This is a genomic window from Aquitalea aquatica, assembly GCF_013911085.1.
Classification (GTDB): domain Bacteria; phylum Pseudomonadota; class Gammaproteobacteria; order Burkholderiales; family Chromobacteriaceae; genus Aquitalea; species Aquitalea aquatica.
Genome location: NZ_JACERN010000014.1, coordinates 1 through 53060, shown reverse-complemented (window position 1 = coordinate 53060; position 53060 = coordinate 1). Strand labels below are relative to the sequence as shown.

The 53060-nt window shown below is 58.1% G+C and carries 70 protein-coding genes and 1 pseudogene (1 of these 71 running past the window's edge); 40 read left to right on the top strand and 31 right to left on the bottom strand.

Annotated elements, in window-relative coordinates:
* The 3 genes from adh to nosP form a co-directional block, all read right to left on the bottom strand.
* On the bottom strand, positions 1 to 1071 hold the 5' portion of the coding sequence (adh, locus tag H2Z84_RS04035) for an aldehyde dehydrogenase (RefSeq protein WP_181834839.1). Its footprint begins 450 nt before the window's first position; 1071 of the gene's 1521 nt are visible here — the first part of the coding sequence; it begins with the start codon at positions 1069 to 1071; its stop codon lies beyond the left edge, outside the window.
* 164 nt (positions 1072 to 1235) lie between these two features.
* Positions 1236 to 3842 (bottom strand): hybrid sensor histidine kinase/response regulator, encoded by a 2607-nt coding sequence (locus H2Z84_RS04030; RefSeq protein WP_258869282.1) that lies wholly within the window; start codon positions 3840 to 3842, stop codon positions 1236 to 1238.
* Complete coding sequence (gene nosP, locus H2Z84_RS04025; protein ID WP_181834838.1) at positions 3839 to 5005, bottom strand: nitric oxide-sensing protein NosP; 1167 nt, start codon at positions 5003 to 5005, stop codon at positions 3839 to 3841. Before nosP ends, H2Z84_RS04030 begins: the two co-directional genes overlap by 4 nt.
* A gap of 328 nt (positions 5006 to 5333) precedes the next feature.
* Here nosP and H2Z84_RS04020 point away from each other — a divergent pair, with 328 nt between their 5' ends.
* Positions 5334 to 5984 carry a response regulator gene (locus H2Z84_RS04020; RefSeq protein ID WP_258869281.1) on the top strand — a complete coding sequence of 217 codons (651 nt, stop codon included), beginning with the start codon at positions 5334 to 5336 and terminating at the stop codon, positions 5982 to 5984.
* Between the two features lie 88 nt (positions 5985 to 6072).
* On the opposite strand, the gene H2Z84_RS04015 is transcribed toward H2Z84_RS04020, so the two are convergent.
* The 24 genes and pseudogenes from H2Z84_RS04015 to H2Z84_RS03895 all read right to left on the bottom strand — a co-directional run bounded on the left by H2Z84_RS04015 (position 6073) and on the right by H2Z84_RS03895 (position 22899).
* Entirely contained in the window at positions 6073 to 7701 is a 1629-nt protein-coding gene (locus H2Z84_RS04015) for a methyl-accepting chemotaxis protein (RefSeq protein WP_181834836.1), read from the bottom strand.
* A gap of 627 nt (positions 7702 to 8328) precedes the next feature.
* On the bottom strand, positions 8329 to 9507 hold the full coding sequence (locus H2Z84_RS04010; RefSeq protein WP_181834835.1) for a tyrosine-type recombinase/integrase: 1179 nt from the start codon (positions 9505 to 9507) through the stop codon (positions 8329 to 8331).
* Entirely contained in the window at positions 9504 to 9725 is a 222-nt protein-coding gene (locus tag H2Z84_RS04005; RefSeq protein ID WP_181834834.1) for a DUF4224 domain-containing protein, read from the bottom strand. The genes H2Z84_RS04010 and H2Z84_RS04005 overlap by 4 nt, the downstream gene beginning before the upstream one ends.
* Positions 9726 to 9751: 26 nt before the next feature.
* A complete protein-coding gene (locus H2Z84_RS04000) occupies positions 9752 to 10120 on the bottom strand; it encodes a hypothetical protein (protein ID WP_181834833.1) in 369 nt (122 codons plus the stop codon).
* A gap of 3 nt (positions 10121 to 10123) precedes the next feature.
* A complete protein-coding gene (locus H2Z84_RS03995) occupies positions 10124 to 10348 on the bottom strand; it encodes a hypothetical protein (RefSeq protein ID WP_181834832.1) in 225 nt (74 codons plus the stop codon).
* Positions 10349 to 10351: 3 nt separating this feature from the next.
* Entirely contained in the window at positions 10352 to 10579 is a 228-nt protein-coding gene (locus tag H2Z84_RS03990) for a hypothetical protein (protein WP_181834831.1), read from the bottom strand.
* Positions 10576 to 11214 (bottom strand): hypothetical protein, encoded by a 639-nt coding sequence (locus tag H2Z84_RS03985; RefSeq protein ID WP_181834830.1) that lies wholly within the window; start codon positions 11212 to 11214, stop codon positions 10576 to 10578. The genes H2Z84_RS03990 and H2Z84_RS03985 overlap by 4 nt, the downstream gene beginning before the upstream one ends.
* Positions 11211 to 11762 carry a phiTE_015 family protein gene (locus H2Z84_RS03980; RefSeq protein ID WP_181834829.1) on the bottom strand — a complete coding sequence of 184 codons (552 nt, stop codon included), beginning with the start codon at positions 11760 to 11762 and terminating at the stop codon, positions 11211 to 11213. Before H2Z84_RS03980 ends, H2Z84_RS03985 begins: the two co-directional genes overlap by 4 nt.
* Before the next feature lie 41 nt (positions 11763 to 11803).
* A complete protein-coding gene (locus tag H2Z84_RS03975) occupies positions 11804 to 12931 on the bottom strand; it encodes a phosphoadenosine phosphosulfate reductase domain-containing protein (RefSeq protein ID WP_220272688.1) in 1128 nt (375 codons plus the stop codon).
* Positions 12932 to 13036: 105 nt separating this feature from the next.
* A complete protein-coding gene (locus H2Z84_RS03970) occupies positions 13037 to 13408 on the bottom strand; it encodes a hypothetical protein (protein WP_181834828.1) in 372 nt (123 codons plus the stop codon).
* Positions 13405 to 15225 carry an AAA family ATPase gene (locus tag H2Z84_RS03965; RefSeq protein ID WP_181834827.1) on the bottom strand — a complete coding sequence of 607 codons (1821 nt, stop codon included), beginning with the start codon at positions 15223 to 15225 and terminating at the stop codon, positions 13405 to 13407. Before H2Z84_RS03965 ends, H2Z84_RS03970 begins: the two co-directional genes overlap by 4 nt.
* Complete coding sequence (locus tag H2Z84_RS03960; RefSeq protein ID WP_181834826.1) at positions 15222 to 15728, bottom strand: hypothetical protein; 507 nt, start codon at positions 15726 to 15728, stop codon at positions 15222 to 15224. Before H2Z84_RS03960 ends, H2Z84_RS03965 begins: the two co-directional genes overlap by 4 nt.
* An 11-nt stretch (positions 15729 to 15739) precedes the next feature.
* Positions 15740 to 15991: pseudogene (locus H2Z84_RS21625) on the bottom strand (DNA translocase FtsK); the annotation flags it as partial.
* Between the two features lie 435 nt (positions 15992 to 16426).
* The gene (locus H2Z84_RS03950; protein WP_181834824.1) at positions 16427 to 16630 is read right to left on the bottom strand and encodes a hypothetical protein; all 204 of its coding nucleotides are present in this window, start codon (positions 16628 to 16630) and stop codon (positions 16427 to 16429) included.
* A 6-nt stretch (positions 16631 to 16636) separates the two neighbouring features.
* The gene (locus tag H2Z84_RS21085) at positions 16637 to 17647 is read right to left on the bottom strand and encodes a hypothetical protein (RefSeq protein ID WP_220272687.1); all 1011 of its coding nucleotides are present in this window, start codon (positions 17645 to 17647) and stop codon (positions 16637 to 16639) included.
* Between the two features lie 5 nt (positions 17648 to 17652).
* On the bottom strand, positions 17653 to 18468 hold the full coding sequence (locus H2Z84_RS03940) for a RecB family exonuclease (protein ID WP_181834823.1): 816 nt from the start codon (positions 18466 to 18468) through the stop codon (positions 17653 to 17655).
* Positions 18461 to 18925, bottom strand: coding sequence for an HNH endonuclease signature motif containing protein (locus tag H2Z84_RS03935; RefSeq protein ID WP_181834822.1), 465 nt, complete (start codon positions 18923 to 18925; stop codon positions 18461 to 18463). Before H2Z84_RS03935 ends, H2Z84_RS03940 begins: the two co-directional genes overlap by 8 nt.
* The gene (locus H2Z84_RS03930; protein ID WP_181834821.1) at positions 18922 to 19224 is read right to left on the bottom strand and encodes a hypothetical protein; all 303 of its coding nucleotides are present in this window, start codon (positions 19222 to 19224) and stop codon (positions 18922 to 18924) included. The genes H2Z84_RS03935 and H2Z84_RS03930 overlap by 4 nt, the downstream gene beginning before the upstream one ends.
* A gap of 88 nt (positions 19225 to 19312) precedes the next feature.
* Entirely contained in the window at positions 19313 to 19456 is a 144-nt protein-coding gene (locus tag H2Z84_RS03925; protein WP_181834820.1) for a hypothetical protein, read from the bottom strand.
* Positions 19457 to 19544: 88 nt separating this feature from the next.
* Positions 19545 to 20705 (bottom strand): FapA family protein, encoded by a 1161-nt coding sequence (locus H2Z84_RS21080; RefSeq protein WP_220272686.1) that lies wholly within the window; start codon positions 20703 to 20705, stop codon positions 19545 to 19547.
* Between the two features lie 515 nt (positions 20706 to 21220).
* Positions 21221 to 21448, bottom strand: coding sequence for a hypothetical protein (locus tag H2Z84_RS03910; protein WP_181834819.1), 228 nt, complete (start codon positions 21446 to 21448; stop codon positions 21221 to 21223).
* A 36-nt stretch (positions 21449 to 21484) separates the two neighbouring features.
* On the bottom strand, positions 21485 to 21859 hold the full coding sequence (locus H2Z84_RS03905; protein WP_181834818.1) for a hypothetical protein: 375 nt from the start codon (positions 21857 to 21859) through the stop codon (positions 21485 to 21487).
* A complete protein-coding gene (locus tag H2Z84_RS03900; protein ID WP_181834817.1) occupies positions 21846 to 22088 on the bottom strand; it encodes a hypothetical protein in 243 nt (80 codons plus the stop codon). Before H2Z84_RS03900 ends, H2Z84_RS03905 begins: the two co-directional genes overlap by 14 nt.
* A 58-nt stretch (positions 22089 to 22146) precedes the next feature.
* Positions 22147 to 22899 carry a helix-turn-helix domain-containing protein gene (locus H2Z84_RS03895; protein WP_220272685.1) on the bottom strand — a complete coding sequence of 251 codons (753 nt, stop codon included), beginning with the start codon at positions 22897 to 22899 and terminating at the stop codon, positions 22147 to 22149.
* Positions 22900 to 22921: 22 nt separating this feature from the next.
* On the opposite strand from H2Z84_RS03895, the gene H2Z84_RS03890 reads away from it, so the two are divergent.
* The 28 genes from H2Z84_RS03890 to H2Z84_RS03755 all read left to right on the top strand — a co-directional run bounded on the left by H2Z84_RS03890 (position 22922) and on the right by H2Z84_RS03755 (position 42092).
* Positions 22922 to 23077, top strand: a complete 156-nt coding sequence (locus H2Z84_RS03890) for a hypothetical protein (RefSeq protein ID WP_220272684.1) — start codon at positions 22922 to 22924, stop codon at positions 23075 to 23077.
* Between the two features lie 40 nt (positions 23078 to 23117).
* Positions 23118 to 23321 (top strand): hypothetical protein, encoded by a 204-nt coding sequence (locus H2Z84_RS03885; RefSeq protein WP_181834814.1) that lies wholly within the window; start codon positions 23118 to 23120, stop codon positions 23319 to 23321.
* Positions 23322 to 23346: 25 nt separating this feature from the next.
* The gene (locus tag H2Z84_RS03880; protein ID WP_181834813.1) at positions 23347 to 23526 is read left to right on the top strand and encodes a hypothetical protein; all 180 of its coding nucleotides are present in this window, start codon (positions 23347 to 23349) and stop codon (positions 23524 to 23526) included.
* A 157-nt stretch (positions 23527 to 23683) separates the two neighbouring features.
* Entirely contained in the window at positions 23684 to 24526 is an 843-nt protein-coding gene (locus H2Z84_RS03875) for a DNA adenine methylase (protein ID WP_181834812.1), read from the top strand.
* Positions 24523 to 25335 (top strand): YdaU family protein, encoded by an 813-nt coding sequence (locus tag H2Z84_RS03870; RefSeq protein WP_181834811.1) that lies wholly within the window; start codon positions 24523 to 24525, stop codon positions 25333 to 25335. Before H2Z84_RS03875 ends, H2Z84_RS03870 begins: the two co-directional genes overlap by 4 nt.
* A complete protein-coding gene (locus H2Z84_RS03865) occupies positions 25332 to 26009 on the top strand; it encodes a DUF6475 domain-containing protein (protein WP_181834810.1) in 678 nt (225 codons plus the stop codon). The genes H2Z84_RS03870 and H2Z84_RS03865 overlap by 4 nt, the downstream gene beginning before the upstream one ends.
* Complete coding sequence (locus H2Z84_RS03860) at positions 26006 to 26215, top strand: hypothetical protein (RefSeq protein ID WP_181834809.1); 210 nt, start codon at positions 26006 to 26008, stop codon at positions 26213 to 26215. Before H2Z84_RS03865 ends, H2Z84_RS03860 begins: the two co-directional genes overlap by 4 nt.
* Positions 26212 to 26658 carry a RusA family crossover junction endodeoxyribonuclease gene (locus H2Z84_RS03855; protein WP_181834808.1) on the top strand — a complete coding sequence of 149 codons (447 nt, stop codon included), beginning with the start codon at positions 26212 to 26214 and terminating at the stop codon, positions 26656 to 26658. Before H2Z84_RS03860 ends, H2Z84_RS03855 begins: the two co-directional genes overlap by 4 nt.
* Before the next feature lie 31 nt (positions 26659 to 26689).
* Positions 26690 to 27271 carry a hypothetical protein gene (locus H2Z84_RS03850; RefSeq protein WP_181834807.1) on the top strand — a complete coding sequence of 194 codons (582 nt, stop codon included), beginning with the start codon at positions 26690 to 26692 and terminating at the stop codon, positions 27269 to 27271.
* A 10-nt stretch (positions 27272 to 27281) separates the two neighbouring features.
* Positions 27282 to 27797: a hypothetical protein gene (locus H2Z84_RS03845; RefSeq protein WP_181834806.1), complete on the top strand. Its 516-nt coding sequence runs from the start codon at positions 27282 to 27284 to the stop codon at positions 27795 to 27797.
* Between the two features lie 348 nt (positions 27798 to 28145).
* Complete coding sequence (locus tag H2Z84_RS03840; protein ID WP_181834805.1) at positions 28146 to 28997, top strand: BRO-N domain-containing protein; 852 nt, start codon at positions 28146 to 28148, stop codon at positions 28995 to 28997.
* 132 nt (positions 28998 to 29129) lie between these two features.
* Positions 29130 to 29330: a hypothetical protein gene (locus H2Z84_RS03835; RefSeq protein ID WP_181834804.1), complete on the top strand. Its 201-nt coding sequence runs from the start codon at positions 29130 to 29132 to the stop codon at positions 29328 to 29330.
* A 105-nt stretch (positions 29331 to 29435) separates the two neighbouring features.
* A complete protein-coding gene (locus H2Z84_RS03830; protein WP_309545431.1) occupies positions 29436 to 30098 on the top strand; it encodes an HGGxSTG domain-containing protein in 663 nt (220 codons plus the stop codon).
* A complete protein-coding gene (locus H2Z84_RS03825; protein ID WP_181834802.1) occupies positions 30095 to 31645 on the top strand; it encodes a phage terminase large subunit in 1551 nt (516 codons plus the stop codon). Before H2Z84_RS03830 ends, H2Z84_RS03825 begins: the two co-directional genes overlap by 4 nt.
* Positions 31646 to 31679: 34 nt before the next feature.
* Entirely contained in the window at positions 31680 to 33065 is a 1386-nt protein-coding gene (locus H2Z84_RS03820) for a DUF4055 domain-containing protein (RefSeq protein WP_181834801.1), read from the top strand.
* Positions 33066 to 33155: 90 nt separating this feature from the next.
* Positions 33156 to 33923 carry a DUF6651 domain-containing protein gene (locus H2Z84_RS03815; protein WP_181834800.1) on the top strand — a complete coding sequence of 256 codons (768 nt, stop codon included), beginning with the start codon at positions 33156 to 33158 and terminating at the stop codon, positions 33921 to 33923.
* A gap of 156 nt (positions 33924 to 34079) precedes the next feature.
* Entirely contained in the window at positions 34080 to 35246 is a 1167-nt protein-coding gene (locus H2Z84_RS03810; RefSeq protein ID WP_181834799.1) for a major capsid protein, read from the top strand.
* Between the two features lie 42 nt (positions 35247 to 35288).
* The gene (locus H2Z84_RS03805; RefSeq protein WP_181834879.1) at positions 35289 to 35507 is read left to right on the top strand and encodes a hypothetical protein; all 219 of its coding nucleotides are present in this window, start codon (positions 35289 to 35291) and stop codon (positions 35505 to 35507) included.
* A 2-nt stretch (positions 35508 to 35509) separates the two neighbouring features.
* The gene (locus H2Z84_RS03800; protein ID WP_181834798.1) at positions 35510 to 35911 is read left to right on the top strand and encodes a hypothetical protein; all 402 of its coding nucleotides are present in this window, start codon (positions 35510 to 35512) and stop codon (positions 35909 to 35911) included.
* Between the two features lie 3 nt (positions 35912 to 35914).
* Positions 35915 to 36553, top strand: a complete 639-nt coding sequence (locus H2Z84_RS03795; RefSeq protein WP_181834797.1) for a hypothetical protein — start codon at positions 35915 to 35917, stop codon at positions 36551 to 36553.
* A gap of 1 nt (position 36554) precedes the next feature.
* Complete coding sequence (locus H2Z84_RS03790) at positions 36555 to 37391, top strand: hypothetical protein (protein ID WP_181834796.1); 837 nt, start codon at positions 36555 to 36557, stop codon at positions 37389 to 37391.
* 3 nt (positions 37392 to 37394) lie between these two features.
* A complete protein-coding gene (locus tag H2Z84_RS03785) occupies positions 37395 to 37562 on the top strand; it encodes a hypothetical protein (RefSeq protein ID WP_181834795.1) in 168 nt (55 codons plus the stop codon).
* Positions 37563 to 37625: 63 nt separating this feature from the next.
* A complete protein-coding gene (locus H2Z84_RS03780) occupies positions 37626 to 39176 on the top strand; it encodes a phage tail protein (RefSeq protein WP_181834794.1) in 1551 nt (516 codons plus the stop codon).
* Positions 39177 to 39227: 51 nt separating this feature from the next.
* Complete coding sequence (locus H2Z84_RS03775) at positions 39228 to 39659, top strand: hypothetical protein (protein WP_181834793.1); 432 nt, start codon at positions 39228 to 39230, stop codon at positions 39657 to 39659.
* 89 nt (positions 39660 to 39748) lie between these two features.
* Positions 39749 to 40141 (top strand): hypothetical protein, encoded by a 393-nt coding sequence (locus H2Z84_RS03770; RefSeq protein WP_181834792.1) that lies wholly within the window; start codon positions 39749 to 39751, stop codon positions 40139 to 40141.
* Between the two features lie 177 nt (positions 40142 to 40318).
* On the top strand, positions 40319 to 40801 hold the full coding sequence (locus tag H2Z84_RS03765) for an HK97-gp10 family putative phage morphogenesis protein (RefSeq protein WP_181834791.1): 483 nt from the start codon (positions 40319 to 40321) through the stop codon (positions 40799 to 40801).
* A 9-nt stretch (positions 40802 to 40810) separates the two neighbouring features.
* Positions 40811 to 41200 (top strand): hypothetical protein, encoded by a 390-nt coding sequence (locus H2Z84_RS03760; protein WP_181834790.1) that lies wholly within the window; start codon positions 40811 to 40813, stop codon positions 41198 to 41200.
* Between the two features lie 253 nt (positions 41201 to 41453).
* Positions 41454 to 42092, top strand: coding sequence for a KilA-N domain-containing protein (locus H2Z84_RS03755; protein WP_181834789.1), 639 nt, complete (start codon positions 41454 to 41456; stop codon positions 42090 to 42092).
* Positions 42093 to 42306: 214 nt separating this feature from the next.
* On the opposite strand, the gene H2Z84_RS03750 is transcribed toward H2Z84_RS03755, so the two are convergent.
* Positions 42307 to 42591: a DUF3761 domain-containing protein gene (locus tag H2Z84_RS03750; RefSeq protein WP_181834788.1), complete on the bottom strand. Its 285-nt coding sequence runs from the start codon at positions 42589 to 42591 to the stop codon at positions 42307 to 42309.
* 295 nt (positions 42592 to 42886) lie between these two features.
* Between H2Z84_RS03750 and H2Z84_RS03745 the strand changes: the two genes are divergently transcribed.
* A complete protein-coding gene (locus tag H2Z84_RS03745) occupies positions 42887 to 43747 on the top strand; it encodes a Rha family transcriptional regulator (RefSeq protein ID WP_258869280.1) in 861 nt (286 codons plus the stop codon).
* 30 nt (positions 43748 to 43777) lie between these two features.
* Here the strand turns inward: H2Z84_RS03745 and H2Z84_RS03740 are convergent, their stop codons facing one another.
* The 3 genes from H2Z84_RS03740 to H2Z84_RS03730 all read right to left on the bottom strand — a co-directional run bounded on the left by H2Z84_RS03740 (position 43778) and on the right by H2Z84_RS03730 (position 44978).
* Entirely contained in the window at positions 43778 to 44002 is a 225-nt protein-coding gene (locus H2Z84_RS03740) for an Rcat domain-containing protein (RefSeq protein ID WP_181834787.1), read from the bottom strand.
* 206 nt (positions 44003 to 44208) lie between these two features.
* Positions 44209 to 44730 (bottom strand): OB-fold protein, encoded by a 522-nt coding sequence (locus H2Z84_RS03735; protein WP_181834786.1) that lies wholly within the window; start codon positions 44728 to 44730, stop codon positions 44209 to 44211.
* An 8-nt stretch (positions 44731 to 44738) separates the two neighbouring features.
* Entirely contained in the window at positions 44739 to 44978 is a 240-nt protein-coding gene (locus H2Z84_RS03730) for a hypothetical protein (RefSeq protein WP_181834785.1), read from the bottom strand.
* On the opposite strand from H2Z84_RS03730, the gene H2Z84_RS03725 reads away from it, so the two are divergent.
* The 10 genes from H2Z84_RS03725 to H2Z84_RS03680 form a co-directional block, all read left to right on the top strand.
* Complete coding sequence (locus H2Z84_RS03725; RefSeq protein WP_181834784.1) at positions 44977 to 46914, top strand: phage tail tape measure protein; 1938 nt, start codon at positions 44977 to 44979, stop codon at positions 46912 to 46914. The two genes, H2Z84_RS03730 and H2Z84_RS03725, sit on opposite strands and share 2 nt — an antisense overlap.
* Before the next feature lie 54 nt (positions 46915 to 46968).
* On the top strand, positions 46969 to 47283 hold the full coding sequence (locus H2Z84_RS03720) for a hypothetical protein (protein ID WP_181834783.1): 315 nt from the start codon (positions 46969 to 46971) through the stop codon (positions 47281 to 47283).
* Positions 47280 to 47633: a DUF2513 domain-containing protein gene (locus tag H2Z84_RS03715; RefSeq protein ID WP_181834782.1), complete on the top strand. Its 354-nt coding sequence runs from the start codon at positions 47280 to 47282 to the stop codon at positions 47631 to 47633. The genes H2Z84_RS03720 and H2Z84_RS03715 overlap by 4 nt, the downstream gene beginning before the upstream one ends.
* A gap of 10 nt (positions 47634 to 47643) precedes the next feature.
* A complete protein-coding gene (locus H2Z84_RS03710; protein ID WP_181834781.1) occupies positions 47644 to 48630 on the top strand; it encodes a hypothetical protein in 987 nt (328 codons plus the stop codon).
* Between the two features lie 84 nt (positions 48631 to 48714).
* Positions 48715 to 49749, top strand: a complete 1035-nt coding sequence (locus H2Z84_RS03705; RefSeq protein WP_220272682.1) for a hypothetical protein — start codon at positions 48715 to 48717, stop codon at positions 49747 to 49749.
* On the top strand, positions 49746 to 50399 hold the full coding sequence (locus tag H2Z84_RS03700) for a phage baseplate assembly protein V (protein ID WP_181834779.1): 654 nt from the start codon (positions 49746 to 49748) through the stop codon (positions 50397 to 50399). Before H2Z84_RS03705 ends, H2Z84_RS03700 begins: the two co-directional genes overlap by 4 nt.
* 8 nt (positions 50400 to 50407) lie before the next feature.
* Entirely contained in the window at positions 50408 to 50773 is a 366-nt protein-coding gene (locus H2Z84_RS03695) for a phage tail protein (RefSeq protein ID WP_181834778.1), read from the top strand.
* Between the two features lie 3 nt (positions 50774 to 50776).
* Positions 50777 to 51901 carry a baseplate J/gp47 family protein gene (locus tag H2Z84_RS03690; RefSeq protein WP_181834777.1) on the top strand — a complete coding sequence of 375 codons (1125 nt, stop codon included), beginning with the start codon at positions 50777 to 50779 and terminating at the stop codon, positions 51899 to 51901.
* Positions 51902 to 52555 carry a UCP028438 family phage-derived protein gene (locus H2Z84_RS03685; protein WP_181834776.1) on the top strand — a complete coding sequence of 218 codons (654 nt, stop codon included), beginning with the start codon at positions 51902 to 51904 and terminating at the stop codon, positions 52553 to 52555.
* Between the two features lie 54 nt (positions 52556 to 52609).
* On the top strand, positions 52610 to 53060 hold a 451-nt coding region (locus H2Z84_RS03680; protein WP_220272681.1), incomplete at its 3' end, for a hypothetical protein.

Below are 53060 nucleotides of genomic sequence, written 5' to 3'. Positions count from 1 at the left end.
GTCGATGTAAGACAGGATCTTGTCCAGCTGCTCACGCGAGGCCTGGGCGCCGATCATGGTGGCCATGTCCAGCGGATTGCCCTGCTTGATGGCTTTGACACGGGCGACTGCGCGCTCCATGAAGGCATCGTAGATCGACTCCTGCACCAGCACTCGCGACGGGCAGGTACATACTTCGCCTTGGTTCAGGGCAAACATGGCGAAGCCTTCCAGTGCCTTGTCGAAGTAGTCGTCATCTTCGCGCATTACATCTTCAAAGAAGATATTGGGCGACTTGCCGCCCAGCTCCAGTGTCACCGGAATGATGTTTTCGGCAGCATATTGCATGATCAGGCGGCCGGTGCCGGTTTCTCCAGTGAAGGCCACCTTGGCAATGCGCGGGTTGGTGGCCAGCGGCTTGCCGGCTTCCACACCAAAGCCGTTCACCACATTGAGCACACCATCGGGCAATAGGTCGGCAATGACTTCCATCAGCACCAGAATGGCCATCGGGGTTTGCTCGGCCGGCTTGAGCACCACGCAGTTGCCGGCGGCCAGCGCCGGGGCCAGCTTCCAGGCGGCCATCAGCAGCGGGAAATTCCAGGGAATGATCTGGCCCACCACGCCCAGCGGCTCGTGGTAGTGATAAGCCACGGTGTCTTCGTCCAGCTCGGACAGCGAGCCTTCCTGGGCACGCAGACAAGCGGCAAAGTAGCGGAAGTGATCCACCGCCAGTGGCAGGTCGGCAGCATTGGTTTCGCGGATAGGCTTGCCGTTGTCCAGTGTTTCCACCAGCGCCAGGAAGGGCAGGTACTCTTCCATGCGGTCGGCAACCTTCAGCAGTACATTGGCGCGCACTGCCGGTGCGATACGGCCCCAGCGATCGGCGGCAGCATGCGCGGCATCCAGAGCCAGTTCGATATCGGCAGCCGTGGAGCGGGCAATGTCACATAGCGGCTTGCCATCAATCGGGCTGATATTGGTGAAATACTGCCCTTGTACCGGTGCCACCCAGCGGCCACCAATGAAGTTGTCGTAACGGGATTTCAGCGGGACTTTCTTGCTGAGTGCTGCGAGCGCTTGCTGATACATGACGTTGCCTCCTGGCTATTAGAATCGGAGCGCCGGCTGTGACAACCGGCTGCCAGGTCATTGTGCGAAATTACCTCGCCCCCCTCTATTCGACTTTGGTCTTAGAACCGTCCGGCATCACTGCAGTGCGCAGCCCGCATCTGCAGTGCCAATGCACAGCCTGCTCATTGGCTCCCGCGCTGCAGTAAAGCCAGCTTGCCCAGATGGCCAATCAGCGCCCGCAGCTTGGCCGGCCGCACCGGCTTGCTAAGCAAGGACCAGCCTTCAGCAGCGATTTCGGCAGCCACTTCCGGGCTGCGATCGGCCGTGATGATGGCAGCAGGGATCTGCAACTGCAGCTGCTGGCACAAAGCCAGGATGACTTGCGGCCCACTGACGCCATGGTCCAAATGATAGTCAGCCAGAATCACGTCCGGCGGGCTGCTCAGTTGTGCCAGCAAGGCCTGGGCCTCAGCCAGTCCGGCCGCCGCCAGCGGCAGACAGCCCCAGCCGGAGAGCAAGGTGGTCATGCCAGCCAGAATCGCCGGCTCGTTGTCGATCAGCAAAATCGTCAGTCCCTGCAATTCTGATGGCAGTACCGTGCTGATCCCCTCCTGCTGCCGTGGCATGGCACTGGCGGCAGCCTGCTCGCCATAGGGCAGCACGATGCCGAAAAACGAGCCGCGCCCATGCTGTGAGCGTACTTCCAGCCGGTGTTGCAAGCGCGTGGCCAGCCGCTTGACGATGGCCAGTCCCAGCCCCAGCCCCTTGCTGCACATGGCACGGTGCTCGGGCAGGCGCTGGAACTCTTCAAAAACCTGCGCCAGCTTGTCGGCCGGAATGCCCTGCCCCTGATCCCACACACCAACCAGCACGCCTTCAGTGGTACGCCGCGCCGCCAGCAATAGCCGGCCATGCTCGCTGTAACGCAAGGCATTGCTGAGGAAATTGCGCAGGATACGGCTGAGCAAAACCCAGTCGCTGTACACCACGGCACCGCACAGATGGCTGCGCAGGCTCAGCCCCCGCTCGGCCACCAGCGGGCTGAATTCGATACTGAGCTGGCGCAGCAGCTGGTCGATATGAAAATGACTGCGCTCCACCTCGATGGCACCGGCATCGATGCGCGACAGCTCCAGCAGAGTGTTGATCAGATCATCCACCGCCTCCAGCGAAGTGGCCGCATGCTGCACCAACCGCATGTTTTCGCCGCTGGCTTCGCGTTCGGCCAGGCTGGCCACAAACAGCCGTGCAGCATTCAGCGGTTGCAGCAGATCGTGGCTGGCGGCAGCAAAAAAGCGTGTCTTGCTGCGATTGGCTTCTTCGGCGGCCACAATCGCCTCGCGTAACTGGGTATTGGCCTGACGCAACTCGACAGTACGCTCGGTGACGCTCTGTTCCAGCTCTTCCTTGGCCTGCTGCAGCACCTGCTCGGCTCGTCGGGTTTGGGTAATGTCCTGGATCAGCGCGTAGAAGCCATGCACTACGCCATCCTCGCCGATATGCGGGATAAAGGCAGCTTGGGCATACTCCACCGAGCGCTTGGGTGCAGGCATTTTCAGCTCAAATACCGACGACACCCCGGCCAGCGCGCGTTCGACAAAATGCCGGCGCGGGTCGTACAAAGCCGGCCCCAGCACCTCGCGCAGGGTCCGGCCATTGATTTCCTGCACCGGCAGGCCAAACCAGTCTTCGTAGCCTTTGTTGGTAAAGCGGTAAACCTGGTCTTTGTCGACATAGGAAATCAGTGCCGGCAGCGCATCGGTAATCAGCCGCAGCTTGGACTCACTCTCGCGCAAGGCCAGTTCATCGCGCTTGCGGGCGGTAACATCGCTGCAGGTAATCACAAAGCCGGCATTGGGCATGGGACAGGATTCGATTTCCAGCACCAGGCCGCTAACCGTTTCCACTTCGTAACTACCATTGACCGGGCAGAGCAGCGGTATTTCCGCACTGGCCGGCAAGGCCTGCCCCACGCGCAAAATCGCCGGCGACAGCCCGGCCAGCTCGCAGAAACGGTGATTCCAGGCCAGCAGCAGTGAATGATGATCAAACACCGCAATACCCTGGCGCAGGCTGTTGACGGTAGCCTCCAGCAACTGGCGGTGTGCCGCCTGATCCTGCTGTCGCAGCCGCTGCTCCTGCCGCTTGATTTCGCTGATATCGGTATAAATGGCCACGCGGCCGCCATCGGCAGTCTGGCGTTCGCTGATACGCAAATAGCGGCCATCGCTGAGCGCTTCCAGATAGCTGCCACTACTGTCACGGTGCAGCTGGATGCGTTGCTGGCGCCAGTGCTCGACCTGACCCAAGGCCTCGAGCGCACTGCCGGAGTCGGCCAGATGATCGAGGTATTCGGCAAACTGCATGCCGCTGCGCACATGCCGCCGCAATGCCGGCTGCAGCTCGACAAAGCGCTGATTGAAACGCACCAGCCTGTCGTGCTGGTCCCACTGGGCAAAGCCGTCGGCGATGGTATCCACCGCCACCCCCAGCCGGTTATTGGCTTGCTCGGCAGCAAGGCGGGCTTCTTCCAGTGCGATATTGCTGGTTTTCAGCTCATTCATCGTGCGTTCCAGCGCGTGGGTACGCTCCTGGATACGTTTTTCCAGCTCGGCCGACACCTGGAAGATAGTAAAGGAATTGCCATTGTCGGCCATGCCGCTCTCCACGCGGTAGATCAGCGCCTTGTTGATCTTGCGTAGTTTGGCATTGTCCTTTTCCAGCCGGGCAATGTGCTGCAGCAGCTGTGATGGATCAGCTACCGATAAATCCAGCTCCTGCTCCATCATTCTGCTCCGTGTATTGTGGCCGTCCCTGTGGCATAGCCAATGGCAATGCCGGTGAAGGTCTGATTGACATGCATGGCATTGAACTGCTCGCCGTAGGTGTTAAAGCCCACCACCCGGTTTTGCACCAGCAAAGCGGACAGGCGGCTTTGCGCGGCGGTATTGCTGATCATGATGCGCCGCAGGATGCAGTCACAGCCCAGCACCACCTGTAGGCCACCCAGCTTGCCACGGACCTGGGCAAACGTGTGGGCCAGGCTACCCACCAGATCTTGCTGTTCGGTACCGGACAGCACCACGCCCTCGTCCACGCTGCAGAAAAAGGACAGCGACAAGTCATCGTTAACGCGCTGGATGGAACGCGCATACGGCACGCCCCCCACTTGCAAGACCAGCGGGTGAGCGGCAAAGGTGTGCGGGTCCAACCGCTCGGGGTCCAGCCCCAGCAGCCGGCAGTATTCCGCCGCCGCCGGTTCGGCATTGATTTCGGTAACCAGACGGCTGTCGGCATCGGCCTCGGTAATCACCATGCGCTCGCCACTGCGGGCGGCATGCTCGGACTTGAACATTTCGAAAGGATGACGGCTGGACACCATCACAAAAGCTGCGCTATTGCTGTGAAAACGGCCGTCCAGCAGGATGGCGGTGTTTTCGAAGCGCATATTGTCGCCGGCAGACCCGCCCAGCAAGGGAATATGTCCCAGCGCTGACGACAAGCGACTGGCCACCCGCTCCTCGCAGGCCGCCAGCCCGTCGATCAGCATCAGGGCAAAGCTGTTGCGGTCGATGGCCTGGCCGCTCTTGCGCGCCAGCTCATGCCGCGAAGTCATCACGGCTTCGAAGGCATCGGCCAGTTCGAAGGCATGCAGATTATCCAGCCGGGTTGCCACGGCAAAGAAGTCGGGTTCGGCAAAACTCACCCCGCTGATACTGCCCTGCTGATAGCCATGGCAGCCAATCTCACCGGCCGTGGTGCACCCCACCACCAGTGCATTACCAAAATAGCGGTGCAAGCTGGGGCCGAGGCTGGCCAGATCATAGGCCGGGGAAATAAACAGCAATACCAGTGCCAGATCCGGCTGATGCAGCTGCTGAAACAGCTCGGCAGCGGCCAGTGCGGGGTCCTGCTGCTGGGTACTGCCCAGCAACACCAGGCTATTCTCCATCTTGTCTCCACCTTGCCGCCGCGCCACAGCGGGCGACGGCCTTGTCATTCTATTGACCGGTCTTTGCCAGTTTAACCATGCCATGCCCACAGCACGGCCTTGCCCCAGAAGGGATTGAGGCAGAGCGGTGGCTAACACGAACAGACAGCTTCATTCTAGCGTGATCAGCAAGCCAGATCGGCTAAGGCTGCACGCAAGCAGCTGTGCAACATACGATGTGCGCCAGTCATGCAGCGGACATGCTGCCAGCATTGGCCGATTCAGGCTATAGTCTTGGACGCCGCCGCTGCCGGGCGCGCTATTTTTGCGAGACTGAATCGATATGGAAATGAGTGTACTGATTGCCGACGACCACCCGCTGTTTCGCGAAGCCTTGAAGGACGTGGTGCGGGAAGTATTTGGCGCGGACATCCGCCTGATCGAATGTACCTCGCTGGCGGAAGCCAGCGCTGCCATCCACGACGATAGCCTGGAGCTGGCACTACTCGACCTCAACATGCCGGGCATGCAGGGGCTGAACGGCGTCGCCTGCCTGCGCCGCGCCGCGCCGATTGTGCCGCTGGTGGTGGTGTCGGCCGACGAGCGCAGCGAAGTGGTACAAGCCGCACTGGCGCTGGGCGTTTGCGGTTTCATTCCCAAATCCACCCCGCGCCAGCAAATGGCCGAGGCGGTACGCCGCATCAGTGCCGATGGTGAAATCTATCAGCCCCCCTCCCTCGCCGGCCACGACACCAACAGCCCCACCGCCATCCCTCTCACGGCCGAACAGCAAGCTATGCAAACCCGGCTAGCCAGCCTGACCCGCCAGGAGCGCTGCGTGCTGGAGGGCATTGTCGCCGGCAAGCCCAACAAGATCGTGGCGCACGAACTGAATATCGCCGAGAGCACGGTCAAGGCACATGTTTCCGCCATCCTGCGTAAGCTGGAAGTCAGTAGCCGCACTCAGGCGGTGATCAAGGCCGGGCCGCTACTGGAATAAGGCTGGACAGCGCTGGCCAAGGCCTGCCCGCAAAGACAAGGCCCCGCGGCAAACCAATGCGCGGGGCCTTGTTCATCAGCAGAGTCAATCAGACCTGATACTGCGCCACCGCCTTGCTCATACGCTCCACATTCAGCTGCAAGCGGCTCGATGCGGCTTCGGTGGCATGTGCCACCTCCAGGTTTTTACCCGTCAAGGCCGCCATAGACTCCAGCCCCTTGCCCATCAGATCCATCCCTATTTTCTGTTCATCCGCAGAATGGCTGATTTCCGCCACCATACTGACGGCTCTTGCCATTTGCACACTGATTTCATCCAGCACCGTATGCGCCTGATGCACCAGCTCGACACTGGTGCCCACCTGCGCCGCGCTCTGGCGCATGCCGGTCACCGAACCCACGGTATCCGCCTGGATCCGTGAAATCATCTTGTCGATTTCCTGGGTGGCATTGGCAGTACGCTCTGCCAGCTTGCGCACTTCGTCGGCTACCACGGCAAAGCCACGTCCGGTTTCACCAGCACGGGCAGCCTCGATGGCGGCATTTAGCGCCAGCAGATTGGTCTGGTCGGCAATATCCTTGATGACACTGGCTACCTTGCCGATATCTTCAGTACGTTGCCCCAGTTTTTCCACGGTCTCGGCCGAGCTGGCAACAGTAGCCGCCAGTTCGTGAATGGTTTCACTGGCGCGCTCCGACAAGCGTGCCGCCTCCCCTGCCTTGCTGCCAACATCACGAGTCACCGCTTCGGTATCGTGGGCATGCTGCGCGATCAAGCCAATCGATGTCGCCAGTTGTTCAATCGTGGCGGCTGAGGCCGTCGTCTTTTCGGTTTGCAACGATGCCGACGAAACCAGCGACACCACGCTCTGGTTGAGATTGTCCGAGGTATCCTGCACATTCCGTGCAGAGTTCAGCATCACCTGAATGGTGGCACCGACGGCAGCCGTCTGATTATCTAGCTCAGCTGCGATCTTGCTGATCAAATCCCTGCGCGTTGGCTGCAAATTGGCGCGCAAATTGCCGGTTTTAAGCAAATCCTGCAAAAAATGCTGGATGCGCGTCAGGCGACCAAGCACCCCAGGCAGGATGTATAGCACTGCCACCAGGCAGCACAACAGGGCCAATACCGCCGTCCCCTGAAACCAGGGCATAAAGCTGCTCTGGCTACTAGCGACCAGACCCAGCAGCAAAGCCAGTACAGCAAGCACCAACACTGCATTCAGCTGAAAAGTAAAGCCACTTACCGCTTGCACCAGGGGCGGCCGCTTCTTCACCACCGCACCGTTTTCGATAGACAAAGAACCATCACCTTGGCGGATACGCCGATACAGCAGTTCGGCGGCTGCGACTTCATCACGCCCAGGAAGCGTACGTACCGACTGGTAACCGACAATCTGCCCATGTTCGCGCACCGCTGAGGCATTGGCCCGCACCCAGTAGAAACCACCATCTTTACGCCGGTTCTTCACCAGGCCACGCCAGGGCCGCCCGTCCTTGAGATTGCGCCACATATCGGCAAAGGCTTCTTCCGGCATGTCGGGATGGCGAATAAGGTTATGTGGCTGGCCAACCATCTCCTCTTGCTCGAAGCCACTGATCTGGGCAAAGGCTTTATTGGCCTCGACAATATTGCCTTGTGTATCGGTACGAGAATAAATGAACACACCATCCGGAACGATGGTTTCCTGCTGACTGACGGGCTGATTGTTTCGCATATCTTTTTGTTTTACTTGGTCTTTATCAGAAAACATCGTGCCGAAACCAGGGAGAATAATATTTACTTACCCTGCTGGCTTTCTGGCGCAATGGCAACCCACTTAGGCTTTGATTGAATACGGGCAAATCATAAGCCGATTAAACCCGAGCATGATTAAAGTTATGCTGACGCAGAACAAAAACAATAATAATTGTGTGGTTTTTGCACCTAAAGCACATTTGCCGCTTGCCCAAGTACCAAAATACCCCATACCGAATTCCGCATACGAACAAGCAAGAAGACATTACTGAGGAGCAAGTGAAATACGGCCGTATCACGCAATAAACAAGCGTACGAATAATAGAAACTACAGATAGACTGATCCACGGATTACTTAGAATAAAATCGCGTTAAAATCAGTACATGAATGAGTAGAAAACAAAAAAGCCACCCCGTAGGATGGCTTAATGTTGGTATTGCTTTGGTCTTGTGGTCGGGGTGAGAAGATTCGAACTTCCGACCCCCTGCACCCCATGCGCAACTGCAGGCGCGCACAAGATATTGATTTAAAACATCATTCCAGAGTGAGCGTCTAATATTTCTTGCGTAGCAACCTGCCCGGCAACCCCTATTTTGCATAGGGTCGTCAGGCGGTATTAGAAGGTTTCTGCCCATGGTCAGAGGCGGCCGGCAGCTTCATCTCCACCTCACTGACCGGCACCTCGCGCAGCTTGATGTACGCCTCGGTCATAGCCTCATCGGCATGTGCCGCCCCGACCGATATCTGCGTCATCGAGTAGCCCACCTTCTTGGCGTCGGTCATCGCCTTGGCCCGCAAGTCCTTCAGTGTTGCATCCTGGATTCCTGCCCGTTCCCGCGCCCGAGTCCACGCAGTGCCGATGCCGTGGGCCGTATAGGGCTTGCCTTTTCCGTTGCATATGATATAGGGCGACCGGGTCACCCCTTCCTTTATATCTCTTCCTTGTGCCCAAGCTACCTTGGCCTGCTGCAAAACGGCCCATATCTGGCCGGTCATCGGCACAAACACCTTGGCACCGCTGCTGTGCTCAGTCTTGGTCGGGGTGAACAATATCCCCTTCTCAGTGATGTCGGACCACTTTAGCAGCCTGATTTCCGTGGTGCGCTGGTACATCAGATAGCACAGGTCGATGTAGCACTGCACCATCAGGCCGCTGCGATTGACTCGGCCATTCTTGCCGATCAGCAAAGCTTGGCGGATGGCGTTGTATTCCTTGTCCGTGATGTAGCGCATCCGGCGCTTCGGCTTCTTGATACTGACTTCCCGCACCGGGTTATCCGTGCGCAGGCCCCGCCGGCATGCCCAGCGGAAGAAGTCAGACAGCCGGGAGTGATATACCTGCCCCATGCGCCGCCCCTCCCAGTCATCCACAAACTTGGCCACATCCACCGGCAGCACCTGATCGACATTGAACTCAAAGAACGCTTTCTCGATGACCGATGAGACGCTCAGCAAGTTCTTGTTGCCGTTCTCATGGATTTTGGCCCGTGCCTCCTCCTTCGGCTTCTGCTTGTCTCGCTCCTCGATCATCGCGGCCATGTACTTGCGGAAATGCCGCGGGAAATCCCCTTCATCACCCTCGGCGCGGTTGTGATCAAGAATCAGCTGAGCCAGGCGGCGTGCCTCCACTTCACCGTCGGTAATCGGGCAAAGGCTGTGCCATTTCTTGGCTTTGCCATCGGCAGGACTGATCAGGGCCTCTGCCGCGAAAAGGTAGAAGCGCTTACCTTTCGTGTATATCCGCGACAAGGTAAGGCCTCTGTTTGTCTGCCGTGGTCTGCTCATCTTGCATTCCTTACTGTTGGGCGGCGTACTGCCGGCTGTGCTTGCGGTCCAGAATACAGGCCACACTGTTTTGCCAGCAGGTCTTGATAGGTCTGCTCGGTCATGATCGGTCCTGCCTGATCGCAGGGTACGTCCACGCCAAAATGCGCTTTAAACCAGCGCGCCTGGGCCGAACGATTCTTCCGTCCGGTCAGCTTCTGGAGTTGTTCCAGGTCCATGCGGACTTTTGCCATAGTGCTTCCCCTCAAACATATTCCGAACTGCACACGCCGAAGCTCGGCGCATAGCCAAACGAACGTCCCTTGGTGTGCCGTTCGCCAATCACCGTCCCCGGTAGCCCGCGCATCGACTCCGGCACGAATTCCCGGTTCTGCCCGGCCAGGGTAGCCAGATCCTTCTTGCCCGGCTGAACGCCTGGGCGCAGGCAGCCGCATGAGACGGTCTTGCCGGAAGTCACGTTGTCGCGCTTCTTCTCGACCAGCTTCCCGCACTCGCACTGGAACAGCCAGATTGCCCGGGCGACGCCACCGGAGCTATGGACGCAGCCGGTTTTCCGGATCGCGGTCAGCATTCCGTACTTTTGCCCGTCAATGGGTTTGTTTGGTGTGGCCATCTGTTATCTCCCTTTATCTTCAATGGCTTTGACATGAGCTGTGAATGCGTTGCCAAAGGCAATTTCGGTTCCCCGCACCATGTGCAACGCCATCCGGTCAGTTAGCACCTGCTCTTCCACCTTTCCATGGCAAAAAACCCGGAACACCCGGCCGCGCGCGGAATGATCATCAAACCATTCAATGCGATCCACCGGCTTGTTGCAGACTGCGCAGACAGGAAATTCCATCCGTCACCCCCTTGCTGCATATCGCAGCAGCTCAATTTCATCACCGCGAATTTCAGCCAAGCCTTTGCTCACCAGCAGTGATATCGGAAAAGAAAGAGCCTCTTTGTCAAAGAGGCTCAGGGCGGCCATGCTGTAGATTCTGCGCTGGCCCTTGTATCGACTCATCTCTACGCAACTGACTTCGATGTCGGAGTGAGCGCAAGCGATGGCGTATGATTCCAGGTCAGTCATGGCTCAATCCTCTTGAATTCCACGACCCATACCCACGGATTAGAGTGCCAGCTGCTGGGGCCGTTGATCTGCTCCCACAGGCCGCGATAAGCAGCCTTAGCGGTATCGCCGTAGCATCCGATTTCCTCGCATGATCTGCGGGAGTGGTCGCACGGCTCCGGGAGTACGCCCTCGGCCAGCGAGTCGGCTTCGCTGATGTCTTGCAGCCGCTCCACACGCACGCTGACGATTTCCAGCAGGATGCGGCTAGCCCAGCGTGGCATGTGGATGCTGGGCCGTTTTTTCTCATTGCCGTATATAAACGGATTGAAGTTGGACGGAGTGGTGCGCTGCTCCATTGCATTGTCGGCAAAGTATCGGATCATGCATTCACTGGTTCCGCTCGGCAGGAAGTCCCACGTCTCCCGCACCCAAATTTGGTCTCCGGGTTCTCCGTATGGGCATTCGGCAAGGATCTGCCGCAGTGCGTTCGGGTAGACAAAGTGGCCGGGTCCACGAAGGCTTTTGACACCAAGCCAAGGGAAGTGCTCGGACGGAGTGGGTGGGTTTTTCATCAACCTCCGGGTTTGCGTCTTCAGGCCGGAAAGGATGGCGCGCACCATCGGTGCGCTGAAGAGGATTGGTCGCTCTTTCATTTCTTGTCTCCCTTCGGCTGCGGGGCGGCTGCGAGTGCAGCTTCATACATTGCCCAGTATCCTATTTCTTCTACGGGTGGCATGGCGTCTATCATGCTTTGCGTCGCCTCCTTCGGCACCAACTGCCACCCATCCGGCACCTGCGCGGGCGGGGCGGCATACACTTTGGTTCCCACCGGCAGGTCGCTGATTTTCTGGCTGAACCACACTGGGCCGTAAGCGCCAATTTCCCCAACCGGCTTCTGGGCCACCGCCTCACCGGCAGGCTGTACCGGCTGCAAGCCATCAATGTGGCGCTGAATGCGCTCAGCTACACGGCGCTGCAATCGGTCACTGATGGCAGTAGAGCAACCGCAATCGCTCAACACCATTTCAGCCAGTCGCATCGTGTCATACTCGGCAGGCTGGGCGCGGGCGGCTTGCCATACTTTCCACCATGTATAAACGTCCATATCCACGTAAAATCCGTCCGCATCTTTTTCTGGCTTTAGTGTGGTCTTCGCATCTACCCACGCCTCAAACTCCGCCCGCATCTTTTCGTTGCTCATCTCACTCTCCCAAAAAGTTGAGGCCCATCGCGTGGGCCTCGTTAATTGCACAATCCATAAGCGCTGCTGCATGCTGTTGGCTCGGACAGATCGGCCAGCGGGTCATATTGGCTTCCGCCGCGTGTTGTTCGGCTCCACTCGACCCGCTGCCAGATATTCCCGCGATCAACGGCGGTTCTTGTCTCGCCTGGTGCTGGCAGGAATGTCGCGGCACCGCGCTTGCTGGCCTGGCCAACAAGCCATTCCCAACTGGCAACGCGTTCAATCTCCTCTGGCCAGCGCTGGCTGATGGTGCGCAGTTCGTCCTTGCTGACGTTGATGCATGGCATGCAACCGACACGGCTGCAGCCTTGCAGATAGAGCGGGTTCGGCTGGATGCTGCGCTGGGCGCAGTAGTTGAAAACGTCGAGTGCAGTCCACTCGACCAGCGGGCGGAAGGCATGCATGCGCGGGCCGATGCGCTCTGATTTGCGGACATTTGAGCGGCGGGCCGATTCATCCCGGCGAACACCCTGCCAGCTAATGACACGATATCCGGCGTCTACAAGGTCGATTTGGTAAGCCACGGCCATATTGCGTTTCAGTTCCTCGGTGCAGAACTGCCCCTTGCGGCTGGGGAAGCGCCCCTTCCACATGCAGAGGTCAAGAAACGGATTGCCAGTCGGGTGAAGGACAGCCAGCGCCCGGCGCTTGGCCTTGTTCGTCCAGCGAACTCTCCGGCCTCCGCCTACCTTGACGGTTTTCTGTATCAAGGCGCAGAACGGTGCGCCGTTCTTCTCTTTGATCTTGAATCTGATTTTTCCAAATCCATCCCGCGCCCATACGGGGTTGCCTGCAGCATCTTCGATGCCGACGGTGTCGTATTGGCGACGGGTGCGATCATCGCGGGCAATGAACGTGCGCTTGTCTGCTATCTGCTCACTGAAATCAGCCTTGAGCCGATCAATCTGGATATCTAGAGCCTGCTCCAGGTAAGACAGGTACTCGTAGACGGCCTGATGCTCGTTGCCGGTGTCGCAGAAGATTGCGCGCAGGTTTTCCCGGGATATGCGTTCCATGGCCAGCAGCAATGTGGCAGTGCTGTCCTTGCCGCCGCTGACACTGACAACGTGCATGGCCTCCATCTCACTCCCCTTCAAAAGAGAGAAGCCCACTTGCGTGGGCTTCATTCAGTGCTGCGTTGTCAGGCTCCGGCGGGGTCTCATCGACCACCAGATCCGGCTCCGTGCGCGGTACGATGTGATGGTCCTCGCCGTAGGATTGGTAGAGATGTGTCATTTCTTCGCCTCGGCGTATTCTTCCTCGGTGATGACATGTTCTTTCACATTAATGACCTGAAAGAACGACGGGGCGCAGTGCTTTGCCTGCCATGCAGCAAGAAAGGCTTCAAGCTCGGCCTGGGCCTCCTCCGAAACATCGGGGAAGCACTCTGCATACTCCCCGCCTTCGTCGTAGCCACGATCTGCAATCATGTCGATCACGTCATCAGCACCAATCCAGTCTGTTGAGTGATATTTCACTTCGCCGACGTAGATCGTTTGTCCGGGCTGTAATTCACCGTTTTCGATTAGTTCGCATAGTGATTCGCTGGTGAAATCCTCACCGTTTTCACTCCATGCCAGTTGCACATCAGATTGCTTGCTCACGCCGCCATCCTTTCCTCTTGAGCACCGGCCACGGCCAGCACTTCCCCGTTTTCGATCCAGAAGCTGCCAATCAGCTCGTCACTCGGCATGGCCTTCTTCATGGTCCCGCACACCACAGCGCTATCCAGAGCACCGTCTTCGGCCAGGTCACACAGCAGGTCCAGCAGCTGGGAACGACCAACAAGGTCCAGCACGTCGAAGCGATCCAGCACCACCAGTTTCAGCTCGGACAGCTGGGCAATCATCAGCGCCAGCAGGGTGTCGGTGCGCCACTGCTCAGAATCGGACAGCAGGCCATAGGCGCGGCCGTCAGCGGTGATGTCCATGTCGCGGCTGATCTGGACGCGAGCCCAGCCAGCATCTTGGGAAAGGCCATGCAGCATGTCATTCACTGGGCGCAGGGAATCAGCCAGGATTTCGCCCGGGATACCATCCGGGGCCAGGGCGTCAGCAATCAGGGACCAGGCCTGCACGTCAGCGTGGTGCTTGCCGGCGTCCTTGGTCTTCTTGTCTGCCTCGGCTGCTACGCGCTGATTGGCGCGCATGGCTTCCAGGTCCGTGGCCATCTTCTTGCGACTGGCCATCAGGGTATTGATGCGGTCGCTGGCGGCTGCCAGCTGCTCGTCGGTAACAGGCTCGCCACCATCCTGCTGCTGCTGCACCTTGAGTTGTGCCTCGGCGTCTTGGGCAAGCTTCAGGTCGCGCTGGTCGTTGGCAACGGTGCGTTCCATCATGGCCAGTGATTTCTGCAACTCCGGCAGACTGGCGACATCCTCGGCGCTGGCCGGAGCGCCCTCTTCTTCCACCGGTCCATGCTGGGCCTCGTACTGATCCAGCACAGTGCAAGCGGTCAGGTAGCTGGCGCGGTCGGTACCCAGCGGCTGTTCTTCCACCACCAGGGCATTCAGGGAGCGTGCCAAGTCGTGCAACAGGCCCTTGCGCTCAGCCGGGCCGGCGCTGATCTCGGCGACGCGGTCACGCACGCTGGCCAGGTCGGCTTCATCAGCGGCCAGCTTCTTGCCGATGCTCTCCTTCTTCCCTGCCAGCTCGGTCAGCTGGGCGATCTGCCCTGCCCGGCCGGTGCTGGCTTGGTGACGGGCGCGCAGCGTGCCCATGTCCTGCTGAGCCTGTGCGACCTGGGTATCCAGAGAGGCCAGATCTTGCTCACACAGCTGGGCGGCTTCCAGATCAACGGGAAGCTTGCCAGATTTCCAGCCCTCGGCCTTCTTGTCTCCGTAGGTTTCACCGGTCACCGCGCGCCAAGCGCCCTTGGCCTCGGTTGCGCGCTGCTTGGCATGCTTCTCGGCCTCAGGAAAGCCAACGAGCACCAGCGGTAGCACGGCGTCGACCTTGTCCTGGTCGGCAGCGCGTTCCAGCAAGCGCTTTTGCGCTTCGTCGGTACTGCCAGCGCAGCCGGTCAGTGCATACAGCGCGGTGCGGCGGCCTTCGGCCGGTGCTGCGGCAAAGGCAGCCGGGGTCAGAACGTACGGCAAGCCGGCGCGGGCTTTGTCCGGGTCTTCGATGATCTTGCCGGTCATGGCCACGCCACCGTCCGGAAGGGTGACCACCGACTTGCGGCCATCGGCCAGGTTCAGCTCGATGCTGCTGGCCTTGGAGCCCTCGGCCACCAGCTGGCCGTAATCTTTCTTGAGGCTGACGCGGGTGGGCTGGCCAGACAGGGCCATCACCACTGCATCACGCAGTGAGCTTTTCCCGGTACCGTTTTTGCCGGAAACCATGGTGATCTGGGCATGCAGCTGCATGTCAGCAGTGCGCAGGCCTTCGAAGTTGGCGATTTTGATCGATTGGATTTTCATGCTGCTTGCTCCTGAATCAGGGCGATGACGTTGGCGCGGCTGGCGGCCGGCAGGCTGGCAACGGCCAGGGCGCTTTCCAGTTCGCGGATACGCTGATCGGCGGTGGCAAGCTGCTGCTCAAGCTGCTGGGCGCTCTCGGCCTCTGCGGCCAGAGCGATGTTCTTGCGGCCCAGCTCGAGCACCTGCTCTTTGAGCTCTTCGTTCTGGCGCTCAATGCCGCCGTAGTAGCTGTCCATCTTCACGTAAGAGGCGACCTTCTCCTGCATCTGGCGTACGCGAGTTTCCAGCGATTGGCGCTCCTGGTAGTTCCACTCCAGCGAGCGGTTCAATATGCTGACTTGCTCTTCCAGCACGGCATTGCGGGCCTTAACGTTTTCATGAGCAGTGCGCAGACGGTCATAGCCTGCAACCTGCTCACGCAGCTTGGCGTTGTCCTGCTCCAGCTTGGCCAGAGTCGTCTCGATCACTGCAATCAGCAGCACGTCGATGATGTTGGGTTTCATGGTGGTGGTCCTTACGCTGCAGCCAGTACGGTGCGGTTGCCATCGCTCTCCATGGCGCTGACCACACCCTGCTGTTCCATTTGCTCAATCAGGCGGGCGGCGCGGTTGTAGCCAATCCGTAGATGACGTTGCACCGAGGAAATTGACGCGCTGCGGGACTTCACCACCAGGGAAACAGCCTGCTGATAGAGGTCGTCATTGGCTTGTTCGGCCACATCATCCTTGCCCTCACCGTCCAGCAAGGAATATTGATCCGGCTCACCCTCCAGAGCATCACCTACCTCCAGATAGCTGCTGCCATCCTCGATCACAACCATCACGGAGCGGCCGGCCGTGTCGGCCAGGGCATGGGCTTCCGGGGCGTTGAACATGATCAGCTGCGCTTTGACCTCGGACTTTTCCAGGAACTGGACGCTCTTCACCTCGGCACGGAAGTTCACGCGATTGCCGGTGGCAATGCAGGTCACAGCTTTGCGGACTGCTATTTCGCAATCAGCCTGTACATTGGCCAGAACCTTTTCCTGCTCGGCCTGGCTCATGGCGCTCCAGGTGATGGCCAGATCCTTCATCTGCTTGGTGGCTGCCTTGATCAGCTCGCCCAGCAGGAACTGGCTGGCAACTGCGTTTTCCTCTTTGTCGAGGGTGATTTCGTCCAGTTGGTCGATAATTGCGTTGTTTTCGTTGGTCATGGCTGTTTCCTAAATGTTGGCGATGCGTTCGAGGTGGTGACGCTGCAGGGTGCTGATGTGCATGCCCATGCCGTACTGATTGAATCTGGACTGCATTGACTGGATGAAGCTGCGATCCCAGTCGCTATCCGCTTTGGTCTCGGCGTCATTCAGCAGCGAAGAAAGGCGCTCTGCCGTGTAGATGCAGCTGGCCGGTCTGTTCAGGGATCGCATCGAGGCTTACTCCACTTCGCGCTGGCGGCGGGTGCGAGTGGCACCACCAGCCTTCTGCTGGTTGGCAATGGTCTGCTCGACGATGTCGGCGTCCTTGTCGCTCAAGCCTCGGGCGATATCGCGGGCCTCGTCGAAAGCGCCGCGGCGGACGGCTTCCAGCGCATCGTCAAGGCCAAACATGCCGGCCTGCTGCTGACTGCCCTGCTCTTCCTGCTGGTGCTGCTGCACCGGCTCGGCTTCACGCTGCTGGCGCAGGCCTTCGGCAACGGCTTGCTGGGTCAGGACTTCGCCAGTGGTGGTATCGACATCAAAGGGCGGCTCGTCGCTGGCCACTGTCTTCTCTGCCGGGGCGGCCTGCTGGCGCAGGTCCTCGGTGGTCACGACGTAGTTGCCGCCGGCGTCCTGCGAAGCGTCGAACACGTCGCCGACCTCTTCGGCCGTCTGCAAACCCATGCCCAGCTCCGGCGCATAGGCGCGCTGCCAGAAGGCCGCTGCGCGGTAGACAAACATCTGGTCGGGCATCGTTTTCCACTTGCTGCCGTTCTTGCTGGCCCAGCCTTCGGCTTGCACCATCTCCCAGGTGACCCAGATGCCGTCCAGCCGCTCACTGGTGGCCTTCTCAATTGCCCAGGCGCGGCAGCCATAATCCTTGCCACCCGGTTCGCCACGCCATTCGTAGCGCAGCGACGAGAAGCGGCCGCAGGCATTGATGGTGGCGATCAGGAACTTGCTGGACCAGCTGGGCGTACCGTGCACGATGTACAGGTTCTGCATCACCATCAGCGGGTTGGCGCCGATACGCTGGGCCATATCCATTGCGATCATGCAGTTCGCTATCTTGTCGGCGCCGCGATACTGCTGGGGCACCAGATCGGAAGACGCGAAGGCTTTGGATACACGCTGCATCAGCTCAAAGCTCTGCAGGTCGAAGAAGCCGGCATGGACGGCCGGGGCATTGCTCACTTGCGCAGCAGGCTGGCGCAGCGCCTGCAAATTGGTGGTTTGTGCAGCAGTCATCGTGGTTATCCTTTGAACTTACATGTTGAGTGACGCGGGCAATACTTGGCAGAGCACAGCACCGACTTCGGGTTGCCGTAGAACTGGCCGCTGTGAATGATGTGGCTGGCGTGCTGTAGCAGGCCGGGGCTGTCTTCGTCACCGATCAGGGCTTCGCGGGCATTGCTGATCAGACCTACGCCCACCTTCTGGCTTGCGGCGGTCTTGCCGGTGTTCAGGCCGATGATCTGGGCAGGTGCGGTCAGCGCCTGGCCAACAGCAAACTCGGCGATCAGCTCATACACACCCATCTGCGGGCCGTGGCCGCTGGTGACTGCAATGCCATCACTGCCCACGGCGCGGGCGCCAGACTTCAAGTCGGCAATGCCCAGCTCACCATCCACGTTGCGGTAGATCCGGTCAGTGGTACCGGTCAGCACCAAGCCAAGGTCGGTAATTTCCAGCGCTTCACATGGCACTTCCACGCCCACGTAATCCTGCTTGGGTGCAATTTCGTGGCAGTAGCGGGAATGCAGGGTCAGGCCAATCGTTTCAGCGTCCTGCGGCTTGGTATCGCCCCACTCCACTTCGCCATTGCCCTGCTCGTCATCCTTGGCATACAGCGTGTCGATCAGTGCCCCGGCAGCTTCAGACGGCGTCAGCGGGTTACCATCCAGCTTGGCTTGGTCAAACAGCGCGGTACCTGCGTGAATGGCCGTGCCCAGGCGGGCGGCACCAGATGACGGCATACGCATGCGCAGCAGGTGCTTGGCTTGCCATCTCGCAGGGCAATCAAAGAGCTCCGCAAGAGACGAAGCTCGGATAGTGACAAGTTCACGCATGGCGTGCTCCTTTGGCATTACGGGTTACTTTTTCGAACTCCGGCCATGCCGGTGAATGCTCGAGACGGTGGTGAAGCTCTGTGCGGTACCGGTGCGTGCAGACCAATAGGTTGCTTGGAGCGTTGTTGGTCTTGTTGCCATCGATGTGATGAACGACCTCAGTATTCGGATTGCCACGACCGAAGTTGCGCAGCTTGCGGCCCAAGGCTTTTTCGGCGACCAGGATGTGCTCGTATTCGCGCAGACCACTCCCCAGCGTCACCCGCACATACCCATGGCTTGAGAGGTACTTGTTACCGATGGCGCGTGCAGTATTTGCGTGAGCATTAACGACGACGTTGTGGCCTTTCAGGTACTTGAGCGGCACACCGCGTACCCAGCCTTTCGAGCGGTCATTCTTGCTGGCCAGCTGTGTGTGCTGACCGCATCCGCACATGCAGTAGCCGTATGGGGTCATGCGGCTTGCTCCTTCTCTTGTGATTTCAGGTATTCCAGGACGGCTATTTCCAGCGCCCGGCAGTCGAACAGCTCAGCCGCATCGGTCGCGCTGTCTGCCAGAAACACTTCGGTTACTTCGAATCGGGCCGAATGGCCGGGGTGGAATGCTGCCGGGCGCTCAGGCGGAGTGTGATTACCGCGCACCACCAGGTTGAACCCGTCAAACTCCAGCTCGACCTGGCCACGCTGGTAGCCACGCACCAATTCGGCCTGGCGCATCAACTGGATTACCGCTGCGGATAGGTGGGACAGGCTCATGGCAACTGCTCCAGCGCCTGGGCAAAGCCCATTGCGGTAAAGAAAGCTGCTGTTAGCAGCACTGCTCCAACGATGTATTTCAGGGTTCTCATGCGCGTCGCCCCGAAATGCCGACGATGCGGCCCAGCTGCTCCAGCACCTGCAGGCAGGCGTCGCAGGTGCTTTCTGCCAGCGCAGCGATCACGTAGCGCCGGCCGTCACGTTCTGTGACTGTCACCAGGTAGGTTTTCATGTGGTTGCTCCTGGGCCGGTGGTCACCGGCGTTGGGAATAAAAAAAGCCCGCGGGGTAGCGGGCGAAGGAACTGCTGAGGAGAGACGGTTATTCGGTTTCTTTCCAGTGGCCAGATACAAGGTTTTCCGGCTTGGACTTTGCGGTTACTACGGCGGAAATACTCCAGTGCGAAAGTTTGATGCGAAGTCCTGCAAAAATGCCAAAATCGTCGCCAGCCTTGATGCCCGAGCCAGCCTCGATGCCCCAGCCAGCCTCGATGTCCTCGCCAGCCTCGATGTCCCCGCCAGCCTCGATGTCCCCGCCAGCCTCGATGTCCCCGCCAGCCTTGATACCCTCGCCAGCCTTGATGTCCTCACCAGCCTCGATGCCCTCACCAGCCTCGATGCTAAAGCCAGCCTCGATGCTAAAGCCAGCCTTGATACCCTCACCAGCCTTGATACCCTCGCCAGCCTTGATGTCCCCGCCAGCCTCGATGTCCCCGCCAGCCTCGATGCCCCAGCCAGCCTCGATGCCCCAGCCAGCCTCGATGCCCTCGCCAGCCTCGATGCCCTCGCCAGCAATCAACCAGCCCCCAACGCTCAGCGAGTTCTTGATGACGATTCGCCCTGCGAACACCAGGTGCTTACCACTGTATTCGCCGTCGATTTCCAGCACGGCATCAGTGCGGCCAGCTTTCGACAAGAGCCAGCTTGCATCGCCGATGTAGCCAAGCTCAGCTGCTTTGTTCAGCACGTTCTGGTACTCACCAGTCCCATCGGGGAATGACTCAGTAAAGTGTTCGATTCCGCTGGAGCAAGCGCCCCATTCTTTCAGCATGTCCAAGGTAATTTGCATGATCGCTCCATACGTAAAAAAACCCGCGTGAGCGGGTTGCTTGTTTTTCAGACCAGGCGATCCGCCTCTGACGAATATTGGTCGTTCAGGCGGAAGCGTCTCTCTGATTGGTGATGGAACAATAGCCCGCTCACCATGCTTGGCGGCTTTGTGGTCTAGCATTCCGCCGTATCTAACTTTTTCGCCACACAACGGGCAGCAAAGTGGATTGCGCTTTCCTTCCCTTTCCGCAGCTCTAATTGCAAGCTTTTCGGCAAGAGGCAGGTCTTCAAACCGCTTTGGCTTTACTCGCTGCTTCGATTTTTTCTTGACCGTCACGGCCAAGAGCATCTCTTCCTGCTTCTTCTCAGGAGGCTTCGGTGCAGCCGGTTTGATGACTCCGGCTCTAATCAGGGCTTCGCGTAGTGCTGTCATAGCAAGTCCTTCAAGACAGATTGATATGACTATGCCATATCCAGCGGCAACGAAAAAGCCCTACTCCGCGACTAACTCGCGGCTGTGCTTACTGTGTCAACCAACCCGCAATCAACGTTTCCCGCCTGTCACCAAGAAGGAGTTACGCCAGCCGCACCAGCAATACAGTGCGTCGTGTTGGTACTCTAGTTTTACGAGTTGGTCGCTGTCAGGTCAAAACCTTCTTGCTCCCTCGCGCACCGTAAGCCGTGCGTTTTGTTGATTGTGGTAGATCGGTGCCCTGCGTGCTGGGCTGATGGAGTAAATATACACAAACGTGTTTTCTATAGTCAACACATTTGTGTTTTTGTTGTGTTTTTTTCTGCACACAAGTCCGGGAGCTGTCATTCGTGGTGTGTTGCGCAGACGCAAAAAAGCCCGCTCAGTGGCGGGCTGATGGGAATAGACAAAGCCCCGCACGGTGGCGGGGCTCAGCTGGCCGGTTGGTTTTTATCCGATGAAGGGATGCCAGCCGATCACAGTGTGGGCTTGCGTTTGATTGGCGTCAATCGAGCTGGGCACTCACGGAGGCTATCTTTCCAATCGCCCTGGTAGCCAAAGTCTGGCGCAGGGTCCATGTCGGCATACCAGAAGTGGAAGAATGGCATAGGCTTGGGAGGGGTGAACCAGTGGGCCTGACCGTCTTCATTGATCGCCCACCACTTGGCCCCTTTCGGAGCTTGTCGCCAGTCAACTTCGAACATGGGACCTCCATACGTGAAAAAACCCGCCGGAGCGGGTTATTTTATGTGGGTAGCAAGGTAGTACGTTATCCCAACAAGACCAGTGCTGACCGTGACAAACAGGCTGGTCACAAAAGTTACAAGCTTCCAAGTCTGCGCGTTGATCTCTTTATGGAGGTCAACTCTCATAGACTGCAGGTCATCTTTGGTGGCCATCGTCTTCTCAATGACGGCCAGCCGCGTCTCCACCCCCGCGATCTTGTCGCGGGTAGTTTCGGCGAGGGCTTCCAACTTCGCTACGCGGGCTTCCATGCCGTCATTATGGCCGCCACCTCCGCCACCATCAACCGGTTTGTGAGACTGGCGCTTTTCGTCAAACTTCCTTTGAGTCCGATTAACAAAATCAGACAACTCTCTATCACTCAGCGCCATTATCTTTACCCGTTAGCAAGGTATCAATGTCCTCAACAGACCCCACAATTGCCTGAAGCAACGTCAGTGTAATTTGCAAAATAGATTCAACGTCTTTTTGATTAATTGCGCGGATTTCTGGCCCGTCCAATGACTTTACAAATTCTTCCAAGTCAGGCCGGGTTCCTTTTGCAGCATCAAGCAGGCTTCTACCTATCTTGTTTAACTGTTCTTTTTCCTGCTCATTCATACATTTCCCTTAGTGCAAGAACTACCCACCTCGCCACACCATCTTGCCGATGACGATGTCAGCGCGGCCGTCCTTGAAAGATCACCTTCCCACAGATCTGCGAATCGTCAGGGATCTTGATAATTCTCTCCGGCCACGCTGGGTTGATCGCTAGCAGGAATGTGCCTTCGTGCGTGATCTGCAAGCGCTTGAAGGTGGCCTTGTGGTCCGGGCTGCGGACAATCACATCATCGCCGTGCTCGTAGTTCCCGCGCTGGTCGATAAAGATCAGCTCTCCGTCCCGGTACTCGGGACTCATGCTTTCACCGTTTACGCGCAGGATGTAAGCGTTCGGGCCATGTGATACCGGGCACGGATACCATGCCTCCGCATCACCTGGCTGGAAATTGTCGATCACATCGCAAAACTCACCCGCCTTCACCCAGCTGATCAGCGGGAGATGGCCACGCATGTCTGGGCCTGGGCTGACGTTTTCGTCAAACGCTGCTGCGCGGCCCGGAAGCAGCTTTGGCTCTTTGCCGTAGCGCAACCATTCAACCGTCACCCCAAGCGCTTCTGATAGCTCAAGGGTGTAGCGGGATTCACCATCGCGCAGCTCTATGTTTCCAACAGTAGAGCCATGCTTTCCGCCAATCGCTCTGGAAAGCTGAGTTTGGGTCATGCCCAGTTCTTCGCGCCGTTCTTTCACGCGCTCGCCGTATGTCTTCATAAACACAATCGTATCTATATCGCCGATCACATGCGTGTTAACACCATTGGACTCTTCTACACATTTGTGTATGATTGGTGTTATGGACTGGACAAACATCATTCTTACCCTCGAATCGAATGGCATGACCCGCGACCAGATCGCGGAGGAAGTCGGCTGTTCTCGTTCAATGATCAACGCGCTTGCTCTTGGCCAGCGCGGTAAGCGCCTGTCCTACGAGATTGGCGTTGGTCTTAAGTCTCTTTTTGAACGCCTCGAGAACAATCGCCATGCCGCTTAACAACCAGGCCACACCGGCCGCCAATGCAAGGAGGCAAGCCATGCGTAAGCGTGACCCTCTGGTGATGGAAGCAAAAAGCCGTTTGACGGAGGCGGAATACGAAGACCTTCAGGTTGCTGCCGACATGGAAACCGGCGGGAACATTGCTGCGTACCTTCGTAAAACGATCCGCGAAAAGCTGTACGGCCAACTGGGATCAACTGTACGCGATACCCCCAGGGCCAGCAGTCCCGCAGCGGCCTGAAACGTCCCTATTCGGATGGTGAGTTATGAGCGAAGAGCACGTCGAAACCCGCATTCTGGTTCCGTCAGAACTGGCTGCGCAGGTGGAAATAGCCCGGGCAAGGGATGGGAAGCCCTTGAATGAATACTGGGTGGAAACGATGGACCGGAAATTGAACGGTGTCATCGGGATTAGGAAGAGAGAACAGCGGGACAAGGAGGCCTGAAAAGGCCCTTTGTCGTTTCTGGAAAAACAAAACCCCGCGATTGCTGTGGAGGCGTAGCGGGGTTCTGAATAACTCGGAAGTCAGAGGCAATTATGACCACAAGTAATGGGCATTTCAAGCCCACATCATCGCTGTTTTTCTTTGTGCGGGGGGCGGTATGAGCCAAGTTACCAGACCGGCCTTACGCTATCACGGCGGTAAGTTCCGTCTTGCTCCGTGGCTCATGCAGTTTTTCCCGGCACATCGCGTCTATGTAGAGCCTTTTGGTGGCGGCGCTAGCGTCTTGCTTCGTAAGGATCGCGCCCATGCCGAGGTCTACAACGATCTGGATGGCGAAGTGGTCAACTTGTTCCGTGTCATTCGTGAGCATGGCGAGCTGCTGGTGGGCCAAGTAGCACTAACCCCATTCAGTCGCAGCGAATTCCAGCAGGCTTACGAGCCATCTGACGACCCAATCGAGCAAGCTCGCCGCACCCTAATCCGTTCTTACATGGGTTTTGGCAGCGCCGGCGCATCTGGTCAGTCAACCGGATTCCGCGCCAATAGCAACCGCACCCACAAGACCCCTGCCCATGACTGGGCGGGATTCCCAGACGCGCTGGCCAGCATCGTTGATCGCTTCCGTGGCGTGGTGATCGAGAACCGCGACGCCATGGCGTGTATGCGCCAGCACGACGCCAAGACAACGCTCCATTACGTGGATCCGCCCTACGTTCACAGCACCAGAAATTTGCGCACACGCTCGCCGGCTTACAAGCACGAAATGAGCGATGACGACCACCGTGCGCTTGCCAGAGGCCTGCATACACTGCGTGGAATGGTCGTGCTGTCTGGATACCCCTGCGACCTATATGACCAGGAGCTGTTTCCAGGCTGGGAACGCCATGAATGCAAAGCCCTTGCTGATGGCGCCAAAGAGCGTACGGAGGTCGTCTGGCTCAATCCAGCATGCAGCACCGCCATCCAAGGCACGGGGCTGTTTCAAGGACTTTCAGCATGAGCAAGAAAACCAACGTCTGGATGCCGCTGTATATCGCCGACTACCTGGCGGATACCACGCGGCTGACAACCGAGCAGCACGGGGCCTACCTGCTGCTCATCATGGATTACTGGCGCAATGGCCCGTTGCCGGATGATGACGGCTCGCTGGCCAACATCACCCGGCTATCCATGCCGCAATGGAAGAAGCACCGCCCTGTGCTGGCCCGGCTGTTCCTTGTTGAGGGTGGCGAGTGGCTGCATAAGCGTGTGGATACCGAGCTTCAAGCAGCCGCTGAGAATGCTGCCAAGCATGAAGAAAGAGCAAAGAAAGCAGCTGCTGCACGATGGTCTAAGGAAAGCAAAAGCAATGCTTCAAGCAATGCTACAAGCACACCAGAAGCACAGCTTGAGGAATGCCCTTCACCATCACCTTCACCTAAACCCACTACGGAAGGTAAACCTTCCTTCGTGGGTGAGGCGCGAAATCGCACCCGCGAGGCTGCACTCGGCACCCTGGTACCCGCCAACTTCGAGCCGGATCAGAGCCATCGTGGCATTGCCCACAACATGGGCCTGGACCTGCAAGCCGAGCGCGACAAGTTCGTGGACCACTACACCTCGACTGGTGAGGTGCTGGCCGAGTGGCCTGCCAAGTTCCGCAACTGGCTGCGCAACGCCAACAAGCACGGCGACAGCAAGTACCAGCAGCAACCGGCACGCCGCACTACCGGCAGCAGCTCCAACCTGACCGACCACAACCGCGCAGCCGCTCAGCGTGCCAAGGCCATGCTCTTCGGCGAAGGCAACCAGGAGGACATCCAGCAATGACCCAGAACGACTACGACACCTTCGTCGACATGCTGCAGGCCGTGGCCGACCTGTACGGCAAGCGCCTGACCGAGTTCTCGATCGGGATCTACTGGGGCGCCCTCAAGCAGGTCGATCTCGCCGTGTTCCGCGAAGCCATGAACCGCCACGTGACCAACCCCGACAACGGCCAGTTCATGCCGAAGCCGGCTGACCTGATCCGCATGATGGCCGGCTCTAGCCAGGACAAGGCCCTGCAGGCCTGGCACAAGGTCGACAAGGCCGTGCGCCAAGTCGGCACCTACAGCAGCGTCGTGTTCGACGATCCGCTGATCCACCGCGTACTGCACGAAATGGGCGGCTGGATTTCCCTCGGCACCAAGACCGAGGACGAATGGCCGTTCGTGGCCAAGGAGTTCGAGAACCGCTACAAGGCCTTTGCCAGCCGCCAGGAGCTACCGGAATACCTGCCGGTGCTGGTGGGCATCATCGAGGCAGAGAACCGCAAGGAAGGCCACCGCGTAGAGCCGCCGATGCTGGTGGGCGATGCCAATGTGGCCATGGCCGTGATGATGTCCGGCACCAACAAGCCGGCACTGGGCATGAAGCAGATGGCCGTGGGCGAAGCCAACCGGATCATGCAGCTGGTTCACAAGCGGGATGAGAAAACCAACCCCATGGAGCAAGCAGCATGAAACCCTGCGACAGCTGCGCCCAGCGCCACAAGCACATCTACCAGATGGGCTGCCTGGCCTGCGAGGCCCGAATGCTGGCACGGATGATCAAGCCCCAGCGGCTGGCGGCATACCACCGTGCAGCTGAACGTGGCCAGGATGTGGAAGCGCTGAAAGCCAGGGTACTTGCGGAATGGAAACTCGATCAGAAAGGGAAAGCGGCATGACCACAACAATCAACTTCAACGTGCCCGGCACGCCAGTAGGCAAAGGCCGCCCCAAGGTATCCACTCGTGGCGGACGCTTCGCCCAGATGTACACGCCGGAAAAGACCGTTAACTACGAGGGGCTGGTTGCTCTATCTGCCGCTCAGGCGATGGCCGGCCGCCCACCCATCACCGGCCCTGCTCACGTAACCCTGGTCATCACGCTGCCCATTCCCGCCAGCTGGTCCAAGAAAAAGCAGGCAGCCGCGCTTCAGGGCCTGGTGTACGCGACCAAGAAGCCGGACATCGACAACGTGGAAAAGGCGCTGTTCGACGGCATGAATGGCGTGGTGTGGAAGGACGATGTACAGGCAGTGGATGTCGTGAAGTGCAAGCGCTACGGACCAACGCCAGGGGTACTGGTGGTGGTTGAAGAAATTCAGGGCGCACTGTTCGCAGCCTGACAGAAACACAGAGCAACAAGGGGGAATGGGGATGCAGTTTTCGACGATCAGAACTACGCGGGCGCAAGCAAAGGCTATCGGAGAAAAAATCTACTTTACGGGAGAGCCGTGCATTAGGGGCCATATAAGCAGAAGACGCACAGCAAATGGCATGTGCATTATGTGTATTGAATTAAAGGCTAACGATAGAAAAAAGTACGATGCCGATCGCTACAAAAATAACGCCGAATCAAAAAAGGCTGCCGTAAAGAAATACAGAGAAGAAAACAGGGATAAAGTTTTAGAAAAAAGGCGGATATACAACCTGCGCACGGCTGAGCATAAGCGCGCGTACATGGCGGATCGACGCAAATCCTTGGCCGGAACCGAAAAATACCGAGAAGAAAAACGGGCCTATTCTGAAAAAAGAAGAAAGGCAACAATCATTGCGACTCCGGCATGGGCAAATATCGAATCAATCAAACAAATATATCAGAACTGCCCATCTGGCTTTCATGTTGATCACATCATTCCGCTGCTTGGGAAAACTGTTTGCGGCCTGCACGTTGAAAGCAACCTTCAATATCTTCCCGCAAAAGAAAATTTAATCAAAGCTTCTTCGATCAGGGAGTGATTGGATCAATATGCAATTCTCCAACATTAAATCGCTCACTGGTTGGTGCTTCCAGATCGAGGCCGTGTGCCTGGTCAAAGTCCAGAAGTTCGGTGAGCAGCAGACCTCCCCCGCGTTTGCTGATGTGACGCCGCACGATCTCAAGGCTCAGGCCGCAATGGTCATGCTCAAGATCAACCGGCTGCCGGCCGAGCAGCGCGCTGTGCTCTGGGCGCTGCATGTGCAGCGGGAAACGGAGATGGTCTACCTGACTACGCACACGCCCTGCCGATTCGGCTTCAAGACGGATCTGGACATCATTCGCAAGTGGGCGACTGGTGAAGGGCCGGGTTGTCGTGAGCTGGGGGATCGTGCACATGTCAACTACCGTACCGTGCATCGCTACGAAAAAGCTGTGATCAAAGCCGTGGAGTTGCTGATGCACAAGGCGTATGCCGCGCTGGAGAAACCGCACGCGGAGATGCTTGAGCGACTTTGCTACGCCGATGCACGATCAGAATCGGCAATTCTCGGCGCAGCAGCATAGCTAGAAACGATTTTCTTAGTAAACGGCAACCCTTGCACGTCAGCAGTAAAAATAACTTCGCACAGATAGATTGTGTGGATTTTTGACTTTTCGTTTTGTCCGGGCTAATCTAGCCGTGTCGCGTTCAATAGCGCGATACGGGCTTGGTCGCCCGGAGTTTCTGGCAGACAACTGCCGCGTAAGCGGTATTTTTTCGTCTGCAGCATGGCTACACCCTCTATGGGCGGGCTGTGCGGGAGGGCGCAAGCCCTGCCGGTTCCAGGACCCGGTCGACCAACCTGCACAGTCTGCCCACCCCGTTTGGTCGCGGGACGGCAGAAATCAACACTTCTGTTCTGGAGATTTGCCATGTCTTCCACTTCCCTTGTTTTCCAAAACACCCAATTCGACGTTATTGACCAAGACGGTCAACCCTGGCTCAAAGCTGCCGACATTGCCCGCGCACTGGGTTATGCCCGCGAAGACTCGGTCAGCCGCATCTACTACCGCAATTCTGACGAATTCACTGGTGCCATGTCTGGGGCCGTCAAATTGACGGGCCCGGGAAATCTGGGAGAAATCACCGTTCGCATCTTCTCCCTGCGCGGCGCTCACCTGCTGGCCATGTTTGCCCGCACTGCCGTGGCCAAGGCGTTCCGCAAGTGGGTACTGGACATCCTCGACTCGGTAGCGAAAACCGGAGGCTACCGCCCCGAAGCCACCCGCGAAGTCCACCTGCTCGGCCTGAGTAAAGACCATCAGGACGCAGTAAAGGCGCACCACAAGGCCATTGTGTCCGCCGCCCCAGCCGACAAGCGCGCCAAGCTATCCATCACGCTGTGGTCCAGCGTCAAGTCCAAATTCGGATGCAGCTACAAGGATGTGCCGGATAGCGATTTCATCAACGTGGTCAGCCTGATGAGCCGCGTGGCCATCGAAGGAGAATGGATGCCTGCGCAGAAGGAGTTGCCACAGAAACAGACCGGTTACCTATTAACCGAGCAAGAGGCTGCTGCGCTGTCGGGCGTGTTCTCCAAAGCAGAAAGGGCGGCAGATTTGCTGAGAAGGCTTGAGGCCCCGCTACGCATGATGAAATCGCCATTGGCCGCCGGCGCTTTTGACAGTGGGCATGAAATCTGGCCATTTCTGAGCAACACCAAAAAAGTACGTGAATACTGCCGCCAGACATACCTATCCATGGAGCGCAGAGTACTCGGATAGCGCAAGCGCTTGACAAGCAAGTGTCACAAAACTACGATATTTGCAGCAGCCCGAATCACGTCCAGTGTTCGGGCTTTTGCTTTTTCAGGCCTCGCCACCGTGCGGGGCTTTGTCGTTTCTGGAGCCATCGTCATGCACATGGAACACGCCAAGTCAGTGTTAGACGCCTGCCACCTGAAGCAGGACCAGCATGTGCTCATGGCCTCCGGACGAGCTGCCCGTGTGGCTGAGATCGGCCAGACCACGATCCGCTTCGCCTACCTTGAGCCGGGCAAGCCTGACGACTATGTTGTGCTGCCCCGCCACCGCGTACCGGAGATGGTGCGCGTCTGACTCCCCCAAGATTGCCGACCCTTGATCGGAGGTGATCTATCTGCGACCGGCGAAAGCCGGTTTTCTTATTCCTCTGCGAACTAACCCCATGGAGAGGTGCATCCCATGCCGAAGTGCGGGGCGACAACCCGCAAAGGCGGGAAGTGCCAGCGCGAGGCATTACCGGGCAAGCGCCGGTGTGCCTTGCATGGCGGTAAAAGCACAGGACCGAAGAATCAGCGCGGAAACAAGAACGCCGCTAGGCCGGGCAGCCTGTACAGCCAGTACCTCACAAAGGAAGAACAGGCCATTGCTGCCAGCTTGGAGCTGGGCAGTGTTGACGAGGAGCTGCGGCTTACTCGCATCCGACTGATGCGCGCCCTGCAGCTTGAGCAAGAGCGCGGCGATACGCTGGAGCTGGTAGAAACCGTCGAACGCTCTGGCGGTGGGCCAATGGCCGCAGGCGACGAAGAAAAGCGCCAGGTGAAGGACTACGCCACCCTGATTGACCGCCTGACCGGGCGTATCGAATCGCTGGAGCTGCGCCGGGTCCAGATCCTGGCCATCCAGGCGGACACCGATCTGAAGCGCGGCAAGAATGTCCGTGATGGTGAGATGAACCAGGTTGATGTTGAGCTGAAGCGGCTGGAAATCGACAAGCAAACCCGGGCGAAGCAGTTAAGCAGCGGTGCAGTAACCAACAACATCATGCCAGTGCCAACGGCTGACAGCGTAGACAGCTGGGAGCAAGTGGCTTCGGCACAGCAAGACAAGACCTTAGGCCGATGACAGCGTACAACATTGTGTGGAAGCCGCTGCCGGGGTCGCAGTCGCTCGCCCTCTCCTGCCCTTGCAATGAGATCCTGTTCGAAGGAACCCGTGGACCAGGAAAGACCGCCGCACAGCTGGCCCGCTTCCGGCGGCTGGTCGGGCTGGGCTATGGGTCATTCTGGCGAGGCATCATCTTTGATGTCGAGTACAAGAACCTGGCTGACATCATCACGCAAAGCAAGCGGATGTACCGGCTCTTCAATGATGGTGCGCGCTTCAAATCGTCTGCATCAGAGCTCAAGTGGGTTTGGCCAACTGGCGAAGAGCTGCTTTTCCGGTTCGCCGACGATGAAGATGACTACTGGGACTACCACGGACAGGAATTCCCTTTCATTGGTTTCAATGAGCTGACCAAGCAAAAGAGCTCGGCTTTCTACGAGGCCATGATGTCTTGCCGCCGATCGTCGTTTCGGCCGCAAGACTACCAGCGGCCAGACGGATTGCTTTTGCCATCGATTCCGCTTGAGACGTTCAGCACAACCAATCCCTTTGGGATCGGTCACGCGTGGGTTAAAAAACGCTTTATTGAACCCGTGCCGCGAGGGCGCGTACTGCGCACCACGCAAACAGTTTTCAACCCACAAACCAAACAGGAAGAAGACATCACCCTGACACGGGTTGCGATCCATGGCAGCTACAAGGAAAACCCATACCTCGACCCGGTGTACGTCGCCACCCTGATGGCGATCAAAGACACAAACAAACGCAAAGCGTGGGTGGAAGGCTCATGGGACGTCACTAGCGGCGGCAGATTCGATCACCTGTGGCGTGAAGCGGTGCATGTGGTCAAACCGTTTGCAATTCCAGCTGGCTGGCGAGTCGATCGCTCGCATGACTGGGGAGAATCTAAACCATTCGCCAACCTTTGGTGGGCAGAGTCCGATGGTGCGCCAGCGGTAATTGATGGCCGCACAGTCCGCTTTCCTCGCGGGACGCTATTCCTGATTGGCGAGTGGTATGGCTGCCCGCCAGAGGAAATGAACGTCGGCTTGAATATGCCGTCATCTGATGTCGCCAGGGTCGTGAAGTGGGTCGACGCGCGGCTGACTGGCCAAATGGTAGACATGCCGGTTGCGGCCAAGGTTGGCCAGATGAACATCCAGCCTGGCATTTGTCAGCGAGTGGCATCAGGTCCGGCTGACTCTGCCATCTTCAATACTGGAGACAACGAACTTTCGATTGCCGACAAAATGAAGAAGCAAGGCGTCGAATGGATTGAGTCAGACAAGCGCCCAGGCAGCCGAATCAATGGCGCCTCCTTGTTCTGCGACATGCTAGAAGCGGCAATTAAGGGACGGGATAGCGAATCAGGCCTTCCTGAAGAACCCGCGTTCTACGTGTTTGAGAATTGCCGTGGCTGGATCAGCCGCATCCCGGTTCTGCCGCGCGATACGCGGAACCCGGATGACGTTGACACCGCCGCCGAAGATCACGACTGGGACGCGACACGCTATCGCGTGCTTGCCAAATCGCGCACCACCACACAAACCCCGCTGCGCCTGTAGCCGTGCTACGGGTCATGATCATTCAGGAAATCGCATGCAAGTCAAAAACGACGCCGTACGCAAGCCTTCGGCAGCCGTGGCAGCCATGCAGGATGACTGGCAGCTCGTGGCTGCGCTGATGGGTGGCACCAAGGCCATGCGCCACGCTGGCCAGGGCTACTTGCCCAAGTGGCCGGCTGAAGACAAAGACAGCTACGCGGCCAGATTGGCTACGGCCACCCTCTTCCCGGCCTACCAGCGTACTGTTGAGGTACTATCTGCCAAGCCATTTTCCAAGCCAATCACGGTGGATAAGGCTGTGCCAGCCGAGCTGCAGGCACTGTTCGAAAACATCGACTTGCAAGGCCGAAATCTGGACGTGTTTGCCGCCGATGTCGCTGCCGAGGCAATGGCCTACGGCATGGCCGGGATTCTGGTGGATGTGCCAGTTGCTGAAGGGGTGCGCACCCGGGCTGACGAAAAGCAGCGCGGTATCCGCCCCTATTTTGTACAAATTCATCCGGGCAACATTCTGGGCTGGAAGGCGCAGATTGATGGTGGTGAATGGAAGCTGATCCAACTGCGCTTGCTGGAGCAGTGCCTCGAGGAAGACGGCGAATTCGGCGAAAAGCTGGTCGAGCAGGTCAAGGTCTACACGCCCGGCACGTGGCAGGCCTGGCGTAAGCGCCAGTCTGCTGATGGTGAAGAATGGTTCGTCCATCAGGAAGGCGCTACCACCTACCCTGGCATCCCGTTTGTGCCGGTGTACGGCAAGCGCACCGGGTTCATGACCAGTACGCCGCCGATGCTGGAGTTGGCGCATGCCAACATTGAGCACTGGCAGAGCAAGTCGGATCAGCAATCCATTCTGCACGTTGCAAGGGTGCCGCTGCTGTTTGGTCGCCAGCTTGGCCAGACCGCCATTGTGGTCGGTGCCGGCTCTCTGGTGAGTTCAGATGCCGCAGATTCCGATCTGCGCTACGTGGAGCACAGCGGCGCCGCTATCGAGGCCGGCCGCAAGTCGCTGCTGGACCTTGAAGACCGGATGAGGCAGATCGGTGCGGAGTTGCTGGTCATCAAACCGGGCAACGTCACCGAGGCCCAGACGCTGGCCGACAACGAGCCGGGCATGTGTGCCCTGCAGCGCATCACCCAGCATCTGGAAAACGCCATTGATCAGGCACTGGCAGTGGCTGCCGAGTGGATTGGCATTACTCATGCCGGCAACATCAGCCTGTTTTCTGATTTTGGTGCCGCCACACTGGCAGAAGCACACGCCGAATTGCTGTTCAACATGGAGGCTGGCGGGTCTCTGACGCTGGAAACCCTGCTAAATGAGCTGAAGCGACGCGGTATTCTCAGCCCCGACGTGGATGTGCCGAAGGAAATAGCGAAGGCAGCCGCCCTGCCCAAGCCCACCAAATCCGAGTTGATTACCTGACCCGCCACCCGGCGGGTTTTTTCTTGCCCAAATTCGCGGATGCGATGGGGTGCCCTGGGCTGGATAGCCCATTGAATAGGTTGGATGACCATGAAACTGAAGCTTGATGATCAAGGCCATGTTGTCGTTGTTGATGGCAAGCCGGTGTACGTGCACGACGACAGCAAAGAAGTGCCGTTCGATGCAGTTGCCACCGTCAACACCATTTCCCGGCTGAACGGTGAGGCCAAGTCCCACCGTGAACGTGCCGAGGGTGCGGAAAGCCGGCTGAAGTTGTTCGAAGGTATTGATGATGCCGACGCGGCCCGCAAGGCCCTGGGCGTCGTGGCCAATCTGGACGCTAAGAAGCTGGTTGATGCCGGCGAAGTCGACAAGATCAAGGCTGAGGTATCCAAGGCGCTGGAGGCCAAATACCAGCCCTTCGTCGAAAAGGCCACTCAGCTGGAAGCCGAACTACACAGCGAGCGTATTGGCGGTGCGTTCTCACGCTCCAAGCTGATCGCCGAGAAGTTTGCAATCCCGGCTGACCTGGTACAGGCACGTTTCGGCAATGCCTTCTCGCTGGAGGATGGCAAGATCGTTGCTAAGGACTCCGCTGGCAACAAACTGTACAGCCGCTCCTCGCCAGGCGAACTGGCCAGCTTCGACGAAGCACTGGAACTGCTGGTGGATGCCTACCCGCACAAGGATCACATCCTGAAGGGCTCCGGTGCCTCTGGTAGTGGCGCTCAGGGTGGTGGTAGCGGTGCCGGCGGCAAGCGCACCGTTACCCGCGCTCAATTCAATGCCCTGCCCCCGACCGAGCAGGCCTCGACCGCCCAAGCTGCAAGCAAAGGTGAGCTGGCCCTCGTTGACTGATTTACCGCGACCGTCACGCACTGTCGTCTGTAAAGAACCCCACTTCGGTGGGGTTTTGCATTTCTGGATCTAACCCCGGATGGGGTGCCGCGAATGGGCTGGATGGCCCGATGCACGGATTCATTCACTCATCACCATTATCTGGAGATATGCCTCATGGCAAATACCTTGACCGGGTTGATCCCGACCATCTATGAATCGCTGGATATCGTGTCCCGCGAACAAATCGGCTTTATCCCGGCCGTGGCCCGCAACTCCAGCGCCGAACGCGCTGCCGTGGGCGAATCCATCCTGATTCCGATTGCTGCGCAAGGTGCGCTGGGTGACAACACCCCGAGCGTTACCGCCCCGAACACCGGTGACAGCAACATCGGCAACGTGTCGATGACCATCAGCAAATCGAAGCACTACCCGATCCGCTGGAACGGTGAAGAACAGCGCGGCCTGAACAATGCCGGGACCTACGCTGGCATCTTGAAAAACCAGTTCACCCAGGCATTCCGCACCCTGTCGAACCAGATCGAAACCGATCTGTTCGCCACTGCCTACCAGAATGCTTCCCGCGCCTACGGTACTCCCGGCACGGCCCCCTTTGGCACTGCTGGCGATCTGTCCGATATCGCCCAGGTGCGCAAGATTCTGGATGACAACGGTGCACCGCAGACCGATCTGAACCTGGTTCTGGGCTCCTCCGCCATTGCCAACCTGCGCGGCAAGCAGAACGTGCTGTTCAAGGTGAACGAATCCGGCACTGATGAACTGCTGCGCCGCGGCATCATCGGCCAACTGGAAGGCCAGATGATCCGCAACTCCAATGCGGTGCAATCGGTCGCTAAGGGCACCGGTGCCAGCTACACCACCGACACTGCTGGCTACGCCATCGGTGCCACGGCCATCAACCTGATCACCGGCTCCGGCACCATCCTGAATGGTAATACCATCACTTTTGCCGGCGACTCGAACAAGTACATCGTCACCGGTGGCATTGCGGCTGCAGGCGCCGTGACGATTGCAGCCCCTGGTTTGCTCCAAGCAATTCCGGCTTCTGCTACCGCAGTCACGGTTGGCGCTACCGCCACGCCGAACCTGTCGTTCAGCTCCAGCGCGATCCAGCTGATCACCCGCTCTCCGCAAATGCCGATTGGCCCGGATGGTAAGGCTATGGATATGGCCGATGACGTAATCCAGGTGACCGACCCGGTGAGTGGCATCGTGTTCGATGTGGCTGTGTACCGCCAGTTCATGCAGCTCGTCTACCACGTGCGTCTGGCTTGGGGCTGCCAAGCCATCAAGTCCAACCACATCGCCCAGCTGCTGGGTTAATCGACGATACAAGGGGCTTCGGCCCCTTGCCTGGAGACCATCATGGAACTGGAAACCGTAAAGATTACCGCTGACGTGACTGCTGAAAACCTGCTCGGTTACATCGTCATCAACAAAACTGATCTGACCGAAGAACATGAACTGTTCGACGAGTCGGCCAAGAAAGCCAAGGGCAAAAAGACTGCAGCGGCGACTACTGACACCAATGGTGATTGCACGACCGACACCACTACCACCCAAGGCGGCAACGAAGGGGCCTGAAAATGGCATTGACCGATGCACAGATGGCCGACACCCGCCGCTACATGGGATATGCCTTGGCCGGCACCACTATGCCGATCACCAATGATCAGGATGTGGTCTATGTGCAGTTCGGCATGGTCACCATGTCGCTTCATCAGCGGCTGACCACCCTGAGTGCCAGTGAAGAAGCGGTGCTGATCAACACCTACCTGACCCCGCTGAACAACATGGAGCAGGACATCATCGGCATTCGTGACAATCTGGACACGGCACAGGCCTCCGTCTGGACTCACAACGCCCTTGAGCAGGCCGACCGTGACCGGCTGTTTGATTCCTGGCGCCGGCGCATGTGCCAGTTCATTGGCGCAACGCCAGGCCCTGGCCTTGGGTTGGGTGGCGGCATTCGCGTGACACGGGGGTAAGCGATGAACGGCAGCAAGCTGATCACCAAGGTATACAAGGGCTATGGCAAGGCAGCTCAGCGGATCGGGTTTCCCTATCAGCAGTTCCGGGCGACATCACCCAGCAATCCGCTATCTACCACCGCACTGCAATCGCTGCCCTGCTCTTTCACTACCAATTTCACCTTCAATCAGCCGAACAAATACGGCCAGGCCACCTGGCTGGGCATTTTCGATGGCACGAATGTTGAGCCTGGTGACTTTTTGGTCGGGCGCCAAGGAACGTATTTCGTTGCCGCCATGCAGGACCTGCTGCCGATCTACTGCGTGCAGTGCAACCGCACCGTCAGCGTACTGCGTGTGGGCATGGACTCTAGCGTCGGCCAGATTGACTATGGCGGCGACACGTTAGAAACCGAGCAGGTGCTGATGTCCGGCTGGCCCGCAAGCATCCTACAGGGCACAAAGGGCGAGCAGAACGAAGCCAAGCTGCCGGGGGATGTCCGTACGCCCTGGTGGGCCATTCTGATGCCTGCATGGCCCGGTATCGTGCTGCGCACCAGCGACATCATCACCGACGACCTCGGGCGCAAGTATGCTATCTCCAGCGCTGAGCTGACCGACATGGGTTGGCGCATGACGGCAAGACAAGAGCAGGTGTGATATGGCTGACGTTACCGACGTTCTCAATGCTCTCGCAGCCATGACTGCCCAAGCGATCTATCCGAATGGCACCAGCGGAGCCAGCGCGGCTGGCGTACCGGTAAAGGCTTACGCCGGCTGGCCAGTGCCGAACGTCCTTGAGAGTGACCTCAAGGCCGGCAAGGCCCACGTCAGCGTGTACCCGCTGCCAACAGAGCGCAGAACCAGCCGACACATCGGCAGGCGCTGGCAAGTAACCGCCCCCGGCACCCCTACCATCACTGCAGCAGTGACGCTCAATCAGGTGGTGCTGGGGGGTACGGTTACCACGCCACAGAACCTGTACCTGCTGGTCAATGGCAAGGGTTACGCCTATGCCGTGCAGGCAACCGACACGCTGGCTGGTATCGCCACGGCGCTTGTAGCCCTGCTGCATGGCGACTTCCCTGCCGCCAGCAGCAACGGCGCGACCTTGACCATTCCTGGCGCGTACAGCGTGATTGCGCGGGTCGGTGCTGTTGGCACTGCCATGCAGGAGTTGCGCAGGCAGGAAAAGCAATTCCAGGTCAGCATCTGGGCGCAGACACCGGCCATGCGCTCAGCTGTTGCGGGCGTGGTGGATGCGGCCTTGTCGATCAGCAGCGACGTTGTGTTCCCGGATGGCTCGCACGGCATCTTGCTGTACAGCCACAGCTTCGAAAGTGACCAGACGCAGAAGTCTGGCCTCTATCGCCGCGATCTGATTTTTACCGTCGATTTCGCTACCACGCAGACCGCCGCAGCGCCGCAAGTCATCGCTCCGGTCATCAGCATCACCAATCAGGCCAACGGCCAACCCATCCGAACCATTCAGGAGTAACCCATGGCAGACAAGTCCGCCCCCGCCGCCCCGGCCTTTGAGCTGGTGGTGATTCGCCCCTTTGCCGACTACCAGCGCGGTGATCACATCAAGGATGCCCAGGCTGTTGCCGACATCCTGGCTGGCGAATGCGCCGGCTACGTGAACAAGATCACGCCGACCGCAGAATAAGCACTGACCGCTCAACGATAGAACCCGCCTCATGGCGGGTTTTTTCATTTCAGGAGGAACGCCATGCCCGTTTACCAGGCAGGCAGTTTGAATACCGCCGCGCTTACCGCGCCCGACCTGTATGTACAGGTCCTTGCACCGAAAGTCCGCCTGATCAACGGCGTGGCCACGGATATCCTCGGCATTGTGGGCGTCGCATCGTGGGGACCGACCAATAGCCCGTTCCTGATCGGCTCGCCTGCTGACATGCAGCGCCTGATCGGCAACCAACAAGTACGCAAGTACGATCTGGCCACCGCCGTGGCCGTGTCGCTGCAGCTGGGTGCGGCCAATATCCGCGCCGTGCGCATCACTGATGGCACTGATGTGGCCGCCAGTGTGGCCGTGAAGGATGTCGCCGGCACCGTGACCGGCATCACTCTTACCGGCTTCTACGCCGGTACGCTGGGCAACAACATTCAGGCGGCCGTTACCACTGGCACTGCCGTGGGTAGCTACAAGCTGACCATTAACATGCCGGGCCAGACGCCGGAGGTCTTCGATAACATCACCGGTAGCGGCGCTGCACTGTGGACCAACATGGTGTCGGCAGTGAATAACGGCCAGTCTGGCATCCGTGGTGCTTCGCAACTCGTCGTGGCTACGGTCGGCACATCCACGACCACTCCGAACGTCAGCACGGTTTATTCGCTGACTGGCGGCACGGATGGTGCGACGACCATTACCGATGCCCTGCTGGTCGGTACCGATGGCACCAGCACCACTCGCAAGGGCATGTATGCGCTGCGTGGCAGCGGTGCACAGGTGGTCAATCTGATCGACCTGACTGACAGTACCCAATGGCCGGCCATGCTGACCTTCGGCTTGGCTGAGGGTTGCTACGTGCATACCCAGGGCACCGCAGGGGCAACCTACGCCAGCGTTTCCACCACACTGAATACCGCTGGCGTGGACGGCTACGCCCTGAAGGTCATGGTTGGTGACTGGGTGTACTGGTATGACCAAGTCAACGGTATCAACCGCATGTTGGCTCCGGCCACCTTTTCTGCTGCCGAACTGGCAGCCCTGTCGCCGCATATCTCGCCGCTAAACAAGAAGTTGACCACGGTGGTCAGCACCCAGCGTGTGACGGCGAGCCAACCGTACAGCCAGGCAGAAATCGGCGCGATCAACACCGCTCGACTGGATGTGATCACCAACCCCTGCCCTGGCGGCAACTACTTTGGCCACCGCTCCGGCCTGAACTGCTCCAGCAACCCCACGCAGAACCGGGACACCTACACCCGGATGACGAATTTTGTCTGCCTGACCATTGCTGCGGCATACGGCTACGTGATTGGTCAGAACCAGACGCTGGACCTGCGCCGAGAAACCAAGTCCTCGATTGAAACCTTCCTTGCCAACCTGCAAGGCCAAGGCATGATCGGCGACCCGAATGGCGGGCCGTGCTTCAGCGTGCAGCTGGATAAGACCAACAACCCAGACAGCCGCGTGGCGCTGGGTTACATGCAGGCTGACGTGCAGGTGAAATACCTGAATGAAGTCCGCTACTTCCTCGTCAATATTGAAGGCGGTGGCTCCGTGTCCATCACCGTATCGACCACCCCGCGCTAATTAAACCTGCAGGCCCTCTTCGTGAGGGGCTTTGCTATTTAGGAGACTGCTATGGCAGATCAGGGTTACAGCCTGGGGCGTGATGTCGCCATCGACATCATCACGGCGAGCGGACCGCTCCGCCTGCCCAAGGTCACCAAGTTTTCCAGCAAGCCGAAGTTCGCCAACCAGGAAATCACCACGTTGGATGGCAATACCGACGAGCTCCTTACCCCCAAGGGTTGGGATGGTGACATTGAAATCGAACGGGTCGATGCCACCGCCGACAACTACCAGGCCCAATGGGAAGACAACTGGTTCAACGGCGTGAGCAACGGCACCGTCACCATCACCGAGACCATTACCGAGACTGGCGGCAGCACTTCTGTGTATCGCTACGAAGGCGTGGTGCTGCGTCTGGACAATGCTGGTACCAAGCAAGGCGACAAAACCGTCCCGCAATCCTTCAAGTTCACCGCCCGCCGCCGCAAGAAAGTGGGCTGACCCCTTCGGCGTGGCAGCGGGGTACCGTGGCCGGGTTCGTCGCCGGCCAGCCACGCCAATCTGACGACTTCTGACGAGAGGACACCATCATGGTTCTGAAAGTACACGACACCCCGCAAGAGGCTGCCAAGCCGGCCGCCCCCACCAAAGAAACCGTCACCGATAGCAAAGGCCGGGTAATTACCCTGCGCCAGCTGGACCCACTGCAGCAGGCGCGCTTGGTCATGGCTGTGGGTGGCGATGTGGCAGCCAACGCCACCTACATGAACGGCTTCGCCCTGCCGGCCGCCATGGTCGAATACATCGACGAGGACTACTACGGCCTGCCCGGCACTATCACCCAGCTGGAAGGCATGCTGAAAATCCTTGGTACCGAAGGCATGGCAGCTATCAACCTACACATGCTGGCCAAGTTCGAGGCCATGAAGGAAGAAGCCGACAAGGCAGCGCAAAGCGCTGAGCAGGCCGCCGCAAAAAACTAGCCCAGAACCCCGATTTCCGCAGCCGCTGCTGGCTGGTACGAAACGGGGTTCCATTCGACAGGGTGTTTGATGTCGGGCCACTGATGGCGCATGAGCGGACGGCCATGTCGATCACCTTCAGCGAGTTTGAGGGCAACGAGTTCGATTGGCATGCAATGCAGTTCAAGGAGCGCAAGGATGGTTGAGTTCAAGACGCTGGGCGACTTGGCCCTCCACTTTGCGTCCCTGCCGGCACAGCAGGTTATCGAGCTGCAGCACGGCCTTGAAGTGTGCGCCAGAAAGATCGAGCAGACCGCCAAAGATGAAATTGGTCACTACCAGAGCGCTGTAGGGCCATTCTCTGAATGGGCAGATCTGGCCGACTCCACAGAGCAGGACAAGGCCGCCCACGGCTATCCGGTGGATGCGCCGCTGCTGCGTTCTGGCGAGATGCGCGACAGCATCACGCATGAAGTGCATGGGCTTGAAGCGGTGATCGGGTCAAAAGACCCGAAGATGGTTTACCACGAATTCGGAACCGCCAAGATGCCGCCCCGGCCGGTGATGGGCCCGGCACTGTTCCGAAACAAGGATTTCATCCTTAAGGTGATAGGCAAGGCGGCCGTGTCGGGACTGGTGGGTGGTGAGCGGATTCACCCTGACCTGGGCTATGAGGACTGAGGATCAAACATGAGCACGATGAAAAATGCCCAGCGAGAGCCGGGCGTGCAAATCAGCCTAGTTACTATCAATCACTTGTCTGGCCACCAGGCTCAATACCTGAAAGCCCAACAAGAGCCGGGCCAGCCTGTGACGTACACTGCCACGATCACGTTCGACCACAGCGCTATCGAGTCTCAGATTAATGAGGCAAGGCTAGCTGCCCAGGCCCTTCCCGAAAAGGTCAGAAAGCGCTTCGTTGATGCCTTTGTCCACCTGGTTCTTACAGAAGGCAAGGAAGTCAGCTTTGCTGAACGACCCGCCACAAACGGCACAGTGGGCGGTGTATTCACCGTCACTCTCCGGGGTGTGAGTGATCTGATCACTACCGCAATGAATACAGCGCGGCTCGAAGGTTAGATTGATCGTTTCTTCCATGACGTTCCTTTCGGTGCTGTTCGTTGTGAGAGACAACAGCATATGCCGATAAGCGAACGTCATCCATCCATTGAAAAAGCCGCCCGGAGGCGGTTTTGCTTTTCCAGCCTCACGTTTTCACGTGGGGCTTTTTTACGTCCACGGCTAGGGTGCGCGACCCGAAAAACAGTCGCCAAAATCTCCTGCACAACGATTGCTGCCGTGGACACCCCTTTGTGCAGGGTAGGAGAACGCTATGCAAAAAATCATTCAGGCTGACTTCAATGGCCAGGCCATGCACTTCACCGCCGACGGCTGGTTTAACGCGACCGATGCGGCCAAGAAGTTTGGAAGACGTCCGAACGACTGGCTTGCACTGCCGGAAACGGCGAGATACCTAGAGGCACTGGAACGCAAATACGGGAAAATCCCGTATTTCAAAACGAAGCGCGGTGGCGATACCGGAAAATCTGGTAACGCTCAGGGCACCTGGCTGCACCCCAAACTAGCCGTGCGCTTCGCGCAGTGGCTGGATGTTGATTTTGCAGTGTGGTGTGACGACCAGATAGATGGCCTCATCCGAAGTGAGATTTCCACACATCGCCCCGCTACCATCCCCAGCGCATCCCGCGACCGTGCCGTATTGCTGCACATGGCAGTGGACATGGTGCTTTTCCGTGGTGTTGGCTTCGGCAAGGCATATAGCCTGCTGAATGCCTACGCTGGCACCCATCACCTGGCGGAAATGTCGCTGGACCAAGTGGAGCAGACTGCTCAGTTTGCCGGTCGGCTGATGGTGGGCAGCGACACACGAGCGGACTGGTCACGAATTGCGGCAAACAATCCGGACATTGACCGGGAATTTGCCCAGCGCGGTCTGCCGTACGCTGCGTAGGCACCCAGGCCCCCGAAGTGGGGTTCTCGGGATGCCCGATATGGGCATGTCGGCATACCCCAAAATGAGGCACCGAATAAAGGTGAAGGCTGGGTTTGGGGTCAGAGCTGCATGGTGGAAATCACAATGAAGGTATTGCGATTTCCTCAATACCTCCATCACCATTTTGGTGACACCTTTACGCAACCGTTGTGATTTCCACCATGGTTGAAGCCTACTTATACCACTGGGCAACACCACCGTGGCCCGAGCAGGTTCCGCGATGATGTTGGCTAAAGCTGTAGCTGCCATCGCGACACTTGGCTGATGCGCCATTAGGCTTCTTGCCTGATTTGGTATGTGCCGGGCTGTGCACTTGCTCGCCATCCGAGTTGGTGTAGCCGCCATGCTCCATCAGGTCATCCTCTTGGATTTGCTCGGTGGACTGGTAATTTGGCTTCTTCGCCATTGCTGGCTGCATGGCAAGCACAGCTGCGAGTGCCAGAATAATGAATTTCATGGTCATGCCCTGGTGATTTATGGGAATGACATAATGACAGCCTGTAATAGCCTTGTCGCCATCAGGGAGCTGTACTTTGGGGATGATTTGACACCGCGCCAGTCGTGGGGTAGCCTGCAAGCTCCTAGCCAAATGCAGTACCCCGCGACTGATTCGCGGTATTTTTACGCCCTCATTCCGTGCAGCGTCTTTGACGAGGCACGTCAAAGCTTTGGGGGTTGCGGGTATCCGTAAGGACCCGGCGCTCATTTGGCGTAGGACAACCCCCTCCCTTATTGGGAAAAATCCTGAACAAATGGAGGCCATCATGGCTGCTACTCAATTCCCGTTCCAACCCAATTTCTACAACCTTGAACCGAAGTACCTTATCTCGCTGGCCGGCAACGAGCTGCGCACCACTTCGGCCAAGGTCGCTGACGCCTTTGGCAAATTGCACAAGAACATCATCCAGCGCATCGAAAGCCTTGATTGCTCAGCAGAATTTGCATCGGCTAACTTTTCAGCCCATGTTCAACAGGTCGAAGTTGGCAACGGTGCGAAGCGCGATTCCAAGCACTACGAAATGACCAAGGACGGCTTCATGTTCCTGGTGATGGGCTTCACCGGTAAAAAAGCAGCAATGATCAAGGAAGCCTACATCAATGCCTTCAACTGGATGGCTGGTCAGCTGCTGAACAAGCCGGAGCAGAAAACCACGGTAGACACCCGCACCCCGCTGCGCGATGCGGTGAACATGCTGGTGGCCAAGAAGAAGCTGATGTACCCGGACGCCTACGCCATCGTCCACCAGCGTTTCGCCGTCGGCCACATTGACGAGCTAACGCAAGACCAGATTCCGCAGGCAGTGGAGTATGTGCACCAGCTGGTGCTGGAAGGTGAGTGGATGCCAGCGCAGAAAGAGTTACCGCTGGTGCAAAAAGGCTACGTGCTGACCGAGCAGGAAGCAGCTGCGCTGTCAGGCGTGTTCAGCTGGGCCAAGCGGTCGGCATCGCTACTGAAAGACATGGAAGCACCGCTGCGGCTGCTGAAATCTTCGCTGGCCCCGGATGCGTTTGATGGTGGTAATGAAATCTGGCCACACCTGAGAAACACCGAGAAGGTGCGAGAGTATGCGCAGCAGTCTAGCCTGGCGCTGCAACGCAGAGTACTCGGATGATATGAAAAACCCGGCCTTGGCCGGGTTTGTTTATTTCTCCACCGCAGTTTTGCAGTGTGGGCAAATTTTGGCTTCTTTTTTCATCCACTCCGCACAGGCGGGGCACTTCACCCGACCGCTGGAGGCAAAGAACATGAGCACCGCAAGCGGGCCAAGAAGCAATCCGCCGATTACACCGCCTGCAACTCCAAACCCACGCTTTTGCGCTGCTACGACACCAATTAATGCGCCAAACAGCGCCCAAAAAATAAGCATACAAACCTCTCAGTTAGATACGGCTGTTTTTACCAAATAGAACAAAATAAAAAGCACACCACCTAGTATCGGTATTGCTACTGCCAAAAAGGCCAAATAAAGCAAGCTTGCACAGAACAAATACCAAAGCTGACCCAAGGTCGGCTTTTTTCTTGTCGGTGCAGGCTGATTAACCAGTACGAATTCAGCGCCGATAATTTAGAATATTATTCAACGATGTCGCACTGACTCATCATGGCAGCGTCAACGTAAGAACACTGGACGGTTACTTTATCTCCAGCCTTAATGGTGGCTGCGCGATCAACTGATTTCCCCCATGTACTGACAATATACGGGTCCATGGCATCATTAACCATCACCATAGCACCCGCAGCCTGTATTGAATTAACCGTATCCGTTACTTGGATACGCTTTCCTTTATAAAACAAAGATGCCTCAGTGGCATTTTCTGTAAATCGGTGCGAAATATCCGAATGACTTGTTTTTATGACTACTACTGAACTTGCGTTCTCAGCTTTTATTTCTTGATCGATTTTTGCTGGTTCATTTTTATTATTAAGTGCGCCGCCGATTATTGTAAACACGAAAAACCCAATAAATGAATAGCTTGCAGCCCTGGTACGAGACAAGTGGGTGCCATCTTTTTTCTTATAAATGCTTGGTTTTACAAGAGCAACAAAAATAGACAAGAAGCAAGAGCCTGCGATCAACAATGAAATAAAAACCATACCACCCCCTATTTATCACCAAGAACAATTATTAAAAACAACGCCATTACTGCCGATGCGCAAATAATCGGCACCAATATAAACCAGAGCAAAAAACCAGCTCTGACGATTTTGTACAACTTATCAATCCAGTCTTCCGACTGATGCTTCTCCTGCCCTCGCGGGATGAACTCTTGGCGTGGGTACTGCGCCCAGCGCACGCGCTCTGCCAGCCACTCCTGCGCACGGTAACGAAAGGAATATTTCATGGACAATCAGGCCTATAGCGTAGCGATCAAGCTCAGTTTAACCAATATGGTTAGCTCCGGCTTGAGCATGATTGCAAAAGACCTGCTCGGCCTGGAGAAGAATGTTGTCAATCTGCAAGACAAGTTCAAGGCGTTGAAGCTGATTGGTGTTGGCTGGGGCATGTCGCACGTTGGCGGGGAAATGCTGGGATTCATGGGTAAAACCATCGAGGCCAGCAAGGAATACACGCACCAAGTCTCCCAGTTGGGCATTCTCGGCATGAAGCAGGCCGATATCGCACAGGTGATTTCGGCTTCCTGGAAGACATCCCGCGATGTGATGACATCCAGCGCTGCCGATAATATCGAAGCCTACCGCGAGATGCGCGCCGTGTTCGGCTCCGGCCATGAGCACGAAGCGCTTTCCATGCTGCCAATGGCGCAGCGTGCCAGCGCTATCTTGGCATCGCTGACGGGTCAGATGCACAAGGTCAAAGATGTCGGCTATGACATGGCGAAGGCTGCAGAGCTAACCACTGTCGGCGGCATGACCGATGCCCAGATGCAGAAGCGCGCAGAGCAGTTCATGCAAGCGTCCATTGCCTTCGGTGGCAAGGTGAGCATGCAGGATTTCCATGGCGCGTTGAAGATGACGCGCGGCGCATCTCTCAATTACAACGACGACTTCATTTCCCACTACCTCCCTACCCTGATTCAGGAAATGAAAAGCGGGAACGGTGGTGGCCAGCAGGCCGGCACGCTGCTGCGCAACTTTGACCGCGCTGTAGTGCAGCAGGTCATTCCGTTGAACAAGCTGCAGAACTGGGAAGACGCCAACCTTATCAAGGCTGGCCATGTTGTCTGGAATAAGCACCACACTGGACTGAAGAAGATCACCCCGGGCGGGGTTGCTGGACAGGATTTAGCCAGCCAAAGCCCGTATCTTTGGTGGCAGCAGTATGGCGAGGCTGCAGTTGCCACGCTGATGAAAAAGAAAGGTTTGACCGACATTCAGGCCATCAGTGCACTGGCAACTAACCAGATGACAGCCGACTTGTTCAAGAAGCTGCACTTCCAGCACGCCCAGTTCGAGCGTGACAAGAAGATGATCGACGATGTCACGGCTGGTGGCGGCAGTAAGGCCAAGTACGACAAGCTGCTACAGACCGACCCGCTACTGGCACAGCAGGCCATGCAGAAGCAGTGGTCGAACGTCCAGGCCCGAATCGGCTATGAAATTCTGCCAAAGATGATCCCGTTCATGATCAAGTTCGCCGATGCGCTGGATGGCATTAGCCAATGGATGGAGCAAAACCCTGACAAGTTGAAATGGGTTGTCGGCTCATTTATAGGACTGGGAGTTGCATTGGACGTGATCGGCAAGGTGATGATGGGTGCTGGCATGGCGGTGCTGTTTGGGCTGGCTCCGACCTTTACTGCGGCGCTGGTTCCGCTGGGTCTTTTGGCCGCAGCGATAGTGGTGCTTCCTTTGTTATTTTTTAATAATTTTGATGAAATCATGATCGGACTGTCCGATATGTGGAAAGGCATCAAGACCGGGTTCGTCAAACTGCTATCAGGGGACATTCTTGGCGCATTTAGCTCCTTCACCAATGTCTTCCTTACCGGGTGGCAAACACTGTTCAACACGTTGATTGAAGGGTTGAACGCGGTACTGCCTGACTCAATGAAGATAGGTAAATTCCACTTTGCAGACTATGGGAATGCACCCCAGGCATCGTATTCCAACGAAGGCCGCGGCCACGTACCTGTTCCACCTCGTCAGCCGGTCGTGGTGCACATCAACCAACCCATCAACCTTGATGGCAAGAAGATCGCTCAGAACACCACGATGCACCAAGCCCGCGCAGCCAACGCCCCTGCTACCGGCTCCCCCACCTTTGACAAAATGATGGGTGTGCTGCAGCCGGGCATGCCAAGTATGGTTGGACGATAGATGGGCCTCCCCTACTCATCCGCCCCCAGCCTCTCTTTTAGGTAAGGAACGAAAATGCAAAACGACCCGCGTATCGATCTGGATAGCTTGCTATGGCACAAAGACGGGCTGCTGTTGGAGGGGTTTTCGCTGCAGGAGGAGTTCTGGGTGGCGCTCTCCCCCGCGGCGGGCTGGGTCAAATTCAAATTGGTCAGTGGAGCCCAAGCATGCTACCTACCTGCCGAAGTGCGTCCGGCGCATGAGCCAGTCCCGCATCCATTAGTTTCATTGCAAGGTGTTTGGTGGCTTCGGCAGGCAGCTTCTTCAGAGCATCAAGCCATATGCTCTTATCAGCAGGTGGCAGATCTTATTTCCAAGGAAATCACATGAAAAGAGATTGGGACCTGATCCGGGCCATCCTGGTGGTCGCCGAGGAATCCGAAGGGCCGCTTTCGACCGCCGATGTTGAAGGGTGGCCAGCAGACGCCGTGAACTACCACATTGAGCTGATCGTGGAGGCTGGCCTTGCTACCGGTGGCTGCACGACATACCTCAACAACGGCGGCCGCACTTGTCGGATTGAGTCACTGACCTGGCAAGGCCATGAGCTGCTGGATGGTATCCGCAGCAAAACGGCATGGAACGCCATCCAGCGCGTGGCCAAGGAAAAGGGGCTGGCACTGACATTCGAGGTGGTCAAGTTGGCCGCTGCCGAAGTCGTCAAATCGCTATTTCGCTGAAAGATCGTACATGAGCCTTCTCGACACCATGGCCGGTTTCGCCCAGGGCCTGGACCCGACGGCTGTGCGCCTACGCCTGGGCTCCTTCACCTTTCTGGACTTCGAGGTGCCGGAGCGCATCGCATTCGGCGCGCGGCAGCAGACGGTCATCCACCGGCTGGTGGGCGGCAAACGCACCATCGACCTGCTGGGCGAAGACTGGGACGCCATTCAGTGGTCCGGCATCTTCACTGGAAGCAGCACATCTGCTCGCGTCCAGGCGCTGGAGCGTATGCGCGCCGCTGGAAAACAGGTGGTGCTGACGCTGGATGACATCAGCTTCACTGTGGTGCTGGCCGAGTTCATTCCGGTCTATGAGTTCGCCTACAAGCGGCCTTACAGCATCAAGCTGGAGGTGGTGAAGCGGAACGATGCACCGGTCTATGCGGACGCCCTGACTGCCTCACTGGATGCGCTGATCAACTCCGATATCGGCAAAGCGCTGGACTTGGCCAACATCATCAACGTGCAGGCAGTAACCGATGCTGTCACTGCGGTGCAGTCCGCCGTGGCGGCCGTGTCCGATATCGCCACAGCGACTGTGGACGCCGTGCAGACCATCGTCCGGCCCATCATCGCGGCACAAGTGCTAATCCAGCAGACCATCGGCAAGCTGGAGGCTTCGGCAACGGCTATCACCACGCTGGGCGGCCTTATCCCCGGCAACCCAGTGTCGAAAGCCGTCAACAACGTGCTGACGCAGGTAGATCTGGCCACGCGCACCCCGGCGCTGTACCAGCTGCAGGACGTGCTGGGCCGGCTCAACAAGAACGTGACATCCGGCACCACGGCCAATGGCGTGCGAACTGTAACCCTGTCCGGCGGAAACCTGTACCAGGTGGCCAGCGAGTATTATGGCGACCCGTCGCAATGGACGGTGATTGCCTCTGCAAATGGCCTGACTGACCCACAACTGACCGGCATTCACACCCTGACCATCCCGGTGATAAAGAGCTGACCCATGGACGTAAACCAGATTCTCCCATCACACGCCCGGCAAATTGTCGGGCGTTGTCTTTTGGCGGGCACTGAAGTGCCGTTCGTGTCGTTCGATGTGGACAACAACAGCTTCGGCGCTGCGGACACCTTTTCCGTCACCTTCGCAGTGTCTGCCCTGCCGGCCAGCTTCGGCCTGCTGAAGTGGTGGGCCAATCAGACCAGCATCGAGGTGGAAATACACGCCGAAATCACCGCCAGCGGACAAACCAGCAAGGCGCAGCTGATTGTGGGCGATGTGGACACGTGGCGCTTCAATCCGGCCCGCATGGAAGTGATCGTGGAAGGCCGAGACTTCACCGGCAGGCTGATTGATGCCAAGTCGGCCGGCGAGAGCTTCAAGAACAGCACCAGCAGCCAGATTGCCACCCTACTGGCCTACCGGCACAACTTGGTTCCTGTCGTCACTGCCACAAAGGGGCTCTTCGGTGAGTTCTACCAGATCGACTCTGCCCACCTGAGTGGCGAACAGTCGGAATGGGAGATTCTGACCACCCTGGCCGGATTCGAAGGCATGCAGGTGTATGTGAGCGGCAACGAGCTGCATTTTGAACCGCAGACAGACCCGACCACGGCCGACCAGTACCTGATTCGCTGGACGCCACCCGGTGACAAGCCCTACCCGCAGGCCAATGTGGCCGATGACCTGCAGTGCGAGCGCGCGCTGACCATCGCCAAGGGCATCACGGTGCAAGTGCTGTCCTGGCATAGCCGGCACAAGAAGACGGTGCCGACGATTGCCTCCTACCCGAAAAACGCCAAGAGCGTGACGCCGGGCGGATCGACACCGAAGACGCAGACTTACCGGGTTATCCGGAATGGCCTGACGCCGGAAGATGCGATGAAAAAGGCGGAAGAGATCTACCGCCAGATCATCCAGCATGAAATGAAGGTCAGCGGCTCCATGCCGGGCGACAACCTGCTGACACCGCAAACCATCATCCGGGTAGAAGGCACCGACAGCCCGTTTGACCAGCTGTACTACTGCGATTCGGTGCGGCGCTCCCTCAGCTTCGAAGAGGGATACCGCATGAGTTTCACCGCCAAGAACCACAATCCCAATACACAGGTGTCCGGATGAAAGAGCTACTGAACGCCTTTGCTGCCCGGGCGCAGGGTGCGTTGGGCAATATGACCGGCACCCGGCAGGGGCTGATCACCGGCTATGACCCAGACTCTTACAGCGTAAAGGTCAAGATCATGCCGGAGGGGCAGGAAACCGGCTGGATTCCGCTGGGGACATGCTGGGCCGGTAATGGCTGGGGGCTGGCCGCTGGGCCGATGATCGGGGCGCAGATTGAGGTGGATTTCGATTCTGGCCAGATCGGCAATGGCCTGGGTGGCGATCAGTTCTACAACGACACCGACCGCTGCCCGGGGCCGCCGTCCGGCGAGTTCTGGCTGGTACAAAAGTCCGGCTCGCTGCTGAAGTTCCATAACGATGGCACGGTGGAAGTTACGGCGGCAGCCACGATCACTTACACAGCCACTCAGCATCACTTCGTCGGCCCGGTCCAGATGGATAACACCTTGCAGGTGACCCAGCAGATTGCCGGCAATGGCGGCATGGCCATTCAGGGCGGTACTGGTGCAGCCATGCAGGTGACCGGTGACATGCATTCCACCGGCACCATCACTGGCGATACCGATGTGATTGCCGCCGGCAAGAGCGGTAAGGGCCATACCCACCACGAAAACGGCACGGGCAGTAACACCAACCCGCCGAACTGAGAAATCCCATGAAAGACCTTTACCACTATGTCGGGAGCGACCTTACAGCCTCCCCGACAGGCGATCTGCTGCCCGTCACCGACATCGAGCGGGGCAAGCAACGGGTGCTGCGCCGGCTGATGACCAACCCTGGCGATTACATCCAGCACCCGGATTACGGCGCTGGTCTGGGTGAAAAGGTGGGCGACCTGCTGAATGTGAGCGAGTGGCAAGCCTTGATCAAGGGGCAAATGCTGCTGGAAGCATGCGTGGCGCAGGACCCGCCGCCGCAGGTGGCCGTGTCTGCCATTGATGGTGGCGCGGCCGTGGTCATTTCCTATACCGATGCACCCAGCGGACAGGGCGTCACGCTTGGCTTTGATGTAACGGGGTAATGCATGGCACTCAACATTCTTGATTTCACCACCATCGTCCGCAACCAGGTCACCGCCATCCAGTCGCGCGCGGCCGGACTGGTGGACCTGACCATCGGTAGCCTGATGCTGGCGGTCGTGGAAGCCAATAGCGGTGTCGTACAGTGGATTCAGCAGCTGATCGTTCAGCTACTGGTCACCGTGCGGGCGGCTACCTGCTCCGGTACCGACCTTGACAGCTGGATGGCCGATTTCGGTTTTACCCGCCTTTCTGCAGTGCAAGCCACCGGTCAGGTCACTTTCTCGCGCTTCACCGCGACCAATCAGGCTGTCATCCCTATTGGCGCTTCAGTAACGACTACTGACGGTACCCAGGCCTATACGGCCACGCTGGATACAACGAATGCCGCGTACAGCGCCACGCTCGGCGGATATGTCATCGCGGCCGGTATATCCAGCGTCACAGTACCGGTACTGGCCAATACCGCAGGCGCGGCAGGCAATGCGCTGGCCGGCACGGTAACCGTGATCACTGGCGGCATTTCCTTCGTCGACACAGTGACCAACGCCTCGGCATTTGCCAATGGCGCTGATGCACAGTCGGATACGGCATTTCGGGCCGCTTTCGTGCTGTGGGTGGCTTCGCTGTCCAAGGCAACCAAGGCCGCTATCGGCTATGCCCTGGCTTCCATGCAGACCGGTGTCACCTACTCGTTAGTGGAGAACCAGGACTACAGCGGAAACGTCCTGTACGGCTACTTCTATGCCGTCGTAGACGATGGCAGCGGCAACCCTTCCAGCACTTTCCTAGCTAGCGCGGCAAGTGCCATCGAGTCGGTACGGCCATTCTGCAGCCGCTACGGGGTGTTCGGCCCGGCGCTGCTGTCGGCGAACGTCAGCATGGTGATCACCACGGATTCCACCGTTACGCACAGCGTAGTCGTGGCCAATGTGAATGCGGCAATCCAGTCCTACATTGCCTCTCTATCGCTGGGGCAGCTGCTTTCCTACTCCAAGCTGATCAGCATTGCCTACGGGGTGACATCAGCCATCACCAACGTGACAGCCGTCACGCTCAATGGCGGCACGGCCGATCTGTCTGCAACGCAAAAACAGGTCATTCGACCCGGCACAATTTCGGTGGCGTAAATGGCGACAGGCGATCAAACCGATATGTTTAGCAGGTTGAAAAGCCTGCTGCCCCGTGGTTGGTTCCCGGACAGTACGCCTCTGCTGGACGGGCTGCTTTGGGGGTATTCCCAGGCGCTGGCCTGGCTGTACTCGCTCTATCTATTTGCCCAGGCTCAGACCCGAATAAAAACCGCTACTGGCGGCTGGCTGGACATTGCTGCGCAAGATTTCTTCGGCAACGGTCTCGTGCGCTATTCCGGCCAGAGTGATGACAGCTACCGCAACCGCATCGTGATCAACATTTTCCGGGAGCGTGCCACCCGGTACGGCATGCAGAAGATGCTGACCGACCTGACAGGCCGCGCCCCGCTGATTGTAGAACCGGCACGGCCTGCTGATGTGGGCTGCCTGGGGGTGACGGCAGCCCTCGGCGTGGCCATGGTCGGCAGCTACGTTTCTCCTTACCAGGCATTCGTCACTGCTTATCGGCCCCAGTCGAATGGCGCAGCCAACTGGCCCGGCATCAATACCAACGCATTCGGGATGGCGCTTTCCAGCGGGCTGCTGCCGAGCACCAAACTTTCACCAACGGTTTCCGACGCCGACATCATCGCGGCGATTGAAGCCACCCGGCCGGCGGCTACGGCCGTCTGGTACCGCATCAGCAACTGACACCTTCACCTTCCAACCAAGCTCGCTTCCGCGGGCTTTTTTATTGGGACCATCATGGACAGACAGATCGTCTACCCCGGCCAGATCCTGCCGGAAACCACACTGCTACAGATGACCAAGGACGCCATGATTGGCATGGCCAAGTTGTCGGCAGCCGTGCTGGGTACCGCAACCGTCGTCAACGGTTTTGCAGTCACGCCGACCAGCCCGGCGAGTTTGCAGATGAATGTCGCGCCGGGTGAGATTTACAGCCTGCAGAATATCGACGGCACTGCATTCTCCAGCCTTGCAGCAGACACTACTCACCAGATCCTGAAACAAGGCATTCTGCTGGATCAGGCCACACTATCGTGCCCGGCCCCGGCTACCGCTGGACAATCGATCAACTACCTGATCGAAGCCTCCTATGCTGACGTCGATTCAAACCCGGTGCTGCTGCCGTACTACAACAGTGCTAGCCCTTCATCGCCTTACAGTGGCCAGGGCAACAACGGCCTGACGCAGC

Excerpts from the sequence above, each read along its gene's own strand:
- H2Z84_RS04030 (WP_258869282.1), bottom strand. The coding sequence starts at position 3,842 with ATGATGGAGCAGGAGCTGGATTTATCGGTAGCTGATCCATCACAGCTG.
- nosP (WP_181834838.1), bottom strand. The coding sequence starts at position 5,005 with ATGGAGAATAGCCTGGTGTTGCTGGGCAGTACCCAGCAGCAGGACCCC.
- H2Z84_RS04020 (WP_258869281.1), top strand. The coding sequence starts at position 5,334 with ATGAGTGTACTGATTGCCGACGACCACCCGCTGTTTCGCGAAGCCTTG.
- H2Z84_RS04015 (WP_181834836.1), bottom strand. The coding sequence starts at position 7,701 with ATGCGAAACAATCAGCCCGTCAGTCAGCAGGAAACCATCGTTCCGGAT.
- H2Z84_RS04010 (WP_181834835.1), bottom strand. The coding sequence starts at position 9,507 with ATGAGCAGACCACGGCAGACAAACAGAGGCCTTACCTTGTCGCGGATA.
- H2Z84_RS04005 (WP_181834834.1), bottom strand. The coding sequence starts at position 9,725 with ATGGACCTGGAACAACTCCAGAAGCTGACCGGACGGAAGAATCGTTCG.
- H2Z84_RS04000 (WP_181834833.1), bottom strand. The coding sequence starts at position 10,120 with ATGGCCACACCAAACAAACCCATTGACGGGCAAAAGTACGGAATGCTG.
- H2Z84_RS03995 (WP_181834832.1), bottom strand. The coding sequence starts at position 10,348 with ATGGAATTTCCTGTCTGCGCAGTCTGCAACAAGCCGGTGGATCGCATT.
- H2Z84_RS03990 (WP_181834831.1), bottom strand. The coding sequence starts at position 10,579 with ATGACTGACCTGGAATCATACGCCATCGCTTGCGCTCACTCCGACATC.
- H2Z84_RS03985 (WP_181834830.1), bottom strand. The coding sequence starts at position 11,214 with ATGAAAGAGCGACCAATCCTCTTCAGCGCACCGATGGTGCGCGCCATC.
- H2Z84_RS03980 (WP_181834829.1), bottom strand. The coding sequence starts at position 11,762 with ATGAGCAACGAAAAGATGCGGGCGGAGTTTGAGGCGTGGGTAGATGCG.
- H2Z84_RS03975 (WP_220272688.1), bottom strand. The coding sequence starts at position 12,931 with ATGAAGCCCACGCAAGTGGGCTTCTCTCTTTTGAAGGGGAGTGAGATG.
- H2Z84_RS03965 (WP_181834827.1), bottom strand. The coding sequence starts at position 15,225 with ATGAAAATCCAATCGATCAAAATCGCCAACTTCGAAGGCCTGCGCACT.
- H2Z84_RS03960 (WP_181834826.1), bottom strand. The coding sequence starts at position 15,728 with ATGAAACCCAACATCATCGACGTGCTGCTGATTGCAGTGATCGAGACG.
- H2Z84_RS03950 (WP_181834824.1), bottom strand. The coding sequence starts at position 16,630 with ATGCGATCCCTGAACAGACCGGCCAGCTGCATCTACACGGCAGAGCGC.
- H2Z84_RS21085 (WP_220272687.1), bottom strand. The coding sequence starts at position 17,647 with ATGACTGCTGCACAAACCACCAATTTGCAGGCGCTGCGCCAGCCTGCT.
- H2Z84_RS03940 (WP_181834823.1), bottom strand. The coding sequence starts at position 18,468 with ATGCGTGAACTTGTCACTATCCGAGCTTCGTCTCTTGCGGAGCTCTTT.
- H2Z84_RS03935 (WP_181834822.1), bottom strand. The coding sequence starts at position 18,925 with ATGACCCCATACGGCTACTGCATGTGCGGATGCGGTCAGCACACACAG.
- H2Z84_RS03930 (WP_181834821.1), bottom strand. The coding sequence starts at position 19,224 with ATGAGCCTGTCCCACCTATCCGCAGCGGTAATCCAGTTGATGCGCCAG.
- H2Z84_RS03925 (WP_181834820.1), bottom strand. The coding sequence starts at position 19,456 with ATGAAAACCTACCTGGTGACAGTCACAGAACGTGACGGCCGGCGCTAC.
- H2Z84_RS21080 (WP_220272686.1), bottom strand. The coding sequence starts at position 20,705 with ATGACAGCACTACGCGAAGCCCTGATTAGAGCCGGAGTCATCAAACCG.
- H2Z84_RS03910 (WP_181834819.1), bottom strand. The coding sequence starts at position 21,448 with ATGTTCGAAGTTGACTGGCGACAAGCTCCGAAAGGGGCCAAGTGGTGG.
- H2Z84_RS03905 (WP_181834818.1), bottom strand. The coding sequence starts at position 21,859 with ATGGCGCTGAGTGATAGAGAGTTGTCTGATTTTGTTAATCGGACTCAA.
- H2Z84_RS03900 (WP_181834817.1), bottom strand. The coding sequence starts at position 22,088 with ATGAATGAGCAGGAAAAAGAACAGTTAAACAAGATAGGTAGAAGCCTG.
- H2Z84_RS03895 (WP_220272685.1), bottom strand. The coding sequence starts at position 22,899 with ATGATGTTTGTCCAGTCCATAACACCAATCATACACAAATGTGTAGAA.
- H2Z84_RS03890 (WP_220272684.1), top strand. The coding sequence starts at position 22,922 with ATGACCCGCGACCAGATCGCGGAGGAAGTCGGCTGTTCTCGTTCAATG.
- H2Z84_RS03885 (WP_181834814.1), top strand. The coding sequence starts at position 23,118 with ATGCGTAAGCGTGACCCTCTGGTGATGGAAGCAAAAAGCCGTTTGACG.
- H2Z84_RS03880 (WP_181834813.1), top strand. The coding sequence starts at position 23,347 with ATGAGCGAAGAGCACGTCGAAACCCGCATTCTGGTTCCGTCAGAACTG.
- H2Z84_RS03875 (WP_181834812.1), top strand. The coding sequence starts at position 23,684 with ATGAGCCAAGTTACCAGACCGGCCTTACGCTATCACGGCGGTAAGTTC.
- H2Z84_RS03870 (WP_181834811.1), top strand. The coding sequence starts at position 24,523 with ATGAGCAAGAAAACCAACGTCTGGATGCCGCTGTATATCGCCGACTAC.
- H2Z84_RS03865 (WP_181834810.1), top strand. The coding sequence starts at position 25,332 with ATGACCCAGAACGACTACGACACCTTCGTCGACATGCTGCAGGCCGTG.
- H2Z84_RS03860 (WP_181834809.1), top strand. The coding sequence starts at position 26,006 with ATGAAACCCTGCGACAGCTGCGCCCAGCGCCACAAGCACATCTACCAG.
- H2Z84_RS03855 (WP_181834808.1), top strand. The coding sequence starts at position 26,212 with ATGACCACAACAATCAACTTCAACGTGCCCGGCACGCCAGTAGGCAAA.
- H2Z84_RS03850 (WP_181834807.1), top strand. The coding sequence starts at position 26,690 with ATGCAGTTTTCGACGATCAGAACTACGCGGGCGCAAGCAAAGGCTATC.
- H2Z84_RS03845 (WP_181834806.1), top strand. The coding sequence starts at position 27,282 with ATGCAATTCTCCAACATTAAATCGCTCACTGGTTGGTGCTTCCAGATC.
- H2Z84_RS03840 (WP_181834805.1), top strand. The coding sequence starts at position 28,146 with ATGTCTTCCACTTCCCTTGTTTTCCAAAACACCCAATTCGACGTTATT.
- H2Z84_RS03835 (WP_181834804.1), top strand. The coding sequence starts at position 29,130 with ATGCACATGGAACACGCCAAGTCAGTGTTAGACGCCTGCCACCTGAAG.
- H2Z84_RS03830 (WP_309545431.1), top strand. The coding sequence starts at position 29,436 with ATGCCGAAGTGCGGGGCGACAACCCGCAAAGGCGGGAAGTGCCAGCGC.
- H2Z84_RS03825 (WP_181834802.1), top strand. The coding sequence starts at position 30,095 with ATGACAGCGTACAACATTGTGTGGAAGCCGCTGCCGGGGTCGCAGTCG.
- H2Z84_RS03820 (WP_181834801.1), top strand. The coding sequence starts at position 31,680 with ATGCAAGTCAAAAACGACGCCGTACGCAAGCCTTCGGCAGCCGTGGCA.
- H2Z84_RS03815 (WP_181834800.1), top strand. The coding sequence starts at position 33,156 with ATGAAACTGAAGCTTGATGATCAAGGCCATGTTGTCGTTGTTGATGGC.
- H2Z84_RS03810 (WP_181834799.1), top strand. The coding sequence starts at position 34,080 with ATGGCAAATACCTTGACCGGGTTGATCCCGACCATCTATGAATCGCTG.
- H2Z84_RS03805 (WP_181834879.1), top strand. The coding sequence starts at position 35,289 with ATGGAACTGGAAACCGTAAAGATTACCGCTGACGTGACTGCTGAAAAC.
- H2Z84_RS03800 (WP_181834798.1), top strand. The coding sequence starts at position 35,510 with ATGGCATTGACCGATGCACAGATGGCCGACACCCGCCGCTACATGGGA.
- H2Z84_RS03795 (WP_181834797.1), top strand. The coding sequence starts at position 35,915 with ATGAACGGCAGCAAGCTGATCACCAAGGTATACAAGGGCTATGGCAAG.
- H2Z84_RS03790 (WP_181834796.1), top strand. The coding sequence starts at position 36,555 with ATGGCTGACGTTACCGACGTTCTCAATGCTCTCGCAGCCATGACTGCC.
- H2Z84_RS03785 (WP_181834795.1), top strand. The coding sequence starts at position 37,395 with ATGGCAGACAAGTCCGCCCCCGCCGCCCCGGCCTTTGAGCTGGTGGTG.
- H2Z84_RS03780 (WP_181834794.1), top strand. The coding sequence starts at position 37,626 with ATGCCCGTTTACCAGGCAGGCAGTTTGAATACCGCCGCGCTTACCGCG.
- H2Z84_RS03775 (WP_181834793.1), top strand. The coding sequence starts at position 39,228 with ATGGCAGATCAGGGTTACAGCCTGGGGCGTGATGTCGCCATCGACATC.
- H2Z84_RS03770 (WP_181834792.1), top strand. The coding sequence starts at position 39,749 with ATGGTTCTGAAAGTACACGACACCCCGCAAGAGGCTGCCAAGCCGGCC.
- H2Z84_RS03765 (WP_181834791.1), top strand. The coding sequence starts at position 40,319 with ATGGTTGAGTTCAAGACGCTGGGCGACTTGGCCCTCCACTTTGCGTCC.
- H2Z84_RS03760 (WP_181834790.1), top strand. The coding sequence starts at position 40,811 with ATGAGCACGATGAAAAATGCCCAGCGAGAGCCGGGCGTGCAAATCAGC.
- H2Z84_RS03755 (WP_181834789.1), top strand. The coding sequence starts at position 41,454 with ATGCAAAAAATCATTCAGGCTGACTTCAATGGCCAGGCCATGCACTTC.
- H2Z84_RS03750 (WP_181834788.1), bottom strand. The coding sequence starts at position 42,591 with ATGAAATTCATTATTCTGGCACTCGCAGCTGTGCTTGCCATGCAGCCA.
- H2Z84_RS03745 (WP_258869280.1), top strand. The coding sequence starts at position 42,887 with ATGGAGGCCATCATGGCTGCTACTCAATTCCCGTTCCAACCCAATTTC.
- H2Z84_RS03740 (WP_181834787.1), bottom strand. The coding sequence starts at position 44,002 with ATGCTTATTTTTTGGGCGCTGTTTGGCGCATTAATTGGTGTCGTAGCA.
- H2Z84_RS03735 (WP_181834786.1), bottom strand. The coding sequence starts at position 44,730 with ATGGTTTTTATTTCATTGTTGATCGCAGGCTCTTGCTTCTTGTCTATT.
- H2Z84_RS03725 (WP_181834784.1), top strand. The coding sequence starts at position 44,977 with ATGGACAATCAGGCCTATAGCGTAGCGATCAAGCTCAGTTTAACCAAT.
- H2Z84_RS03730 (WP_181834785.1), bottom strand. The coding sequence starts at position 44,978 with ATGAAATATTCCTTTCGTTACCGTGCGCAGGAGTGGCTGGCAGAGCGC.
- H2Z84_RS03720 (WP_181834783.1), top strand. The coding sequence starts at position 46,969 with ATGCAAAACGACCCGCGTATCGATCTGGATAGCTTGCTATGGCACAAA.
- H2Z84_RS03715 (WP_181834782.1), top strand. The coding sequence starts at position 47,280 with ATGAAAAGAGATTGGGACCTGATCCGGGCCATCCTGGTGGTCGCCGAG.
- H2Z84_RS03710 (WP_181834781.1), top strand. The coding sequence starts at position 47,644 with ATGAGCCTTCTCGACACCATGGCCGGTTTCGCCCAGGGCCTGGACCCG.
- H2Z84_RS03700 (WP_181834779.1), top strand. The coding sequence starts at position 49,746 with ATGAAAGAGCTACTGAACGCCTTTGCTGCCCGGGCGCAGGGTGCGTTG.
- H2Z84_RS03695 (WP_181834778.1), top strand. The coding sequence starts at position 50,408 with ATGAAAGACCTTTACCACTATGTCGGGAGCGACCTTACAGCCTCCCCG.
- H2Z84_RS03690 (WP_181834777.1), top strand. The coding sequence starts at position 50,777 with ATGGCACTCAACATTCTTGATTTCACCACCATCGTCCGCAACCAGGTC.
- H2Z84_RS03685 (WP_181834776.1), top strand. The coding sequence starts at position 51,902 with ATGGCGACAGGCGATCAAACCGATATGTTTAGCAGGTTGAAAAGCCTG.